Origin of the sequence: Burkholderia sp. DN3021, assembly GCF_049805555.1 — a bacterium.
Lineage (GTDB): Bacteria > Pseudomonadota > Gammaproteobacteria > Burkholderiales > Burkholderiaceae > Burkholderia > Burkholderia pyrrocinia_C.
The window spans coordinates 1-53,485 of record NZ_JBNCAB010000024.1; the positions used below are offsets into that span (position 1 = coordinate 1).

General features: G+C 68.3%; 59 protein-coding genes, 1 tRNA gene, 1 other RNA gene and 1 riboswitch (1 of these 62 cut by a window edge). Of the genes, 30 read left to right on the forward strand and 31 right to left on the reverse strand.

Annotation, left to right across the window (positions count from 1 at the left end; all coding sequences use genetic code 11):
- Positions 1-166: 166 nt before the first annotated feature.
- Positions 167-1,981: an autotransporter assembly complex family protein gene (locus ACPUER_RS14500; RefSeq protein WP_310138936.1), complete on the reverse strand. Its 1,815-nt coding sequence runs from the start codon at positions 1,979-1,981 to the stop codon at positions 167-169.
- A 252-nt stretch (positions 1,982-2,233) separates the two neighbouring features.
- Here ACPUER_RS14500 and ACPUER_RS14505 point away from each other — a divergent pair, with 252 nt between their 5' ends.
- From ACPUER_RS14505 to panD, 4 genes are all read left to right on the forward strand, one after another.
- On the forward strand, positions 2,234-2,422 hold the full coding sequence (locus tag ACPUER_RS14505) for a DUF3460 family protein (protein WP_034178757.1): 189 nt from the start codon (positions 2,234-2,236) through the stop codon (positions 2,420-2,422).
- A 4-nt stretch (positions 2,423-2,426) separates the two neighbouring features.
- Complete coding sequence (locus ACPUER_RS14510; RefSeq protein WP_034178758.1) at positions 2,427-3,299, forward strand: segregation and condensation protein A; 873 nt, start codon at positions 2,427-2,429, stop codon at positions 3,297-3,299.
- Between the two features lie 271 nt (positions 3,300-3,570).
- Positions 3,571-4,410: a pantoate--beta-alanine ligase gene (gene panC, locus ACPUER_RS14515; protein WP_174384252.1), complete on the forward strand. Its 840-nt coding sequence runs from the start codon at positions 3,571-3,573 to the stop codon at positions 4,408-4,410.
- Between the two features lie 44 nt (positions 4,411-4,454).
- Positions 4,455-4,841: an aspartate 1-decarboxylase gene (panD, locus tag ACPUER_RS14520; protein ID WP_031398432.1), complete on the forward strand. Its 387-nt coding sequence runs from the start codon at positions 4,455-4,457 to the stop codon at positions 4,839-4,841.
- A gap of 136 nt (positions 4,842-4,977) precedes the next feature.
- Here panD and ACPUER_RS14525 read toward each other — a convergent pair whose 3' ends face one another.
- From ACPUER_RS14525 to ACPUER_RS14540, 4 genes are all read right to left on the reverse strand, one after another.
- Entirely contained in the window at positions 4,978-5,637 is a 660-nt protein-coding gene (locus tag ACPUER_RS14525) for a ParA family protein (protein ID WP_425131430.1), read from the reverse strand.
- A gap of 136 nt (positions 5,638-5,773) precedes the next feature.
- On the reverse strand, positions 5,774-6,187 hold the full coding sequence (locus tag ACPUER_RS14530) for a DoxX family protein (RefSeq protein WP_175964217.1): 414 nt from the start codon (positions 6,185-6,187) through the stop codon (positions 5,774-5,776).
- A gap of 151 nt (positions 6,188-6,338) precedes the next feature.
- Complete coding sequence (locus ACPUER_RS14535) at positions 6,339-6,482, reverse strand: hypothetical protein (protein WP_175964185.1); 144 nt, start codon at positions 6,480-6,482, stop codon at positions 6,339-6,341.
- An 80-nt stretch (positions 6,483-6,562) separates the two neighbouring features.
- On the reverse strand, positions 6,563-8,065 hold the full coding sequence (locus tag ACPUER_RS14540) for a cobyric acid synthase (protein WP_425131431.1): 1,503 nt from the start codon (positions 8,063-8,065) through the stop codon (positions 6,563-6,565).
- 74 nt (positions 8,066-8,139) lie between these two features.
- On the opposite strand from ACPUER_RS14540, the gene cobU reads away from it, so the two are divergent.
- From cobU to ACPUER_RS14560, 4 genes are read left to right on the forward strand one after another with little or no spacing between them, the layout of a single operon-like run.
- Positions 8,140-8,694, forward strand: coding sequence for a bifunctional adenosylcobinamide kinase/adenosylcobinamide-phosphate guanylyltransferase (cobU, locus tag ACPUER_RS14545; RefSeq protein WP_425131432.1), 555 nt, complete (start codon positions 8,140-8,142; stop codon positions 8,692-8,694).
- A complete protein-coding gene (gene cbiB, locus ACPUER_RS14550) occupies positions 8,688-9,632 on the forward strand; it encodes an adenosylcobinamide-phosphate synthase CbiB (RefSeq protein WP_425131433.1) in 945 nt (314 codons plus the stop codon). The genes cobU and cbiB overlap by 7 nt, the downstream gene beginning before the upstream one ends.
- The gene (gene cobD, locus ACPUER_RS14555; RefSeq protein ID WP_425131434.1) at positions 9,625-10,644 is read left to right on the forward strand and encodes a threonine-phosphate decarboxylase CobD; all 1,020 of its coding nucleotides are present in this window, start codon (positions 9,625-9,627) and stop codon (positions 10,642-10,644) included. The genes cbiB and cobD overlap by 8 nt, the downstream gene beginning before the upstream one ends.
- Positions 10,641-11,558 (forward strand): cobalamin-binding protein, encoded by a 918-nt coding sequence (locus ACPUER_RS14560; protein ID WP_425131435.1) that lies wholly within the window; start codon positions 10,641-10,643, stop codon positions 11,556-11,558. The genes cobD and ACPUER_RS14560 overlap by 4 nt, the downstream gene beginning before the upstream one ends.
- A gap of 101 nt (positions 11,559-11,659) precedes the next feature.
- Here ACPUER_RS14560 and cobC read toward each other — a convergent pair whose 3' ends face one another.
- The 6 genes from cobC to ACPUER_RS14590 are packed head-to-tail and all read right to left on the reverse strand — an operon-like array spanning position 11,660 to position 17,857.
- Positions 11,660-12,244 (reverse strand): alpha-ribazole phosphatase, encoded by a 585-nt coding sequence (gene cobC, locus ACPUER_RS14565; RefSeq protein ID WP_175964211.1) that lies wholly within the window; start codon positions 12,242-12,244, stop codon positions 11,660-11,662.
- Positions 12,229-13,005 carry an adenosylcobinamide-GDP ribazoletransferase gene (locus ACPUER_RS14570; protein ID WP_425131436.1) on the reverse strand — a complete coding sequence of 259 codons (777 nt, stop codon included), beginning with the start codon at positions 13,003-13,005 and terminating at the stop codon, positions 12,229-12,231. Before ACPUER_RS14570 ends, cobC begins: the two co-directional genes overlap by 16 nt.
- Entirely contained in the window at positions 12,995-14,050 is a 1,056-nt protein-coding gene (gene cobT, locus ACPUER_RS14575; RefSeq protein ID WP_175964209.1) for a nicotinate-nucleotide--dimethylbenzimidazole phosphoribosyltransferase, read from the reverse strand. The genes ACPUER_RS14570 and cobT overlap by 11 nt, the downstream gene beginning before the upstream one ends.
- A 52-nt stretch (positions 14,051-14,102) precedes the next feature.
- On the reverse strand, positions 14,103-14,924 hold the full coding sequence (locus tag ACPUER_RS14580; protein WP_425131437.1) for an ABC transporter ATP-binding protein: 822 nt from the start codon (positions 14,922-14,924) through the stop codon (positions 14,103-14,105).
- The gene (locus tag ACPUER_RS14585; protein WP_310138967.1) at positions 14,921-15,919 is read right to left on the reverse strand and encodes a FecCD family ABC transporter permease; all 999 of its coding nucleotides are present in this window, start codon (positions 15,917-15,919) and stop codon (positions 14,921-14,923) included. The genes ACPUER_RS14580 and ACPUER_RS14585 overlap by 4 nt, the downstream gene beginning before the upstream one ends.
- Before the next feature lie 39 nt (positions 15,920-15,958).
- Positions 15,959-17,857: a TonB-dependent receptor domain-containing protein gene (locus tag ACPUER_RS14590; RefSeq protein WP_425131438.1), complete on the reverse strand. Its 1,899-nt coding sequence runs from the start codon at positions 17,855-17,857 to the stop codon at positions 15,959-15,961.
- Positions 17,858-17,921: 64 nt separating this feature from the next.
- Positions 17,922-18,175, reverse strand: a riboswitch (cobalamin riboswitch).
- Positions 18,176-18,329: 154 nt separating this feature from the next.
- On the opposite strand from ACPUER_RS14590, the gene ACPUER_RS14595 reads away from it, so the two are divergent.
- From ACPUER_RS14595 to ACPUER_RS14615, 5 genes are all read left to right on the forward strand, one after another.
- Positions 18,330-18,680 (forward strand): ATPase, encoded by a 351-nt coding sequence (locus tag ACPUER_RS14595; protein ID WP_006478092.1) that lies wholly within the window; start codon positions 18,330-18,332, stop codon positions 18,678-18,680.
- Positions 18,677-18,991: a cell division protein ZapA gene (locus tag ACPUER_RS14600; protein ID WP_011352906.1), complete on the forward strand. Its 315-nt coding sequence runs from the start codon at positions 18,677-18,679 to the stop codon at positions 18,989-18,991. Before ACPUER_RS14595 ends, ACPUER_RS14600 begins: the two co-directional genes overlap by 4 nt.
- Before the next feature lie 81 nt (positions 18,992-19,072).
- Positions 19,073-19,254, forward strand: a non-coding RNA gene (ssrS, locus tag ACPUER_RS14605) — 6S RNA.
- Between the two features lie 111 nt (positions 19,255-19,365).
- The gene (locus ACPUER_RS14610) at positions 19,366-19,827 is read left to right on the forward strand and encodes an EVE domain-containing protein (protein ID WP_425131439.1); all 462 of its coding nucleotides are present in this window, start codon (positions 19,366-19,368) and stop codon (positions 19,825-19,827) included.
- 206 nt (positions 19,828-20,033) lie between these two features.
- A complete protein-coding gene (locus ACPUER_RS14615) occupies positions 20,034-20,774 on the forward strand; it encodes an SIMPL domain-containing protein (RefSeq protein ID WP_072443552.1) in 741 nt (246 codons plus the stop codon).
- Positions 20,775-20,885: 111 nt separating this feature from the next.
- Here the strand turns inward: ACPUER_RS14615 and lgt are convergent, their stop codons facing one another.
- Together lgt and ACPUER_RS14625 are read right to left on the reverse strand one after the other, a co-directional pair.
- Positions 20,886-21,776 (reverse strand): prolipoprotein diacylglyceryl transferase, encoded by an 891-nt coding sequence (gene lgt, locus ACPUER_RS14620; RefSeq protein WP_175964204.1) that lies wholly within the window; start codon positions 21,774-21,776, stop codon positions 20,886-20,888.
- Positions 21,777-21,865: 89 nt separating this feature from the next.
- Positions 21,866-22,780 carry a LysR substrate-binding domain-containing protein gene (locus tag ACPUER_RS14625; protein WP_425131440.1) on the reverse strand — a complete coding sequence of 305 codons (915 nt, stop codon included), beginning with the start codon at positions 22,778-22,780 and terminating at the stop codon, positions 21,866-21,868.
- A 135-nt stretch (positions 22,781-22,915) separates the two neighbouring features.
- Between ACPUER_RS14625 and ilvD the strand changes: the two genes are divergently transcribed.
- Positions 22,916-24,589 (forward strand): dihydroxy-acid dehydratase, encoded by a 1,674-nt coding sequence (gene ilvD / locus ACPUER_RS14630; RefSeq protein WP_425131441.1) that lies wholly within the window; start codon positions 22,916-22,918, stop codon positions 24,587-24,589.
- Positions 24,590-24,716: 127 nt separating this feature from the next.
- On the forward strand, positions 24,717-25,043 hold the full coding sequence (locus ACPUER_RS14635) for a c-type cytochrome (RefSeq protein ID WP_175964201.1): 327 nt from the start codon (positions 24,717-24,719) through the stop codon (positions 25,041-25,043).
- A 130-nt stretch (positions 25,044-25,173) separates the two neighbouring features.
- On the opposite strand, the gene ACPUER_RS14640 is transcribed toward ACPUER_RS14635, so the two are convergent.
- Genes ACPUER_RS14640 through ACPUER_RS14650 form a run of 3 tightly spaced genes read right to left on the reverse strand, consistent with a single transcriptional unit; the run spans position 25,174 to position 27,902 of the window.
- On the reverse strand, positions 25,174-25,914 hold the full coding sequence (locus ACPUER_RS14640) for a DUF2486 family protein (RefSeq protein ID WP_425131442.1): 741 nt from the start codon (positions 25,912-25,914) through the stop codon (positions 25,174-25,176).
- A 25-nt stretch (positions 25,915-25,939) separates the two neighbouring features.
- Positions 25,940-26,356, reverse strand: coding sequence for a DNA polymerase III subunit chi (locus ACPUER_RS14645; RefSeq protein WP_034178777.1), 417 nt, complete (start codon positions 26,354-26,356; stop codon positions 25,940-25,942).
- A gap of 34 nt (positions 26,357-26,390) precedes the next feature.
- Entirely contained in the window at positions 26,391-27,902 is a 1,512-nt protein-coding gene (locus ACPUER_RS14650; protein ID WP_175964199.1) for a leucyl aminopeptidase, read from the reverse strand.
- Between the two features lie 122 nt (positions 27,903-28,024).
- Between ACPUER_RS14650 and lptF the strand changes: the two genes are divergently transcribed.
- From lptF to ACPUER_RS14665, 3 genes are read left to right on the forward strand one after another with little or no spacing between them, the layout of a single operon-like run.
- Positions 28,025-29,119, forward strand: a complete 1,095-nt coding sequence (lptF, locus tag ACPUER_RS14655) for an LPS export ABC transporter permease LptF (protein ID WP_072443565.1) — start codon at positions 28,025-28,027, stop codon at positions 29,117-29,119.
- A gap of 3 nt (positions 29,120-29,122) precedes the next feature.
- Positions 29,123-30,271 carry an LPS export ABC transporter permease LptG gene (gene lptG, locus ACPUER_RS14660; RefSeq protein ID WP_175964197.1) on the forward strand — a complete coding sequence of 383 codons (1,149 nt, stop codon included), beginning with the start codon at positions 29,123-29,125 and terminating at the stop codon, positions 30,269-30,271.
- A gap of 27 nt (positions 30,272-30,298) precedes the next feature.
- On the forward strand, positions 30,299-30,682 hold the full coding sequence (locus ACPUER_RS14665) for a sirohydrochlorin chelatase (protein ID WP_034178781.1): 384 nt from the start codon (positions 30,299-30,301) through the stop codon (positions 30,680-30,682).
- Positions 30,683-30,760: 78 nt separating this feature from the next.
- Here the strand turns inward: ACPUER_RS14665 and cobA are convergent, their stop codons facing one another.
- The 6 genes from cobA to ACPUER_RS14695 form a co-directional block, all read right to left on the reverse strand.
- Positions 30,761-31,510 carry a uroporphyrinogen-III C-methyltransferase gene (cobA, locus tag ACPUER_RS14670; protein WP_175964196.1) on the reverse strand — a complete coding sequence of 250 codons (750 nt, stop codon included), beginning with the start codon at positions 31,508-31,510 and terminating at the stop codon, positions 30,761-30,763.
- Between the two features lie 75 nt (positions 31,511-31,585).
- Positions 31,586-32,902 (reverse strand): sulfate adenylyltransferase subunit 1, encoded by a 1,317-nt coding sequence (locus tag ACPUER_RS14675; protein WP_425131443.1) that lies wholly within the window; start codon positions 32,900-32,902, stop codon positions 31,586-31,588.
- Between the two features lie 22 nt (positions 32,903-32,924).
- Complete coding sequence (cysD, locus tag ACPUER_RS14680) at positions 32,925-33,887, reverse strand: sulfate adenylyltransferase subunit CysD (protein WP_072443575.1); 963 nt, start codon at positions 33,885-33,887, stop codon at positions 32,925-32,927.
- Between the two features lie 74 nt (positions 33,888-33,961).
- The gene (locus ACPUER_RS14685; protein ID WP_425131444.1) at positions 33,962-34,705 is read right to left on the reverse strand and encodes a phosphoadenylyl-sulfate reductase; all 744 of its coding nucleotides are present in this window, start codon (positions 34,703-34,705) and stop codon (positions 33,962-33,964) included.
- Positions 34,702-35,244: a DUF934 domain-containing protein gene (locus ACPUER_RS14690; RefSeq protein ID WP_034178786.1), complete on the reverse strand. Its 543-nt coding sequence runs from the start codon at positions 35,242-35,244 to the stop codon at positions 34,702-34,704. The genes ACPUER_RS14685 and ACPUER_RS14690 overlap by 4 nt, the downstream gene beginning before the upstream one ends.
- A 25-nt stretch (positions 35,245-35,269) precedes the next feature.
- The gene (locus tag ACPUER_RS14695; RefSeq protein WP_425131445.1) at positions 35,270-36,949 is read right to left on the reverse strand and encodes a nitrite/sulfite reductase; all 1,680 of its coding nucleotides are present in this window, start codon (positions 36,947-36,949) and stop codon (positions 35,270-35,272) included.
- A 215-nt stretch (positions 36,950-37,164) separates the two neighbouring features.
- On the opposite strand from ACPUER_RS14695, the gene ACPUER_RS14700 reads away from it, so the two are divergent.
- The 4 genes from ACPUER_RS14700 to ACPUER_RS14715 all read left to right on the forward strand — a co-directional run bounded on the left by ACPUER_RS14700 (position 37,165) and on the right by ACPUER_RS14715 (position 39,934).
- Complete coding sequence (locus ACPUER_RS14700) at positions 37,165-38,106, forward strand: CysB family HTH-type transcriptional regulator (RefSeq protein ID WP_175964192.1); 942 nt, start codon at positions 37,165-37,167, stop codon at positions 38,104-38,106.
- Between the two features lie 170 nt (positions 38,107-38,276).
- The gene (locus ACPUER_RS14705) at positions 38,277-39,434 is read left to right on the forward strand and encodes an ABC transporter substrate-binding protein (RefSeq protein ID WP_425131446.1); all 1,158 of its coding nucleotides are present in this window, start codon (positions 38,277-38,279) and stop codon (positions 39,432-39,434) included.
- A gap of 95 nt (positions 39,435-39,529) precedes the next feature.
- A tRNA-Leu gene (locus tag ACPUER_RS14710) sits at positions 39,530-39,614 on the forward strand.
- 152 nt (positions 39,615-39,766) lie between these two features.
- Positions 39,767-39,934 (forward strand): hypothetical protein, encoded by a 168-nt coding sequence (locus ACPUER_RS14715; protein WP_165948135.1) that lies wholly within the window; start codon positions 39,767-39,769, stop codon positions 39,932-39,934.
- A 39-nt stretch (positions 39,935-39,973) separates the two neighbouring features.
- Here the strand turns inward: ACPUER_RS14715 and ACPUER_RS14720 are convergent, their stop codons facing one another.
- Positions 39,974-40,876 carry a LysR family transcriptional regulator gene (locus ACPUER_RS14720; protein ID WP_175961862.1) on the reverse strand — a complete coding sequence of 301 codons (903 nt, stop codon included), beginning with the start codon at positions 40,874-40,876 and terminating at the stop codon, positions 39,974-39,976.
- Between the two features lie 117 nt (positions 40,877-40,993).
- On the opposite strand from ACPUER_RS14720, the gene ACPUER_RS14725 reads away from it, so the two are divergent.
- Together ACPUER_RS14725 and ACPUER_RS14730 are read left to right on the forward strand one after the other, a co-directional pair.
- Positions 40,994-41,731, forward strand: a complete 738-nt coding sequence (locus tag ACPUER_RS14725; protein ID WP_310139029.1) for an SDR family oxidoreductase — start codon at positions 40,994-40,996, stop codon at positions 41,729-41,731.
- 171 nt (positions 41,732-41,902) lie between these two features.
- The gene (locus ACPUER_RS14730; protein WP_425131447.1) at positions 41,903-42,280 is read left to right on the forward strand and encodes a hypothetical protein; all 378 of its coding nucleotides are present in this window, start codon (positions 41,903-41,905) and stop codon (positions 42,278-42,280) included.
- On the opposite strand, the gene ACPUER_RS14735 is transcribed toward ACPUER_RS14730, so the two are convergent.
- A complete protein-coding gene (locus tag ACPUER_RS14735; RefSeq protein WP_425131448.1) occupies positions 42,181-43,071 on the reverse strand; it encodes an alpha/beta fold hydrolase in 891 nt (296 codons plus the stop codon). The genes ACPUER_RS14730 and ACPUER_RS14735 overlap by 100 nt on opposite strands.
- Before the next feature lie 106 nt (positions 43,072-43,177).
- Here ACPUER_RS14735 and ACPUER_RS14740 point away from each other — a divergent pair, with 106 nt between their 5' ends.
- Positions 43,178-44,074, forward strand: coding sequence for a LysR family transcriptional regulator (locus ACPUER_RS14740; protein WP_425131449.1), 897 nt, complete (start codon positions 43,178-43,180; stop codon positions 44,072-44,074).
- Positions 44,075-44,114: 40 nt separating this feature from the next.
- Here ACPUER_RS14740 and ACPUER_RS14745 read toward each other — a convergent pair whose 3' ends face one another.
- From ACPUER_RS14745 to copC, 4 genes are all read right to left on the reverse strand, one after another.
- Positions 44,115-45,050 carry a LysR family transcriptional regulator gene (locus ACPUER_RS14745; protein WP_425131450.1) on the reverse strand — a complete coding sequence of 312 codons (936 nt, stop codon included), beginning with the start codon at positions 45,048-45,050 and terminating at the stop codon, positions 44,115-44,117.
- Positions 45,051-45,233: 183 nt separating this feature from the next.
- On the reverse strand, positions 45,234-46,007 hold the full coding sequence (locus ACPUER_RS14750) for an SDR family oxidoreductase (RefSeq protein ID WP_310139039.1): 774 nt from the start codon (positions 46,005-46,007) through the stop codon (positions 45,234-45,236).
- 179 nt (positions 46,008-46,186) lie between these two features.
- Positions 46,187-46,687: a DinB family protein gene (locus ACPUER_RS14755; protein ID WP_034178796.1), complete on the reverse strand. Its 501-nt coding sequence runs from the start codon at positions 46,685-46,687 to the stop codon at positions 46,187-46,189.
- 65 nt (positions 46,688-46,752) lie between these two features.
- Positions 46,753-47,127, reverse strand: coding sequence for a copper homeostasis periplasmic binding protein CopC (gene copC, locus ACPUER_RS14760; protein ID WP_425131451.1), 375 nt, complete (start codon positions 47,125-47,127; stop codon positions 46,753-46,755).
- Between the two features lie 104 nt (positions 47,128-47,231).
- Here copC and ACPUER_RS14765 point away from each other — a divergent pair, with 104 nt between their 5' ends.
- Positions 47,232-47,948, forward strand: coding sequence for a pseudouridine synthase (locus tag ACPUER_RS14765; protein WP_425131452.1), 717 nt, complete (start codon positions 47,232-47,234; stop codon positions 47,946-47,948).
- A gap of 105 nt (positions 47,949-48,053) precedes the next feature.
- Complete coding sequence (locus tag ACPUER_RS14770) at positions 48,054-48,242, forward strand: hypothetical protein (protein WP_072444863.1); 189 nt, start codon at positions 48,054-48,056, stop codon at positions 48,240-48,242.
- Here the strand turns inward: ACPUER_RS14770 and ACPUER_RS14775 are convergent.
- A complete protein-coding gene (locus ACPUER_RS14775) occupies positions 48,225-49,262 on the reverse strand; it encodes an NAD-dependent epimerase/dehydratase family protein (RefSeq protein WP_425131453.1) in 1,038 nt (345 codons plus the stop codon). The genes ACPUER_RS14770 and ACPUER_RS14775 overlap by 18 nt on opposite strands.
- A gap of 107 nt (positions 49,263-49,369) precedes the next feature.
- Here ACPUER_RS14775 and ACPUER_RS14780 point away from each other — a divergent pair, with 107 nt between their 5' ends.
- The 3 genes from ACPUER_RS14780 to ACPUER_RS14790 all read left to right on the forward strand — a co-directional run bounded on the left by ACPUER_RS14780 (position 49,370) and on the right by ACPUER_RS14790 (position 52,341).
- Entirely contained in the window at positions 49,370-50,401 is a 1,032-nt protein-coding gene (locus ACPUER_RS14780; RefSeq protein ID WP_072444867.1) for a CDP-6-deoxy-delta-3,4-glucoseen reductase, read from the forward strand.
- Positions 50,402-50,687: 286 nt separating this feature from the next.
- Positions 50,688-51,872: an acetylornithine transaminase gene (locus ACPUER_RS14785; protein ID WP_425131454.1), complete on the forward strand. Its 1,185-nt coding sequence runs from the start codon at positions 50,688-50,690 to the stop codon at positions 51,870-51,872.
- Positions 51,873-51,885: 13 nt separating this feature from the next.
- Positions 51,886-52,341, forward strand: a complete 456-nt coding sequence (locus ACPUER_RS14790; RefSeq protein ID WP_111016302.1) for a GNAT family acetyltransferase — start codon at positions 51,886-51,888, stop codon at positions 52,339-52,341.
- A gap of 27 nt (positions 52,342-52,368) precedes the next feature.
- On the opposite strand, the gene ACPUER_RS14795 is transcribed toward ACPUER_RS14790, so the two are convergent.
- Together ACPUER_RS14795 and ACPUER_RS14800 are read right to left on the reverse strand one after the other, a co-directional pair.
- Positions 52,369-53,040, reverse strand: coding sequence for a DUF2278 family protein (locus ACPUER_RS14795; RefSeq protein WP_204424212.1), 672 nt, complete (start codon positions 53,038-53,040; stop codon positions 52,369-52,371).
- A 273-nt stretch (positions 53,041-53,313) separates the two neighbouring features.
- On the reverse strand, positions 53,314-53,485 hold the 3' portion of the coding sequence (locus ACPUER_RS14800) for an ABC transporter ATP-binding protein (protein ID WP_034178805.1). It continues 545 nt past the right edge of the window; only the last 172 of its 717 coding nucleotides appear in the window; its start codon lies beyond the right edge, outside the window; the stop codon is at positions 53,314-53,316.

The following is a 53,485-nucleotide window of genomic DNA, read 5'->3' on the forward strand; positions in this document are numbered from 1 at the left end:
CAGCACGGCCGTGGCGAGCGTCCACGCGACAACGCGCACCACGCGTCCGCGGCGCGGCGCGCGCGGCGGCGCGTCGGGCGCGCCGTCGGGCGAGTCCGGATCGTGAGGCGGCGGCGTGTCGTTCGGGTCCTTCGTCATGCGGTTCGTCGTGGATGAAACGGTACGTTCAGAAAGCGATGCCGAGCGTCAGGTACGGACGCACGCTGTGGTTGCGCAACCCGTACGCGACGTCGACGTTGATCGGGCCGACGGGGCTTCGCCAGCGCGCGCCGATACCGACGCCCGGATAAAACACCTTCTCGCCCCACGCATCGGTCGCGGTGCCGATGTCGAAGAACGTGGCGGCGCCCCAGTCGCGGTTGAACCAGTGCTGGTATTCGGCGGTGCCCGTCATCAGGTACTTGGTCGGCAGCACGGAGCCGGCGACGCTGTTGCCGATGCTCTGGTAACCGTAACCGCGCACCGAGTTCGAGCCGCCCGCGCGGAACAGCAGCGACGCCGGCACGCCGGTCGAGCTGCCGCTCGTGAACACGCCGCCGAGCTCCGCGCGGAACACGAACAGGTCGCGCTTGCCGATCGGCAGGTACTGCTGGCCGCGCGCGTAGCCGCGAATGAAGGTCTGGTCGGTTGCCACGCCCTTGATCGCGAAGCCGGCCTCCGCGTGGATCAGGTTGCCCGAGCGCGGAAACAGCGGATCGTCGACGTTGCGGCGCGTCCAGGCCCATTGCGGCACGAGCGCGCGGCTCGTGGTCGGCCCCGCGCCGTTCTGGTCGAGCCGGTCCTGGTAGAACATCAGCGAATACGCATAGTCGATGAACTGGCCGGTGCGCGTGCGCTGCACGCCGACCCGCGCGCTGTAGATGCGCGTGTCCGACACGTTGGTGTTCGTATACGACGCGAGCACGCTGTTGGTCCACCCTTTCTCGCCCGGCGGCATCGACAGCTGGACCTGCCCGTACTGCTGGATCTGGTCGAGCCGGCCCGACACGGTCAGCGGCCACGCGGCGCCGAACGTGTCGAGATACGTATAGGAGCCCTGCACATGCGGGCCCGTGTCGGTTGCATAGCCGACGCCGCCGCGGATGTTGTTGTACGGGAACTCGCTGACCTTCACGTGCACGGGCGTGCGCTCGGGCTTCGTCGTATCGTCGCCGACGTCGATCGCGACGCTCGCGTAGTACGGCGTGTTCTGCAACTGCCGCTGCAATTCGGTGATCCGCTGCGCGTCGTAGATCTCGCCTTCCGACAGCGGATTGACGTTCGTGGCGATCTTCTCCGGATAGCGGCGCACGCCGTCGACATCGACCTTGCCGATCGTAAACGTCGGGCCGCTGTCGAACGCGACCGCGAGCGTCGCGCGCTGCGTGCGCGGGTCGACGCGCGCCTCGGACGACACGATCTTCGCGCCGAGATAGCGGCGCGACTGCAGTTGCTTGAGCGCCGCGCCCTTCGCGCCGTCCCAGTCGGACTGCGTGAACGGGTCGCCCGGCTTCAGCGAGAACGCGAAGCGGGTCGCGGCCTCCTGCTTCGGATCTTCGGTGTCGACGGGGCCCTTGAACGTCAGGTCGACCGTCGACACGACGGTCTGCGGCCCCGGATCGACCGCGATGCGCACGTCGCGCTTGCCGTCGCGCATACGCACGTCGGTGCGCACGACCGGCGAGAAATAACCGGCCGTCGCGGTCAGGTCGCGCACCTGCTGCGGCGTGGCGGTCACGAGGAAGTCGAACTGGTCTTCGCTGATGTCGTCGCGCTTCGCGAAGCGCGCAATATCGAGATGCGACTTGAGCAGCTTGCGGACCGAGCGCGGCGCGTCGATGTCGACGTCGTACTTCGCGTGGGCCGGCAGCGCGAAGAATGCGGCGACGCACCCCGCGAGGGCCGCCCGCGCGGCGCGGGCCGCGGCGCCGGCGCGCTTGCGTGCCACGCGCGGGCCCGGGTCATGCGCCATGTGTGCTTGCTGGTTCGACTGCCCCGCCAAATATGACCTCGCCCTCGGTTGTCACGGTTTCGTGGAAACCCTGTATTTGACCACAGGGCAGCGGCCATGCCCGCACGCGCGAGGCTTTGACGCTTGTGCGCAACGGCGCGCGCACGGGCCCGAGCCGCTTCGCCGCAGGTGCGGGCCCGCGGATTCGACGCGCGATTGGCGCCGGCCGTTCCCGCGATGCGGTAAAATCCCGCCAACGCGAATCCGGCGCATCGTGCGCCGCCCGAAACGGAAAATCCAGCCATGCCGTACCAGTCCGACGTCACGCAGTTCCTGAACCAGCTCAAGCAGCAGAAGCCGACGCTCGAGGAAGAGCAGCGCAAGGGCCGTTCGCTGCTGTGGGACAAGCAGCCGATCGACCTCGAAGAGCGCGCCGACCAGCAGGAATCGCGCGTGAAGCAAACGTCGTACGTCTACTACCAGAACTTCTGACGACGTGAGCGCCGCCGACGAGGCCAGCGCCGCCCGGCAGGACGACGCGATCGCCGCGCCCGCGGGCGCCGATTCGACGCCCGACACGGTCGACGGTGTCGCGGCGTTCGCTCGCCTGTACGGCGAGCCGCTCTTCAAGCTGCCGCAGGATCTCTACATCCCGCCCGACGCGCTCGAGATCTTCCTCGAGACGTTCGAAGGCCCGCTCGACCTGCTGCTGTACCTGATCCGCAAGCAGAACTTCAACGTGCTCGACATCCCGATGGCGCAGGTCACCGCGCAATACCTGGGTTATGTCGACCAGATCCGCACGTCGAACCTCGAGCTGGCCGCCGAATACCTGCTGATGGCCGCGATGCTGATCGAGATCAAGTCGCGGATGCTGCTCCCGGTCAAGAAGGCCGACACCGGCGACGAAGCGGAGGATCCGCGTGCCGAACTCGTGCGCCGCCTGCTCGAATACGAGCAGATGAAGCTTGCCGCGCAGCGCCTCGACCAGTTGCCGCAGCTCGGCCGCGACTTCCTGCGCGCCGAGGTCTACATCGAGCAAAGCATCACGCCGCGCTTCCCCGACGTGAACTCCGACGACCTGCGTGCCGCGTGGGCCGACGTGCTCAAGCGCGCGAAGCTCGTCCAGCACCACAAGATCTCCCGCGAGGAGCTGTCGGTGCGCGAACACATGAGCCTGATCCTGCGCCGGCTGCAGAACGCGCGCTTCATGGAGTTCGCCGACCTGTTCGACACGTCGCGCGGCGTGCCGGTCGTCGTCGTGAACTTCATCGCGATGCTCGAACTCGCGCGCGAATCGCTCGTCGAGATCACGCAGCCGGAGCCGTTCGCGCCGATCTACGTGCGCCTCGCGTACCTCCCCGCTTAAGGCCCGCGCCCGCCCCTCCCGTTCTCCCGATTCACCGCGACGCTCGCCGCTTCGCCGCGGCGGGTGGCCGCCCCCCCAGGCCGCCGCCCGTTTCCGGCACGCCCGATTAAAAAGTGAACGATCGTTCTCTTTTCGATGCGTTTGGCGGCCAAATCCTCTACAATCCGCCGACGCCCGATGCGCCGCCCGCGCGCCGGCGTTCTCCGCTTCGACCCCGACGCCGCTGCTGCGGCGCCAACGCGCGCATGCGCGAGGAACCCGCTACCCGATCATGAAAGTCATCAGCTCGATCCATGAACTGCGCGACCAGCTGCGCGGACAGAACCGCACGGCGTTCGTGCCGACGATGGGCAACCTGCACGAAGGGCACCTGTCGCTGATGCGCCTCGCGCGCCAGCACGGCGACCCGGTCGTGGCGAGCATCTTCGTCAACCGGCTGCAGTTCGGCCCGAACGAGGATTTCGACAAGTACCCGCGCACGCTGCAGGACGATATCGAGAAGCTGCAGAAGGAAAACGTCTACGTGCTGTTCGCGCCGACCGAGCGCGACATGTACCCGGAGCCGCAGGAATACCGCGTGCTGCCGCCGGACGATCTCGGCGGGATCCTCGAAGGGGAATTCCGGCCCGGCTTCTTCACCGGCGTGTGCACGGTCGTGTCGAAGCTGATGGCCTGCGTGCAGCCGCGCGTCGCCGTGTTCGGCAAGAAGGACTACCAGCAGTTGATGATCGTGCGCCGCATGTGCCAGCAGCTCGCGCTGCCGGTCGACATCATCGCGGCCGAAACCGTGCGCGACGAGGACGGCCTCGCGCTGTCGTCGCGCAACCGCTACCTGTCGGCCGACGAGCGCCGGGAAGCGCCCGAACTCGCGAAGACGCTGCAGCGCATGCGCGAAAGCGTGCTCGGCGGCGAGCGCGACCTCGGCAAGCTCGAGCAGCAGGCGCGCACGCACCTGGCCGAGCGCGGCTGGGCACCCGACTACCTGTCGATCCGCCGCCGCGCGAACCTGATCGCGCCGAGCGCCGCCGAACTCGAAGCCGGCGAGCCGCTCGTCGTGCTCGCGGCCGCGAAGCTCGGCGCGACGCGCCTCATCGACAACCTGGAAATCTGACGGGCCGCCCGCCCGCGCCTCTCACGACGCATCACGGAGACACCATGCAGCGCCACATGCTCAAATCGAAGATCCACCGCGCGGCAGTCACGCACTGCGAGCTGCATTACGAAGGCTCGTGCGCGATCGACGAAGACCTGCTCGAAGCGTCCAACATCGTCGAAAACGAACGGATCGACATCTGGAACATCAACAACGGCGAGCGCTTCTCGACGTACGCGATCAAGGGCGAGCGCGGCAGCGGGATGATCTCGCTGAACGGCTCGGCCGCGCGCCGTGCGCAGCTCGGCGACCTCGTGATCATCGCGGCGTTCGCGATGGTCGACGAAGCCGAACTGCAAGCCGGCTGGAAGCCGAAGCTCGTGTTCATCGACGACGGCAACAAGATCAAGGGCCACCGCGATCACGTGCCGACGCAGAACTGGACCTAACCTGACCGGCCGCCCGCGTGCCGTGGCGCGCGGGAGCGGCTGCGCCGCCTGCGGTCGAAGGGCCGGATCCCGTGCGACACGGGATCCGGCCCTTTCTCATTTCAGCGCGCGCCGGCCTCGGGGCCGCGCGATCGGATCAGGACGCCTTGGCGGCCTTCTCCGCCTTCGGCGCAACGCGCTCGGCCCATTCGACGATCGGCCGCCACTGTTCGAGATCCTTTTCGACCCGGCTCTTCGCAACGTCCCACAGCGTGAGGCCGTGCGCGGCGATCTGCACGTAGTTCTGCGTGTCGCGCACGTAGCCGAGCACCGGCAGGCCGAGCCCTTCGACGAAGCGGTGCAACTGGTCGGACGAGCGCGTGCGCGCATCGACCCGCATCCCGACGATCCCGACCTCGACGCCGCCCTTGCGCACGGCCTTCTCGCCAGCGAGGCGCTCCAGAAACTGCTGGGTCGCGAGAATATCGAACATCGACGGCTGCAGCGGCACGATCACCTTGTCGGCCAGTTGCAGCGCGACGCCGAGCCGGTTGCCGTGCAGGCCGGCCGGCGTATCGATCACCGCATATTCGAGGCCGCGCGGCGGCTTCGACGGCGCGTCCGGATCGAGATCCCACGATTCGATCGCCGGCAAGCCGGCCGGCCGCAGGTCGAGCCACGCATGCGCGGACTGCTGCCGGTCCAGGTCGGCGAGCGCGACCCACGCGCCTTGCGCCGCGAAATAGCCGGCAAGATTGGTGGACAGCGTGCTTTTCCCCACGCCGCCCTTCGGATTCGCCACCACGATCACCGTCATGAATTCCCCCGAAAAAGCCACGCGGCGCCGGCCGCGTGGCTGGCGCCGCTCGATTGCGGATACAGGGAGCGATGATATCGGCAAACGGGGGATCACCGGAACGGGTCGCGCCGAACCGCGCGCCCCTGATACTCCGTTACGCGCGCTGAACCGCGGCCTCCCGGGCGCCGATCGCGAACGCGCCGCCGCCCAGCAGCGCCTGCACGGCAAGCGTGACGGCCCAGAAGGCCGGATATTCCCAGCCGCCGTTCGGCGACGAGAAGCTCCAGCCGTTCGGCAGATGCGCGGCCGTCGCGCCGAGCATGAACGGCAGCAGCGCGAGCGCTGCAACCCGCACGCGGAAACCCGCGAGCAGCGCCAGGCCGCCGGCCAGTTCGACGAACGTCGTCAGGTATGCGAGCCAGCCCGGCAGGCCGATCGACGCGAAGAACTGCGCAGTGCCGGGCAGTGTGAAGACGAACACCTTCTGCGCGACGTGCGCGAGGTACAGCACGCCGAGCGCGACGCGCAGCAGCGTCGCGGCGAAATCGTTCAGGCGATTGGGGTTCATGGCGGATTCCTTCATGAGTGGATGAGAATGGATCGCACTCTATTCGAACCGATTCAACCGATAAACACGCCAATCCGCTTTAACTGATTCCCAACAGGAACGAATAAGGCCGTAAAAAAGGGGCACGACCGATCATGCCCCGATACCCGCGTCAGTAACCGCTCTTGCCTTGCGTGGCGTCGCCGGAACCAGACTGGCCGCCGCCCGGTGTGTACGAATCGCACGCGTGCGCAACCGCCGATGCGCCCAGCAGCGCCGCGAGCAGCACGCTCCACCACCATCGAACCTTCATCATCGGACTCCTCCAGGCGGACCTCCGCCCTCCTTGTGTTGTACGCGATCCGGCGGAAAAAGCGAGGACGGCCCGGCGCCGCTTCAGCGAAACTCGGCGTACAGCGCGTCGAGGTCGAGATGTTCGGCGAACGTGTCGGCCAGCCGTTCCAGCGATGCCTCGCGCAGCGCCGGATAGTCGATGCGCTCCGCGCCGTCGAGCCCGGCCCACGCGAGCAGCGCCGCGCACGCGTCGGGCGCGTCGAACAGCCCGTGCACGTAGGTCGCGAGGATCTGGCCGTCGGCGGAAACCGCGCCGTCCGGGCACGTGCCGTCCTGCGCGGCGTCGTCTGCCAGGGCCAGCGCGGGCGCGGCAAGCGCGGGCCCCCGCGTGTCGCCCATATGGATCTCGTAGCCGCGCACGGCGGCCCCGCCCGGCAGCGCGAGATGTCCGGTCACGTTCTTCAGCGTCTTGTCGGGCTGCAGCGTCGTGTCGAAATCGAGCAGCGCGAGCCCCGGCACGCTGCCGGGCGCGCCTTCGAGGCCGAGCGGATCGTCGAGCGTGCGGCCGAGCATCTGCATCCCGCCGCAGATGCCGATCACCTTGCCGCCGTAGCGCAGGTGGCGACGGATCACCGCGTCCCAGCCCGCGTCGCGCAGCCATCCGAGATCGCGCTGCACGCTCTTCGAGCCGGGCAGGATCAGCAGGTCGGCATCCGGCACCGGGCCGCTCTTCCAGTACGTGAACTCGACCTGCGGATGCGCGCGCAGCGGATCGAAATCGGTGTGATTGCTGATGCGCGGCAGCGCGGGCACGACGACGCGCAGCACGCCGGCGTCGCCACGTGCGGCGGCGCTGCGCGCCTGCGCGGGCAGCATGTCCTCCGCATCGAGCAGCAGCCCGTGCAGGTAGGGCAGCACGCCGAACACGGGCTTGCCGGTCTGCGCGCGCAGCCAGTCGAGCCCCGGTTCGAGCAACTTGAAGTCGCCGCGGAAACGGTTGATCACGAAGCCGCGCACGCGTGCGCGCTCGCTGTCCGACAGGCATGCGAGCGTGCCGACCAGATGCGCGAACACGCCGCCGCGGTCGATGTCGGCGACGAGCACGACCGGGCAGTCGACGCGTTCGGCAAAGCCCATGTTCGCGATGTCGCCGTCGCGCAGGTTGATCTCGGCCGGGCTGCCTGCGCCCTCGACGATCACCGTGTCGTAACCGGCACGCAAGCGCGCGTACGACTCGAGCACCGCGTCGAACGCGACCGGCTTGTAGCCGTGATACGCCCGCGCGTCGAGGTTCGTGCGCGCCTTGCCGTGAATGATCACCTGCGCGCCGCGATCGCTCGTCGGCTTCAGCAGCACGGGGTTGAAATCCGTATGCGGCGCGACGCCCGCGGCCAGCGCCTGCAGCGCCTGCGCGCGGCCGATCTCGCCGCCGTCGGCCGTCACCGCGCTGTTGAGCGCCATGTTCTGCGGCTTGAACGGCGCAACGCGCGCGCCGGCACGGCACGCCAGGCGGCACAGGCCCGCGACGAGCGTGCTCTTGCCCGCGTCGGAGGTCGTGCCCTGGATCATCAGCGTGCCGCGTGGCCGCGGCTCGGGTGCATTCATCGTGTAAAGGTCGTCGCGAAGCAAAGGACGCATTATCGCCCGCGCCGGTACGCCTGCGCCGTTACAATCACGCGATGATTCCGCACGACCTCACCTTCGTCCTCGGCGGCGCGCGCTCGGGCAAGAGCGCGCATGCCGAGCGGCTCGCGGCCGACAGCGGCCGCCCCGTCACCTACATCGCGACTGCGACCGCCGCCGATGCCGAATTCGCGCAGCGCATCGCGCATCATCGCGCGCGCCGGCCGGCCGAATGGGGGTTCGCCGAGGCGAGCGTCGACCTCGCCGGCACGCTCGCTCGGCTCGACGATCCGCACGCATGCCTGCTGGTCGACTGCCTGACGCTGTGGCTCACGAACCTGCTGTGCCCGGTCGACGGCGAGCCGCTCGACGATGCGCAGTACACGGCGCAGGTCGAGCGGCTCGAACACGCATTGCGCGGCGCGCGCGCGAAGGTGATCGTCGTCAGCAACGAGATCGGGCTCGGCGTCGTACCGCTCGGGTCGGTCACGCGCCGCTACGTCGACGAACTCGGGCGCCTGAACCAGCGCGTCGCCGCGCTCGCGACGCGCGTGACGCTGCTCGTCGCCGGGCTGCCGCTCGACCTCAAGACGGGAGCGCCGTCATGCTGATGCTGTCGCTGCCCGTCGTCGCGATGCTTGCGGTCGCGGCCGCGATCGTCGACCGCGCGATCGGCGAACCCGCCGGCTGGCATCCGCTCGTCGCGTTCGGCCGGCTTGCCGCGCGCATCGAAGGCGCTCTGAATACGGGCCGGCGCGGCCGCGTGGTCGGTGTCGGCGCGTGGGCCGCGGCCGTCGTGCCGCCGGTGGCCGTCGCCGCATGGCTCGTGGCCGTGCTGCCGTGGCCGCTCGCGGCCGCGCTGCACGTCGCGCTGCTGTGGTTCGCGCTCGGCGCGAAAAGCCTCGCCGACCACGTCGCGCCGATCGCCGCGGCGCTGCTGCGGCGCGACCTCGACGCCGCGCGTAAGCTGACCGCGCGCATCGTGTCGCGCGACACGAGCGACGCCGACGAAGGCGCGTTGTCGCGCGCGGCCGTCGAATCGGCGCTTGAGAACGGCAACGACGCGATCTTCGGCGCACTCTTCTGGTTCGTCGTCGCGGGCGGCCCCGGCGCGTTGCTGTTCCGGCTCGCTAACACGCTCGACGCGATGTGGGGCTACCGCACACCACGCTTCCTGACCTTCGGCTGGGCCGCCGCGCGGCTCGACGACGCACTGAACTGGATTCCCGCTCGCCTCACGGCCGCGAGCTACGCGCTGCTCGGCGACACGGCCGCCGCATGGCGCTGCTGGCGCACGCAGGCGCGCCACTGGGACAGCCCGAACGCAGGCCCGGTGATGGCCGCGGGCGCCGGCAGCCTGAACGTGCAGCTCGGCGGCCCGGCCGTCTATCACGGCGAAATCGAGGATCGTCCGGCGCTCGGCACCGGTGCAACCGCGACCGCCGTCCACATCGTCGCCGCGCTGTCGCTCGTCACACGTACGCTCGCACTGTGGCTCGCGCTGCTGGTCGCGAGCGGCGCTCTCGTCATGGCCACCCATCATGTCTGACACACGCATCGCGCACGGCGGCAACCTGCATGAAGCCGCACGCCGCCACGGCATTCCGTACGACGCGTGGCTCGACCTGTCGACCGGCATCAATCCGGTCGGCTATCCGGTGCCGCCCGTCCCGGCCGACGCGTGGCGCCGGCTGCCCGACGACGGCGACGGCCTCGCGGCCTGTGCCGCGCAGTACTACCGCGCGCCCGATCCCGCACACGTGCTGCCGGTCGCCGGCAGCCAGGCCGCGATCCGCGCATTGCCCGCATTGCTGCCGACCGGCGACGCCGGCGTCGCGTCGCTCGCGTACGGCGAATACGCACCCGCGTTCGCGCGTCACGGCCATCGCGTCGTTTCGCTCGACATCGGCACGGATACGCTGCCGGCGACGCTGCGTCACGTCATCGTCGGGAATCCGAACAATCCGACCGCCGAATTCGTGCCGGCCGAACGCCTACTCGGCTGGCATGCGCAGTTGTCGGCCCGCGGCGGCACGCTGATCGTCGACGAGGCGTTCGCCGATACGGGCGCGACGCAATCGCTCGCGCCGCAGGTTAATCGGCCCGGGCTCGTCGTGCTGCGCTCGGTCGGCAAGTTCTTCGGTCTCGCCGGTATCCGCGCGGGCTTCGTGCTCGCATGCCCCGAACGGATCGCCGCGCTGCGCGACATGCTCGGCGCATGGACGGTCGGCGGCCCCGCGCGTCACGCGGTCGCCGCGGCATTCGCGGATCGCGCATGGCAGGCCGCCGCCCGCGAACGGCTCGCGGCCGACGGCGAGCGGCTGGCCGCGCTGTTGCGCACGCACGGCTTCACGGTTCGCGCGACACCGCTCTTCAGCTGGACCGACGATCCGCGCGCCGCGGCGCTGCATGCGGCGCTCGCGGCACGCGGGATCTGGACGCGATACTTCGCGAAGCCGTCGAGCGTGCGCATCGGCCTGCCGGGCAGCGAAGCCGAATGGCAGCGCCTCGGTGTTGCGCTCGCGCACTGCGTGCCGACGCTGCAACAGGAATCCGCATGAGCCCACGCAAGTTCCGCCGGCTGGCGCCGGCTGCGACACTGGCCGCGCTCGTTCATGCGCCGCTCGTCCACGCCGATGTCACGACGCGCGACGACGCCGGCAATACGGTTACGCTGCCCGCGCCCGCGCAGCGCGTGATCAGCCTCGCGCCGCACGCGACCGAGCTGATCTACGCGGCCGGCGGTGGTACGAAGCTCGTCGGCACCGTCACGTACAGCGACTATCCGCCCGCCGCGCAAGCGGTGCCGCGCGTCGGCGACAACAAGGCGCTCGACCTCGAGCGGATCGCCGCGCTGAAGCCCGACCTGATCGTCGTCTGGCGGCACGGCAACGCCGAGCGGCAGACCGATGCGCTACACGCGCTGCACATCCCGCTGTTCTTCAGCGAACCGAAACATCTCGACGACGTGTCGTCGTCGCTGCGCCGGCTCGGCACGCTGCTCGGCACGCAGCCGGCAGCCGATGCGGCCGCGGCGTCCTTTGCGCGCGACATCGCGACGCTGCGCACACGCTACGCCGCGCGTCCGCCCGTCACGATGTTCTTCCAGGTCTGGGACCGCCCGCTGACGACGCTCAACGGCGCGCACCTGATCAACGACGTGATCGCACTATGCGGCGGCCGCAACGTGTTCGCGTCGCTCAAGCCGCTCGCGCCAAGCGTTACCGACGAGGCCGTGCTCGCCGCGAATCCGGAAGCGATCGTGACGACGAGCGCCGGCGCGACGCGCTCGGACGAACCGCTGCCGAGCCTTGCACGCTGGCGCGCGTGGCCCGCGCTGACGGCCGTGGCGCGCAACAACCTGTTCGCGATCGACGGCGACCTGCTGACGCGGCCGTCGCCGCGGATCGCGCAGGGTGCGGCCGCGCTGTGCGAGGATCTCGATGCCGCGCGTGCGCGGCGGTCGGCGCGCTGATTTCCGGCGACTTGCGCGTTTGACGCACACATATCGATGCGTCCGGTACTTGAGACGGTTTGACCGCGCGTCGCATCGTTCACATGCAGGCTCGGACAAGCCTATTCATCCCAGTGCACGACTTCCCATGTTCGCGCCACGTCATCCGCACGCAGCCAGACGACACCGCCTGTCGGCACCGGCCGCGACAGCAGCGTATCGAGCGGCACACGCAACACATGCGATGCGAACGCGCGGATCACGCCCGCGTGCGTGACCGCCCATTGCGGCCGATCAGTCTGCACAACCGCGTCGGCCCGCCGCGCAACTCGCGCGGCGAACCGCGCGACGCTTTCGCCGCCATGCGCGCACGCATGCATCAGGTCGGCCGCCCACGCATCGAGCGCCGCACGGTCGATATCGTCCCAGCGCCGCATTTCCCACGCGCCGAAATCCATTTCCTGCCAGCCGGCATCGCGCTGCAGCGGCACATCGCATGCGTGCGCGAGCCGTTCGGCAACCGATGCGCATCGCGTCAGCGGGCTCGTCCAGAGCTGTTCGGGCGGCGGCGCGCCGATAGCCGACAGGTGCGCACGCACGGCATGCGCGCCGGCATCGGCCGACGCGGCGAGCGGCACGTCGCTGCGTCCGTAACACATGCCCGGCTCGACGGCGACGGCCGGATGACGGATCAGGACGACGTCCATCCGAGCACCACGAGATAGATCACCAGTTCGCTCAGTTGCTGCGCGAAGCCGAGACAGTCGCCCGTATATCCGCCGATCCGTTTCACGAAGTAGCGGGCCACCCACGCGCGCACGAGCACGAGCGCAACGCCCGCGGCGACACCCGTGCGCCAGTCCGGCCAGAACAGCCACGGCAACCCGAATACCGCCGCGACGCACGCCGCGCGTGCGCCCATCCGTTGCGCGACCGGCTTCGCCTTGCCTTCGGGCCGCACATAGTCGAGCGACATCAGCAGGCTGACGGCCGCCGCACGGCTCGCCGCATGCGCGGCGATCATCGTCCAAGCGGCGCGCAGCGGCGGCATGGCCGCGAGCGCCTGCCATTTCAGGCCGAGCGCGATCACGAGCGCGACCGCGCCGAACGTGCCGATCCGCGAGTCGTGCATGATGCGCAGCACGTCGTCGCGCGTGTAGCCGCCGCCGAATGCATCGCAACTGTCGGCGAGGCCGTCCTCGTGGAAAGCGCCGGTCGCGAGCAGCGTCGCGGCCATCGACAGCCCGACCGCGATCGACGCGGGCAGCACGCGCAACGCGGCGAGATAGACGAGCGCACCCCACGCGCCGACGCATGCGCCGACGAGCGGGAAATAGCGCGCGGCCTGGTCGAGATCGCCGGCCGCGTAGCCGATCGCGCGCGGCACGGGCACGCGCGTGAAATAGCCGAGCGCGACGAAGAAGTAGCGCAGTTCGGCACGCACGCCGGGCGCGCGATCAGGCGTCACGATTGTCGACGCCGGCGGACTCGAAGCTCGCCATCTCGCTGAGGAACGCAGCCGCCGCGCGCACGAGCGGCAGCGCGAGCGCCGCGCCCGTGCCTTCGCCGAGCCGCAGGTCGAGCGCGAGCAGCGGCTTCGCGCCGAAATGCTCTAGCATGCGCCGGTGCCCGGCCTCGTGCGACGTATGCGAGAACACGCAGTAGTCGCGCACGCCGGGCGCGATGCGCTCGGCGACGAGCAGCGCGGCCGTCGCGATGAAGCCGTCGACGAGGATCGTCATCCGCTCGCTCGCGGCCGCGAGATACGCGCCCGTCATCATCGCGATCTCGAAGCCGCCGAACGTCGCGAGCACGTCGAGCGGCGCGATCGCGTGCGAGTGCTTGACGAGCGCGCGGCCGAGCACCGCGCGCTTGTGCGCGAGCCCCTGGTCGTCGAGGCCCGTGCCGCGCCCGACGCATGCATCGATCGGCACGTCGAGCAGGCGGCTCATCAGGCACGCGGCCGACGACGTGTTCGCGATCCCCATCTCGCCGAAGCCGATCACGTTCGTGCCGAGCGACGCGTGCAGGCGCACGCGCGCCGCACCGGCCGCGAGCGCCGTCATCGCCTCGTCGTGCGTCATCGCCGGCTCCGTCGCGAAGTTGCGCGTGCCGCGCGCGACCGGCAGCGACACCAGCCGGTCGGACAGCGGAAGCGGCGACGCAACGCCCGCATCGACGATCTCGAGCGTGCTCTGCGCGACGCCCGAGAACGCGTTGATCGCCGCGCCGCCGGCCAGGAAGTTCGCAACCATCTGCGCGGTCACCGCTTGAGGGTAAGGACTCACGCCCTCGGCCGCGATCCCGTGGTCGCCGGCGAACACGATCGTCACCGGGCGCTGCACGGTCGGCCGCTCGGTGTGCTGGATCAGGCCGATCTGCAGCGCGACCGCCTCGAGCTGGCCGAGGCTGCCAGGCGGCTTGGTCTTGTGGTCGATCACATGCTGCAGGCGCTTGCGCAGCGCGTCGTCGAGCGGCGCGATCGCGGGTGGGAAGTGGGTCGGAGTCGTCATCGGGAAGCCGTGTCGTTGGCGCGGCCTGCGCCGCGCATCGGAAAGGAAAAGGTCATTGTCGCTCAGGCCATGCAGGCAGCAGCGCGTCGCGGCCATGCTCGCGGATCAGCACGAGCGGATAGCCGAATGCATCACTCGCACGCTCGGGCGTCAGCACGTCGTGCACGGGGCCGGCCCACGCATGGCCGCGGCCGTCGAGCAACAGCGCATGCGTCGCGAAACGCCGCGCGAGATTCAGGTCGTGGCACGAGAACAGCACCGTGCGCGGGCCCGCGTCGAGCCATGCGGCCAGCGCGGTCAGGCAGTCGATCTGGTGATGCAGGTCGAGATGCGCGAGCGGCTCGTCGAGCAGCATCAGCGACGCATCCTGGCACAGCGTCGCGGCCAGCGCGACGCGCTGCCGCTCGCCGCCCGACAGCGACAGCACGTCGCGCGACGCGAGCGCGGTCAGGTCGAAGGTCGCAAGCGCGTCGCGCGCGGCCGCGCGGTCGCCGTCGCGCTCCCAGCCCCAGCCGCCGAGATACGGAAAGCGGTTGAGCAGCACCGTGTCGAACACGGTCGCGCTGAATGCATCGTGCAGTTGCTGCGGCATCAGCGCGCGACGCTGCGCGAGCTGCGTGGGCGGCCATGCGGCAAGCGGCCGGCCATCGACCTCGACCCGGCCGCCGGCCGGCGGGTGCAGCCCCGCGAGCGTCGCGAGCAGCGTCGTCTTGCCCGCGCCGTTCGGCCCCGCGACGCACCAGATTTCGCCGGGGCGGAAGGCCTGCGTAAAGCCGTCGAGCAGCGTGCGCGCGCCGGCCTTCAGCGTCAGGTCGACGGTCGCGCAGGCCATGTCGTTGCCGGAAGCAGCGGCGTACTGCGCAGTGCCTGTCATCGCATCGGCCTCCTCAGCAACATCCACAGGAACACCGGCACGCCGATCAACGCGGTCATCACGCCGACCGGCAGTTGCGCGGGCGCGATCGCGGTGCGCGCGAGCAGGTCGGCCGCCATCACGCCGCCGCCGCCCGCGAGCATCGCGGCCGGCAGCAGCATGCGCTGGTCGTTGCCGAATGCGAGCCGCAGCGCGTGCGGTACGACGAGGCCGACGAAGCCGATCGTGCCGGCCGTCGTCACCGCGGCCGCCGCGGCCAGCGACGCGACGAGATAGATCCGCACGCGCAGGCGCGCGACGGGTACGCCGAGCGCGAGCGCGGTCGCGTCGCCACGCAGCAGCACGTTCAATTGCGGCGCGGCCGGCAGCGCGACACATGCGGCCAATAGCAGCGCGCCCCACGCGAACCACGGTGCGGTCACGCCGTTCAGGTCGCCCGTCAGCCAGAAGATGATCCCGCGCAACCGCGCATCGGGCGCGAGCGACAGCAGCAGCGTGACGAGCGCGCCCCACCCTGCCGCGATCACGACACCGGTAAGCAGCAGCCGCGGCGACGCGTCACGCGAGTCGCCGCGCCACAGCTCGCGGCGCGCGAGGCCGAGCACGAGCGCAACCGACACGAGCGCGCCGGCGAACGCCGACGCATCGACGAGCCACCACGCACCGCCCGCGATCATCGCGACGAGCGCGAACCCGGCCGCGCCGCCGGACACGCCGAGCACGTACGGTTCCGCGAGCGGGTTGCGCAGCAGCACCTGCAGCAGTGCACCGGCAAGCGCGAGCAGCGCGCCGCACGCGAAGCCCGCGAGCGCGCGCGGCAGGCGCAGCGTGCGGACGATGTCGGCGAACAGCGCATCGCCGCCATGCGGCGCGAGCGACGCGAGCGCCTGCCACGGCGACATCGGCACGCTGCCGATCGACAGCGACGCGACGAACAGCAACGCGACCGCGGCGGCCAGCGCGGCCCAGATCGCGGCGGCGCGCGCGGCGCTCATGCCGCGCACGGCGCTGCGCACGACGCGCGGCGCATCCGCTTACTGCTGCTGCCAGCCGAGCGTGACATAGGCGCCGCGCTTCGGCGTGTTGTAGGCGTATGCAAGCTCGTAGTCCTTGTCGAGCAGGTTATCGATGCGCGCGCTGACGTACCACGACTTCGTGATGTTGTAGCGCGCGGACAGGTTGACGATCCCGTAGCCGCCGAGCCGCCCGCCGCCCGGATCGTTGCGCGCGCCGCTCACGAGCCATTCGCCGCCGACACGCCACGCGCCGAATGCGCGGTTCACGGCCATCGACGCGAAACGTCGCGCGCGGCGGTCGAGATCCTGATTCTGCGTTTCGTTGACCGGGTTCTGCAACGTGGCGGCAACCCGTACGTCGGTCGCGCCGACATGCCCCTGCCACGATCCTTCGAGCCCCTGCACCTTTGCGCTGCCGACGTTCTGCGCAATATAGTAGAAACCGCTCCCGTCGGGCCGATAGTTGATCAGGTTCGCGTAGCGCGTCTGGAACGCGGTGAGCCGCATCACGCCCACCGCATCGGACGCATACTGCAGCGCGGCCTCGATCGAATGGCTGTGCTCCGGCTGGATCGACGGATTGCCGGCCATCGGGTAATAGAGGTCGTTGAAGCTCGGCGCGCGAAACGCGTCCGAATAGCTCGCGGTCACCTTCCAGCGATCGGTCAGTTCGAGGCCGTAGCCGAGATAGTAGGAGTTGGCACCGCCGAAGTCCGAATACTGGTCGCGGCGCAGGTTCGCCTGGAACTGCTGGCGGCCGAAGCGCCCCGAATAACCGATCCAGCCGGAATTCACGTGACGCTGCGGCGCGGCATACGCATTCGACATGAACTGCTGGTCGAGCCGCTCGTAGCCGGCCTGGATCAGGTGATCCGGTGCGATCCGGAAATCGTTCTGCCACGTGTACTGGCGGTTGTCGGTATTGAAGTGATCGGTATAGACGCCGTTCAGCGCCGACTGGCTGCGATCGTTGCCGGTCGACACGCTCAGGCGAGCGGTCCACCAGTCGGTCAGCTTGCCGTTCGCGAACGCACGCACCTGCTGCACGCGCGAATAGAGGTTGTTCAGGTCGGTCGGCACGCCCCACGCATTGTCGTAGCTGTTGTTGCCATTCGACTGGAAGTAGCTGACGCCCGCATCCCAGCGGTCGTTGAAGCGGTGGCGCAGCGCCGCGGTGATGCTCTCGTTCAGGTAGCCGTTGGCATTCGGGTTCGCATTCGGCTTCTTCGCCGGGTCGAGCGCGGAAAAACCGTTGTCCTTGTCGCGTGCGATCGACACGCTGAACGTCGTCTTCCCGTCGCCGTCGAGCCGGCCCGCTACGCCGGCCTGCTGCGTCTGAGTGCCGTAGCTGCCGACTCCGACCGCGAAGTTGAAGCGCGGCGGATGATTGCCGCCGTCCTTCGTGAACACCTGCACGACGCCGCCGATCGCGCCCGAGCCGTACAGCGACGACACGTTGCCGTTGACGATCTCGACGCGCTCGATCTGATCGAGCGGCAGCTGGCTCAGTTGCGCGGCACCGAGACTCGCGGAATCGACCCGCACGCCGTCGATCAGCACGAGCGACTGCGTCGACTCCGCGCCGCGCAGAAACATCGTCGCGCTCGCGCCGGGGCCACCGTTACGCACGATCTGCGCGCCGGGTGCGAACGCGAGCAGCGTCGGCAGATCGGCGCCCGGATGCGCGGCGATATCCTGCGCGTCGAATACGGTGGTTTGCGGAATCGTGTCGGCCAGCGCCTGCGGCGCGCGCTGCGCGGTGACGACGACCGGTTCGAGCATGGTCGCAGCGGCAGGCCGGGCCGCTGGCGCGGCGGACGTTGCCGCGGGTACGGCGGGCGCCGAGGTCTGCGCGGCGGCGGCAAGCGGCAGTCCGCAGAGCGCGCCGAGCGCCGTGCGGACGATTGGGGTCAGCATGAAGATAAATCCCGTGAAGCACTGCGCGCCCCGCCTCCCCGCAGGCCGCGCGTCACGAAGCCCGTGCGGGCTCCCCGCCTCGGCCGGTATCCGGGCTGGCGGCGTACCGGCTCGCCTTCCCGCGCGATGACGCGCAGTGGCCCGCGCCCGCGTGCGAAACCTGCACGCGGAACGCGCCTGAGCCGGCCTGCGTCACAGGACGCGGCCGCTTACCGTTGCGGGGGCAGCGCAGGTTGGCGGCCTCCCGGCGGAGCCCGCTCCCTGCTTCCCGTTTAACCGCGCGTTCCACGCGCGAGCACCGAGGCGGCGCCAGTTTAGGAGCCGCTCGCGCGAGCGTCAAGGAAGCGTCCGGACACGCACGTGGCGCGCCTATTCGCGGCAAGAAGCGGGGGTGTTACGACTGGAAACGTTACAGATGTCGGATTGCGCGTTATTCCGCGCTAAAATGCTGGGTCTTTAGAGGACGCAGCAAATGCTCAACGAACTCGAAACCCTATCTCAAAATATTGGCCGTCTGATTTCGCTGAACAAGCGCTATCACTCGGAACGGCTCGCGCTCGAGGAGCAGGTCGCGCAATTGCGCGCGGAAGCGGACACGGTCCGCGCGGAACTCGCGCAACTGCGCGATGAACGCAATGCGCTCGCGGCCGAGCGCGACACGCTGTCGGCAAAGATCGACGACGCACAGGTGAAACTGAACGCGATTCTCGAAAAGCTGCCGCGCTCGAAAAGCGCGGAGCAAGCCGACAACCAGCTCGACCTGCTGGATGCGCAGGCGCGTACGGATGGCGATGACGCGGCCAGCCACGGAGAACATGCATGAGTACCAAGCAGATCGAAGTCTCGATTCTCGGTCAGGCGTATCGTCTCGCCTGTTCGGCCGAGACCGAAGCGGCGCTGCTCGAGGCGGTCGCGCGCGTCGACGCCGAAATGTCGAAAATCCGCTCGAACAGCTCGGTACGCGGCACCGATCGCATCGCGGTGATGGCGGCACTGTCGCTCGCATCGGAATTGCTGCGGCTGCAAACGAGCGTGCGTCACGGTGAAGCATTTCCGGCGGAGGAAATCCGTCGTACAATGCACCAGATGAACGAACAGCTCGGCGCGGTGCTCGCACAGCACGAGACGCAGTAACGTTTTAATCGATGCGTCGATTCCCCTTGATCTCGGCGATCAACGGTGGTCAAATTGGCGCATCGAAACACAGTTCAGTCAGCTTCCCTGCCTGGTTCGCCAAGGTCATATATTCCTTGAACCAATGCCATGTGCACGGTTGCGGAAATTTGTAGCACGGGCGCGCGCGTCACTCTGTCTGATGTACCCGAAGTGCTGCTAACTGCGACCAATTCTGAACCTCAGGTTCAGGATGCCGGCCTAGCGGCCAAGGCGGGGGCCTATCCAACGGCATCGGGCGAGTCCCGGTGCCGTTTTCTTTTTCAGGGTCTGTTTGCATGTGCAACGCGCATGCAAACAGACCCTCATGCCTCCTACTGCGTCGATCACGATCCATGCAATACTGGCTGATGAAGTCCGAACCGGACGAAGCAAGCATCGACGATCTCGCCAACGCACCGCAGCGCTCGCTGCCGTGGACCGGCGTGCGTAACTATCAGGCGCGCAATTTCATGCGCGACACGATGAAGATCGGCGACGGCGTGCTGTTCTATCACTCGAGCTGCCCCGAGCCGGGCATCGCAGGCGTCGCCGAAGTATCGTCGACGCCCTACCCCGATCCCACGCAGTTCGATCCGAAAAGCCCCTATTACGACCCGAAGTCGACGCAGGAAGCGCCGCGCTGGCTGCTCGTCGACGTGCGCTATGTGAAAAAGTCGCCGCTCGTGCCGCTCGCCGCACTGCGCGAACACGACGAACTCGCCGACATGCGCGTGCTCGCACGCGGCAACCGGTTGTCGATCACACCGGTCACGCGCGCAGAATGGCGGTTCATCACCGAAAAGCTGATGAAGTAGGCGCACGCAGTAGGCGCACGCAGTAGGCGCACGCGCCAAACGTCAAATCTGGTCAGCACGCGCTGCCGCCGCGGAACTCGCGGGTCTTTCGCGCAGCCTAAGCAACCGCTGTCGGCCAATCGGGCCGGCTGTTGTTTTTTTCGCGCGGTACGCCCGCGTCGCGCACGCGTGATCCGCGTGCGCGCCCTCGCACAAGGAGTCCAACAATGACCAAGAAATCCGCACTCGCGCTGTCGCTCGCACTCGCCGCCGCCGTTCCCGTCGCGCTGACGCTCGCGTCGCCCGCCGCGCACGCGCAGACCGCGAACCCGCACTTCCCGGAACCGGCGGGCGTGCTGTCGCTTTCGTCGCAGGCCAGCGCCGACGTGCCGCAGGACATCATCCACATCACGCTGTTCTACGAGCAGCAGGCAAAGGATCCGGGCAGCCTCACGTCCGCGCTGAACCAGCGTGCCGATGCCGCGCTGTCGCAGGCGAAGGGCGTATCGGGCGTCACCGCGCACACGGGCGCATTCTCCGTGTATCCGAGCACCGATCGCGACGGGAAGATCTCCGCATGGCGCGGCCGCACCGAGGTCGCGCTCGAATCGCGCGATTTCGCCGCGGCGTCGAAGCTTGCAGGCCAGCTGTCGAACCTGATGCAGGTCGCGAACGTCGAGTTCTCGCTGTCGCCTGAAGCGCAGCGCACGGCCGAGCAGAAGCTCACGACCGAAGCGATCAAGTCGTTCCGCGCCCGCGCTGACGAAGCCGCGAAGGCGTTCGGCTACAGCAGCTACACGATCCGCGACGTCAACGTCGGCAGCGGCCGCAACGTGCAGCCGTACCCGCGCATGATGGCGATGGCCGCGGCGCCGATGGACAGCGCGAAGATGAGCGCACCGATCGCGGTCGAAGGCGGCAAGGCCACCGTGTCGGTCACCGTCAACGGCTCGGTTCAGATGAAGTAACGCGCAACGCGCGGCTGTCGGAAACGAAAAACGCCGGCCCTCGGGCCGGCGTTTTTCATTTGCATGCGTGTTGCCGATGCACGCGCCAGTTGCGCGCGCATCGATATCGCATCACGCAGCCGCATTCGCCGCGCGACGGCGATACGCCCAGACCATCAGCGCGATGCCCGCGAGGATCATCGGCAGCGACAGCCACTGCCCCATCGACAGGCCGAGCGCAAGCAGGCCGAGGAAGTCGTCGGGCTCGCGCGCGAACTCGACCGTGAAGCGGGCGAGGCCGTAGCCGATCAGAAACAGCGCGGACACGGCGCCCATCGGCCGCGACCTGCGCGAGAAGAAGAACAGCGCGAAGAACAGTGCGATGCCTTCGAGCGCAATTTCGTAGAGCTGCGAAGGATGGCGCGGCAGCATCTGGTATTGCATGAACACGTCGGCGAGATGCCACTTCTCGACGAGCGCCGGATGCTTCGGCAGCCAAGCCGCATCGTCGCGCATCGCGCCCGGGAACAGCATCGCCCACGGCGCCGCCGGGTCGGTCACGCGGCCCCACAGCTCGCCGTTGATGAAGTTGCCGAGACGCCCGGCCGCGAGCCCCGTCGGCACCATCGGCGCGACGAAATCGGTGACCTGCAGCCAGTGGCGCTTGCGCTGCCACGCGAACAGCATCATCGCGAGCGTCACGCCGAGGAAGCCGCCGTGAAACGACATGCCGCCCTCCCACACCTTGAACACGTCGAGCGGATGCGAGAAGTAGAAATCGGCCTTGTAGAACAGCACGTAGCCGAGCCGGCCGCCGAGCACGGTGCCGAGCACGCCGTAGAACATCATGTCGTCGATGTCCTTCGCGGTCCAGCCCTGCGCCGCGACGTGCGGCAGCTTCAGGCGGACCCGGCCGACGACGATCGCCGCGATGAAGCCGACGAGATACATGAGGCCGTACCAGCGCACGGCCAGCGGCCCGAGATGGATCGCAACGGGGTCGAAATTCGGGTGAATGATCATGGGTTAGCGAAGAAGTTTTCGAATGCGGTACGGCCGTCGCGAACGCGCAGCACCGCGCGTTGGACGGCACCGGCGCTCCATCGTTCACGTCACGCGGCGAGGCCCTGCGCGCGCACGACGTCGATGAAGCCGGCGAGCACGGGACTCACGTCGCCCGTGCGCCACACGAGGCCTGTCTCGACGACCGGCGCGTGACCGGCGAGCGGCCGGTAGACCACGCCGGTGCGCCGCAGGTTACGCAGCGATTGCGGCACCAGTGCGACGCCCATGCCGGCCGACACGAGGCTGACGATCGTCTGCATCTGGATCGCCTCCTGGCCGATGCGCGGAGTTTCCCCCGCCGCGCCGTAGCAGCCCGTAATGATGTCATAAAAGCCGGGCGCCAAACGACGCGGAAAGATCACGAGCGGCAATGCGGCGATATCGGCGAGATGCACGGGTTCGTCTTGGGGCGCGTCGCACGCTGTGGCCGGCATCGCGACCACCAGCGGCTCGCGCACGACGGGCAAGTACGACAGCCCGGCCGCGTGACGCGGCGGCACCGGCGGAATGACGAGCCCTGCGTCGATGCGGCCGGCGACGAGCTCGTCGATCTGCACGTCGCTCGTCGCCTCCGCGAGCTGCAGGCGCACCTGCGGATAGCGCGCGCCGAACGCGCGCAACAGCGACGGCAGCAGCCCGTAATCGGCGGTCGACACGAACGCGAGCGACAGCGAGCCGGCCTCGCCGCGCGCGAGCCGCCGCGCGAGCGGCGGCAGCGCATCGGCCGACGCAAGCAGCCGGCGCACGTCGGGCAACAGCGCCGCGCCGACCGCGGTCAACGCCACCGAGCGCTTGGTGCGCACGAACAGCGCGACGCCGAGCGCATCCTCGAGCGCCCGGATCGCCTGCGACAGCGGCGGCTGCGTCATCGACAGGCGTTCGGCAGCGCGGCCGAAATGGCGCTCGTCGGCAACGGTCATGAAATAGCGCCACTGGCGCAGGTCGGGCGTCGGATCGGCCATACGTCACTCATTCGCAAAACGACTTAATAGACGACAAATAATATATTGGACATCCCAATCCGGACACTCCATTCTTGTTTCATCCGAACCGGCGCGCCGCTCACGGGCGTCGCCCAGACAACGATGGAGTCCCCCATGCCGTACAACCGTCGCTCGAAGCACATCACGCAAGGCGTGGCCCGTTCGCCGAACCGCTCGATGTATTACGCACTCGGCTACCAGAAGGACGATTTCGACAAGCCGATGGTCGGCATCGCGAACGGCCATTCGACGATCACGCCGTGCAATTCCGGCCTGCAGCGCCTGTCCGACGCGGCCGTCGCGGCCGTGAAGGCGTCCGGCGCGAACCCGCAGATCTTCGGCACGCCGACGATTTCGGACGGCATGTCGATGGGCACCGAGGGCATGAAGTACTCGCTCGTGTCGCGCGAGGTGATCGCCGACTGCATCGAGACCTGCGTGCAAGGGCAATGGATGGACGGCGTGGTCGTCGTCGGCGGCTGCGACAAGAACATGCCGGGCGGCATGATCGCGCTCGCGCGCCTGAACGTGCCCGGCATCTACGTGTACGGCGGCACGATCCGCCCCGGCCACTGGAAGGGCCGCGACCTGACGATCGTGTCGTCGTTCGAGGCCGTCGGCGAATTCACCGCGGGCCGGATGACGCAGGAGGATTTCGAAGGCGTCGAGCAGAACGCGTGCCCGACGTCGGGTTCGTGCGGCGGCATGTACACCGCGAACACGATGAGTTCGTCGTTCGAGGCGCTCGGGATGTCGCTGCTGTACTCGTCGACGATGGCGAACCCCGACCAGGAGAAGGTCGATTCGGCGGCCGAATCGGCGCGCGTGCTCGTCGAGGCCGTGAAGCGCGACCTGAAGCCGCGCGACATCATCACGAAGGCGTCGATCGAGAACGCGGTGTCGGTGATCATGGCGACCGGCGGCTCGACCAATGCGGTGCTGCACTATCTCGCGATCGCGCATGCGGCCGAGGTCGACTGGACGATCGACGACTTCGAGCGCATCCGCAAGCGCGTGCCCGTGATCTGCGACCTGAAGCCGTCGGGCCGGTACGTCGCGACCGACCTGCACCGGGCCGGCGGGATTCCGCAGGTGCTGAAGATCCTGCTCGATGCGGGGCTGCTGCACGGCGACTGCATGACGATCACCGGCCGCACGATCGCCGACGAACTGAAGGACGTGCCGAGCGTGCCGCGCGCGGACCAGGACGTGATCTTCCCGATCGACCACGCGCTGTACAAGGAGGGCCACCTGGCGATCCTGAAGGGCAATCTCGCGGAAGACGGCGCGGTTGCGAAGATCACCGGCCTGAAGAACCCGGTGATCACGGGCCCCGCCCGCGTGTTCGACGACGAGCAAAGCGCGATGGATGCGATCCTCGGCGACCGGATCCGCGCCGGCGACATACTCGTGCTGCGCTACCTCGGCCCGCAGGGCGGCCCCGGCATGCCGGAAATGCTCGCGCCGACGTCCGCGATCATCGGCAAGGGGCTCGGCGAATCGGTCGGCTTCATCACGGACGGCCGCTTCTCGGGCGGCACGTGGGGCATGGTGGTCGGCCACGTCGCGCCCGAGGCGTTCGTCGGCGGCACGATCGCGCTCGTGCAGGAAGGCGACTCGATCACGATCGACGCGCACCGGCTGCTGCTGGAACTGAACGTCGACGATGCCGAGCTCGCGCGCCGTCGCGCCGCGTGGAAACAGCCGGCGCCGCGCTACACGCGCGGCGTGCTCGCGAAATTCGCGGCCCTCGCCCGGCCGGCGAACCAGGGCGCCGTCACGGGTTGACGCGATGTCGCCGCCGCATGCGACCCCAATGGAAATGGCCGCCGAGGGAACGCGCAAAACGTGCGTTCCCTTTGCTTTTATAATGCGCGGACCATGAAGCCGGCCGTCCCCGCCGGCGGAGAACCGCATGAAACAGACGATATTGCGCGCGCTGCTCGTGATGCTGCTGACCGGCGGCGCAGCGGCGGCGCGCGCCGATCAGGCCGACGGGCTCGCGCTTGCGCAGCGCAAGAACTGCATGGCCTGCCACGCGGTCGGCAAGCCACTGATGGGCCCGTCGTTCCGCGACATCGCCGGCAAGTATGCGACGCGCGGCGATGCCGTCGATTACCTTGCCCAATCGATCGTGAAAGGCAGCGTCGGTGTATGGGGCAGCGTGCCGATGCCCGCCAATACGCAACTGACGAGCGGCGAAGCCCACGCACTCGCGCAATGGGTGCTGTCGCTGCGTTGAACCGGATGCCCCGGACGGGGCACAACCGTTGTGCCGGGTGCCGCCGACAGGCGGGCTTGCCCGTCGCCGGCAGCTTCGCCGGCACTTACTGGAACCGCCCCTTTTTTCTATCGCCGGAACGGCCGGGTGTTCAGCCCGAATGACCGGCGCGGCGGCGCGCGATCTCTTCGTCGACCGCGTCGCGGACCCAGTCCATGACCTCGGTTTCCAGCGTCAGCGCCACCTCGCGCGTGACCTGGCCGACCAGCCAGGCCGAATGCTCGTGCAGCGCGTCGCGGCAGCGAGCCTCGATGGCCTCGCGCCCTGCTCCGGTCAGATAGCTCGTCAGCCGATTGCGCAGGCGCTCGGCGATATGCTGCGCATCTTCCGGCGTCAGCCCGACGGCTGCCTGCCCATCCGGCTGCGGCGCCGCGGCCGGTACGACCGCCTCCGGCATGACCGCGTCAGACGCGTGCCCGGCCGCGTCGCGCGCCACCGCAGCGAACGCATGCTGCGACGCATCGTCGTCGGCCAGCGACGACCGGAGCGGCGCATTCATGACCGCTGCGTCCGCGGCGACCACATGCTCCGCGGCGCCCGGTTCGGCCGGCGCATCGGTCTCGCCCATTGCCGCCGCAGCAGCCGTCGCGACGTCGCCCGGCAGCTCGACCGCCGGCACGTGCAGCGTCGGCACGGGTTCGATCACGACGAATTCGGGGTCGGCCTCGGTTTTCGCGGAATCGGCCGGCGCGATCACGTCGGTCAACACCGGAATCGCCGCGCCGACGTGCGGCTGCGGCGCGTCGGGCGCGGGCGAGCGCGCCGGCACCGGCTTGCCCGGCACCAACACGTCGGTCAGCGTCGGGATCGAGGATGAATCGGCTTGTGTCACGGGAACGCTCCGTCGACGGTTGCGGCTAGCTGCCCTGCTTGTAGTTGTTCAGCGCGTATCCGCGATCGCGGTAGAAGCGATAGCGGTCGCGGCCCGCGGCCAGTTCGTCCGGCGCGTTGCCGACCACTTCGAGCAGGCGCTCGAAGCGGGCGAACTGCGCGGGCACGGTCGCGCCGAGGTTCAGCAGCACGTGATGATGCGGCGCCTTGTCGAGATCGGCGGCCAGCACGATCGGCGTCCCGGCCGCGTGCTCGCTGTCGACGCCGCAATGCGGAATGAAATCGAGCGGCGAGAACGTCCAGAGCCGCTCGTCGAGCGCGCGCAGGCGCGCGGGCTCGGCGAGCACGACGACCGGCTGCCCGGCCTGGTAGGCCTTGCGCAGCAGCCGGCACGCGTACGCGAGCGAATCGCCGACGTTCGAGTGGAAATCGATCCGCGTCATTGCCCGCGCACCCGTATCGTCGTCAGCACCGCCATCACTGGCCGGCGCGGTCGATCAGGAACTGCGCGAGCAGCGGCACCGGACGGCCAGTCGCGCCCTTCGCGGCGCCGCTCTTCCACGCGGTGCCCGCGATGTCGAGGTGGGCCCACGGGTAGCTCTCGGTGAAGCGCGACAGGAAGCACGCGGCCGTCACGCTGCCGGCCGGACGTCCGCCGATGTTCGCGAGATCCGCGAAGTTCGACTTCAGCTGATCCTGGTACTCGTCGTCGAGCGGCAGGCGCCATGCCGGGTCGCCCGCCTCGCGCGACGCGTCGAGCAGTTCGCCCGCGAGCGCGTCGTCCTTCGAGAACAGGCCGCTGTTGTGATGGCCGAGCGCAATGATGCACGCGCCCGTCAGCGTCGCGACGTCGATCACCGCGGCCGGCTTGAAGCGCTCCGCATACGTGAGCGCGTCGCACAGGATCAGGCGGCCTTCGGCGTCGGTGTTCAGCACCTCGATCGTCAGGCCCTTCATGCTCGTGACGATGTCGCCCGGCTTCGTCGCATTGCCGCCCGGCATGTTCTCGCAGGTCGGCACGATCGCGACGACGTTGATCTTCAGGCCCATCTCGGCAACCGCGCGCATCGTGCCGAGCACGGAACCGGCGCCGCACATGTCGTACTTCATCTCGTCCATGCCCTCGCCCGGCTTCAGCGAGATGCCGCCCGTGTCGAACGTGATGCCCTTGCCGACCAGCACGACCGGCGCGGCCTTCGCGGCGGCGCCCTGGTAGTGCAGCACGATGAACTGCGGCGGCTCGACCGACGCGCGCGCGACCGACAGGAACGAGCCCATCTTCAGCGCCTGGATCTGCTTGAGCCCGAGCACTTCGGCCTTCAGGCCCCAATCCTTCGCGAGCTTCTTCGCGGTGTTGCCGAGATAGGTCGGCGTGCAGACGTTGCCGGGCAGGTTGCCGAGGTCGCGGGTGAGATCCATCCCGTTCGCGAGCGCAACGGCCTGCTTGACGGCGACCTTCGCGGCCTTTTCGTCCGACGGATCGACGCTGAACACGACACGCTTGAGCGTGTGCGACGCCGGTTCCGGCTTGCTCTTCATCTGCGTGAAGCGGTAGGTCTCGTTGCGCAGCGCGAGGATTGCCGCGCGCACGCCCCAGTCGGAGCTGCGCTCGTCGACCGGCAGTTGCGCGAGCGTGAACGTGACCTGGACGACCTTGGTCGCCAGCAGCGCGCGCCAGGCGGCCGTGGCCGCGTCGTTATAGGCTTTCTGATTGAAAGCATCCTGCTTGCCGAGGCCGACGAGCAGCACGCGCGACGCGCCGATGCCCGACACTTCGTGCAGGAACAGCGTCTTGCCGCGCTTGCCGTCCATGTCGCCGGCCTTCACCACGCGCGAAATCAGTCCCTTGGTGGCCGTGTCGATGTCGAGCGCCGCGCCGGAAAGCGTCTGCGCCTCGAAGATGCCGAGGACGATGCAGTCGGACTTCCCGGTCAGGAACCCCTTGGCCTCGCCTTTGCTCCAATCACAGCCTTTTATGCTAAAGTCCATCGCGCTTGTCCTCGGATAAAATCTGGGCTAAGGATGAAAGCCGCAATTATCCGCTATTTTTCCCGTGGCGGCGCGAGCGCTCCACCACGCGTGCGCAGCCTCCCGCCCTCTTCTCATCAAGAATGATCTTCGAACGCTCCCTCCAGCGCGAGCTTGCGTATACGGCTGGCGCCGTGTTCATGGTGCTGCTCACGATCATGCTCACGACGATGATGATCCGCATCGTCGGTTACGCCGCGTCCGGTGAAATCGACCCGCGGGACGTGCTCGTGCTGATCGGCCTGACCGTGATCGGCTATCTCGCCGTGATGCTCGTCGTCACGCTGTTCGTGTCGATCCTGTTCGTGCTGACCCGGTGGTACCGGGACTCCGAAATGGTGGTGTGGCTCGCGTCGGGCGTGAGCCTCACGCGCCTCATCAAGCCGATCGGCGTGTTCGCCACGCCGATCATCCTGCTGATCGCGTTCTTCGCGTTCGTCGGCTGGCCGTGGTCGAACCAGCAGAGCAAGATGATCAAGGCACGCTTCCAGCAGCGCGACGAGATCTCGCTGCTCGCGCCGGGCCAGTTCCGCGAGTCGGCCTCGAACCATCGCGTGTTCTTCATCGAGAAGATGACGCCCGACCAGAGCAAGGTGCAGAACGTGTTCGTGACGTCGACCGAGAACGGCAAGGTCAACGTCGTCGTGTCGCAGACGGGCCATACGGAAACGTCGAAGGACGGCGACCGCTTCGTCGTCCTGGAAGACGGCCGCCGCTACGACGGCACGCCCGGCCAGCCGAACTTCAAGATCATGGAGTTCGAGCGCTACGGCGTGAAGATCACCAGCAAGCCGGTCGTGAACGTGCAGACCACCAACAGCACGCCGACACCCGAGCTGCTGCGCAACCCGACGCGCGACAACCTCGCGGAATTCGCGTGGCGCGCGGGGCTGCCGCTGATCGCGCTCAACCTGATGGTGCTCGGCATCCCGCTCGCGTACCAGAACCCGCGCCGCAGCCGCACGATCAACCTCGTGATGGCCGTGCTGATCTACCTCACATACTCGAACCTGCTGAACGTCGTGCAGGCGCAGATCGAGCAGGGCAAGATGTCGTTCGGCGTCGGCCTCGTCGGCCTGCATGCGCTCGTCGCGGCGATCGTCGCCGTCATCTTCTGGTTGCGCGTGCGCAATCGTCCGCTGTTTACACGCGCGCTGTTCGGCCGCTCGGGAGCATGATCGATGCGGCTCTATGAAAAGTACTTCGCGCGACAGATCTACGTCACGTTCATCTTCATCCTGTTCGCGTTCTCGGGCCTGTTCTTCTTCTTCGACCTGATCAGCGAACTGAACTCGGTCGGACACGGCAACTACAAGTTCGGCTACGCGGTGATGCGCGTCGCGCTGCAGACGCCGTCGCGCTTCTACGAGATCATCCCGGTCGCCGCGCTGATCAGCGCGATCTACGTGTTCGCGCAGATGGCCGCGAATTCGGAATTCACGATCTTCCGCGTGTCGGGCCTCGCGACCAACCAGGCGCTGCGCTCGCTGCTGAAGATCGGCGTGCCGCTCGTGATCGTCACCTACCTGATCGGCGAATTCGTCGGCCCGTACGCCGACCAGTTGTCCGAACGCGTGCGGCTGCAGGCGCTCGGCGCGTCGGTGTCGTCGAACTTCCAGTCGGGCGTGTGGGTGAAGGACACGCTCGCGGCCCGCGAAAACGGCGAACAGGTCACCCGCTTCGTCAACGTCGGCAGCCTGTCGCCCGACTCGACGATCAGCAACGTGCGCATCTACGAGTTCGACTCGAAATTCCAGCTGCAGAACGTACGGATCGCGCAGACGGGCCGCTACGAGCCGCCCGGCCACTGGCTGCTGACGGGTGTCACCGAAACGGAGCTCACGCCGATCAAGCCGATCAGCGGCCAGCCGGCCGACGCGCTGAACCCCGTCTACCGGTCGCAGCAGGTATCGCTGCCCGAATACCGGCTGCGTTCGGACCTGACGCCGCAGATCCTGTCGGTGCTGCTCGTGTCGCCGGAGCGCATGTCGATCATCAACCTGTTCCGCTACATCCAGCACTTGCGCGAGAACCAGCAGGACACGCAGCGCTACGACATCGCGCTGTGGCGCAAGCTGCTGTATCCGTTCGCGGTGTTCGTGATGCTCGTGCTGTCGCTGCCGTTCGCGTACCTGCACACGCGCGCCGGCGTGGTCGGCGTGAAGGTGTTCGGCGGCATCATGCTCGGCATGAGCTTCCAGCTGCTCAATACGCTGTTCTCGCACATCGGCACGCTGAACACGTGGCCCGCACCGCTCACCGCCGCGACGCCGGGCCTGATCTATCTCGCGCTCGGCCTATTCGCGCTAAAGTGGGTCGACCGGCACTGAGCGCCGCATCACGACGGAGACTTCGACATGAGCTCGCACGGCATCGTCCTGTTCGGCCACGGCGCCCGCGATCCGCGCTGGGCCGAGCCGTTCGAGCGGCTCGCCGCGCGGCTGCGCGGCGCCGGCTCCCCTGCGTCGCACGTGTCGCTCGCGTTCCTCGAACTGATGACGCCGTCGCTCGGTGAGGCCGTGGCCGCGCAAGTCGCCGCCGGCTGCACGCGCATCACCGTGGTACCCGTGTTCTTCGGCCAGGGCGGCCATATCCGCCGCGACCTGCCGCAGCTCGTCGATGCGTGCCGCGCCGCGCATCCGGGCGTCGAGATCCGCTGCGCGACGGCTGTCGGCGAAGACGACGGCGTGCTCGACGCGATCGCACGCTATTGCATCGACCGGATCGGCGACGACGCGTAAGCGCAACGGCGGCTCCAAATGAAAAAGCGCTGGCTTCCGCCAGCGCTTTTTTCGTTTCGGACTACGGCCGGATTCCGCTCAAGCCGCATCCCGCAGCGGATCGCCCGTTTTCGCGTGCCGTGCGCGCTCGGCAAATGCGTCGCCGATCATCAGCAGGCTCGGTTCCGCGGGATCGAGCCACGCCTGCGCGTCGCCCGCCGCCATCTGCGCGAGCGTCAGCGTCAGCGAGCGCTCGCGCGCGGTGCTGCATGCCTCGACGATCGCCACGGGCGTCGCCGGCGCACGGCCGGCATCGATCAGCTCCTGCGCGATGCCGGGGGCACTGTCGCGGCCCATGTAGTAGACGATCGAATCGGCGCGCGCGGCTTCGCGGATCTCGTCGCTGCCCGGCGCACGGCTGTGCGTCGCGAACGCGACGCTGCGCGACACGCCGCGCAACGTCAGCGAACGCTTCAGCGTCGCCGCGCCGGCCAGCGCTGCGGTGATGCCCGGCACGACCTCGTAGTCGATGCCGGCCTCATCGAGCGCGCGCATTTCCTCTTCGGCGCGACCGAACAGCATCGGGTCGCCGCCCTTCAGCCGCACGACGCACGCATGCTCGCGCGCCGCATCGACGATCTGCTTGTTGATGAAGTGCTGCGCGGTCGAGCGCTGCCCGCAGCGCTTGCCGACCGCGATCCTGCGCGCGTTCGGCGCGTAGTCGAGCATCGCGGGCTCGACCAGCGCGTCGTGCAGCACGACGTCGGCCTGCGCCAGCAGCCGCGCGCCGCGCACCGTGATGAGGTCCGCTGCGCCCGGCCCTGCTCCGATCAGATATACCTTGCCCATGTTTGTCGCTTCGCTTGTCCTGCGGACGGCGGCGTCCGGCCCGCGCCGCCGCATGGCGGCGCGGTACGCCGGTGGTTACGCCGAGAACGCCCGGATCATGCCCGCGGCGACCGTGTGGTGCGTCGCCTCGTCGATCAGCACGAACGCGCCCGTGCCCGGATGCGCGTCGTACGTGTCGCAGACGATCGGCTTCTGCAGCGTCAGCGCGACGCGGCCGATGTCGTTCATCTTCAGTTCGTGACGGTCGGTCGCGTGCGACAGCGTATGCACGTCGAGCACCTGCTTGACCGCGCCGATCTTCGCGAACACCGTGCTCGTGGTCTGCTTCAGCAGGTACTTGCGCTGCTGCGACAGCGGCGCTTCGTCGAACCAGCACAGGTCGGCCTCGAGCTTCTTGGCCGGCTCGACCGGCTCGACGGTCGTGACGAACATGTCGCCGCGCGACACGTCGACATCCTGTTCGAGACGGATCGTCACCGTCTGGCCCGCGAACGCTTGCGCGACGGACGCGGTGCCGCCCGGCACCGGCGCGACGATCTCGGCCACCGTCGCGGTACGGTTCGACGGCAGCACGACGATCTCGTCGCCGACCTTCACTTCACCCGACTCGATACGGCCCATGTAGCCGCGGAAATCGTCGGCCGAGCTGCCGTCCTGGCGCGCGACCCACTGCACCGGGAAGCGCAGCGCGTCATGCGCCTGCGTCTCGACCGGCAGCGACTCGAGCACGTCGAGCAGCGGCTCGCCCGCGTACCACGGCATGCGCTCGCTCGCGCCGACGATGTTGTCGCCCTTCAGCGCCGACACCGGCACGAAGCGCACGTCGTCGAGGCCGAGCTGCTTCGCGAGCGCGACGTACGCGTCGCGGATCTCGTTGAAGCGCGCCTCGCTGTAGTCGACGAGGTCCATCTTGTTGATCGCAACGATCACGTGCTGCAGCGCGAGCAGCTTGACGATCGCGCTGTGGCGTTTCGTTTGCGGCAGCAGTTCGGCAACGCCGTTCTCGACCGTCACGCGCGTCGCGTCGATCAGGATGATCGCCGCGTGCGCGGTCGACGCGCCGGTCACCATGTTGCGCGTGTACTGCTCGTGGCCGGGCGTATCGGCGATGATGAACTTGCGCTTCGCGGTCGCGAAGTAGCGGTATGCGACGTCGATCGTGATGCCCTGCTCGCGCTCGGCTTCCAGGCCGTCGGTCAGCAGCGCGAGGTCGAGCTCGTCGCCCACCGTGCGCTTGTTCTTCGCGCGCGACAGTGCGGACAGCTGGTCCGACAGCACGGCCTTGCTGTCGTACAGCAGGCGGCCGATCAGCGTGCTCTTGCCGTCGTCGACGCTGCCCGCGGTGATGAAGCGCAGCACGCCGAGGTCTTCGTGATTTTCGATGATGCTCATGATGTGAATGTCCTCGTGTGCTTCAGAAATAACCTTGCTTCTTGCGCTGTTCCATCGCGGCTTCGGAGGTCTGGTCGTCCATCCGCGTCGCACCGCGCTCGGTGATCTCGGTCACCGCCGTCTCGGCGATGATCTTCTCGACGTCGTCCGCGTCGCTCTCGACCGGGCACGTGCAGCTGATGTCGCCGACCGTGCGGAAGCGCACCTGGGCGACTTCGCTCGTCTCGCCGTCGCGCATCGGCGTAAGCGGCGTGACGGGCACGAGCAGGCCGTTGCGGCGCACGATCTCGCGCTGATGCGCGTAATAGATCGACGGCAGCTCGAGGTTCTCGCGCGCGATGTACTGCCACACGTCGAGCTCGGTCCAGTTCGAGATCGGGAACACGCGCAGGTGTTCGCCTTTATGCAGCCGTGCGTTGAAGAGGCTCCACAGCTCAGGGCGCTGCGCCTTCGGGTCCCACTGGCCGAATTCGTCTCGGAACGAGAAGATGCGCTCCTTCGCACGTGCCTTCTCTTCGTCGCGGCGCGCGCCGCCGATCAGCGCGGTGTAGCCGTGCTGCTCGATCGTCTCGAGCAGCGTGACGGCCTGCGCGGCGTTGCGCGAATCGGTTTCGCGGCGCAGCACGACCGTGCCGCGCTTGATCGAATCCTCGACGTGGCCGACGATCAGCTCGGCGCCGAGCTCCTGCGCGCGGCGGTCGCGGAAATCGATCACTTCGTCGTAGTTGTGGCCCGTGTCGATGTGCACGAGCGGGAACGGCAGCGTCGTCTTGCGGTTCGCGCCGAGACCGAACGCCTTCAGCGCCAGATGCAGCACGACGACCGAATCCTTGCCGCCCGAGAACAACAGCGCCGGCTTGCTGCATTCGGCGACCAGTTCGCGCAGGATGTGGATCGACTCGGCTTCGAGCCAGTCGAGGTGGCCCATGCGGCTGTCGCCGCCGGTGGCCGGGGCAAAGGCGGATTGCTCGAGCGTCGTGCTCATGATTTCAGTCCTTCTTCTGGGTTCGTGCCGCCCGCTGTCGCAGGCGGCGCAATATTCAGTTTCTTGTCAGGCTTTCAGTGCGCAGCGCCTGCTTCGGCGGTCGCGGGAATCGGCGTGATCGTGATGTGCAGCCCGCATTCCTTCGTGTCGCGCGATTCCCACCACCAGCGGCCCGCGCGGCTGTCCTCGCCGGGGCGGATCGCGCGCGTACACGGCTCGCAGCCGATGCTCGGATAACCGCGCGCGTGCAGCGGGTTGACCGGCACGTCGAACGCTCCGAGGTACGCCCATACATCGGCTTCCGTCCAGTCGGCGAGCGGATTGTACTTCGCGATCCCGCGCGCTTCGTCCTGTTCTTCCTCGTGCAGCTCCGCACGCGTGACCGACTGCTCGCGGCGCTGGCCCGTGACCCACGCGCCGACATCGGCCAGCGCGCGGTTCAGCGGCTCGACCTTGCGGATGTGGCAGCACGACTTGCGCAGCTCGACGCTCTCGTAGAACGCGTTCAGGCCGTGCTCGGCGACGTACTGGTCGACCGCATCCTGCTGCGGATGGAACTGCTCGATCTCGTAGCCGTAGCGCTCGCGCACGCGGTCGATCATGCCAAGCGTTTCCGCGTGCAGACGGCCCGTGTTCAGCGAGAAGATGCCGATCGACACGCCCTTCGACAGGATCGCGTGCGTGAGCAGCATGTCTTCCGCGGCGAGGCTGCTCGCGAACTTCACCTTCTCGTGACGTGCGCCGATCTGCGCGAGCAGCGCGTCGAGGCGCTCGACCTTCGCGGCGAGTTCCGGCGTCAGTGCGGTCGCGGTACTCATGCGCCCACCTTGGCGTCGGCCGCGGCGGCGCGGCGGCGGAACAGCGGCGCCGGCTCGTCGAACGCGCCCTGGTAGCGCTGCGTGAATTCCGTGAACGCATTCAGCGCGTCGTGGATGTCCCTGTCGGCACGCACCGCGAATGCGTCGAAGCCGCAACGCGACATGTACAGCAACTGGTCGCGCAGCACGTCGCCAATCGCGCGCAGCTCGCCCGTCCAGCCGTAACGCTCGCGCAGCAGGCGCGCGATGCTGTAGCCGCGGCCGTCCGCAAAGCGCGGGAAGTCGACGGCAATCAGCGAAATCGCGCCGAAATCGGCCGCGAGATCGGCCGGCTCGCTGTCCGGCGCGAGCCACACGCCGAGTTCGTCCTTCGTCTTCGCGGCGACGAGCGCCGCGCGCTCGGCCTGCCACAACGCGAACGGCACCAGCACCTTGCCGGCCGGCAACGCGTCGACCGCGGGCAGCGCACCGTCTTCCGCCGCGCGCACGACCTGCCATGCATCGTCGATCACTGCGCGATTCTTGATAATCGAAGCCATCTGCAAATTCCTTGTACCCGGTTGGTTACGCGTTCACTGCCTGGCGCGCCGCATACACGCGCTCCTTGAACGGCGCGATGCCGATGCGGTCGTACGTGTCGACGAAGCGCTCGCCGTCGATGCGTGCTTCGACGAACGTGTCGATCAGCTTCGCGATCACGCCCGGCACTTCTTCCGCCGAGAACGACGGCCCGATCACGCGGCCGAGGCGCGCGCCGTCGCGGCCCGTGCCCTGCTCGCCACCGAGCGACACCTGGTACCACTCGGCGCCGTCCTTGTCGACGCCGAGGATGCCGATATTGCCGACGTGGTGATGGCCGCACGAGTTCATGCAACCGGAAATGTTCAGCGACAGGTCGCCGAGGTCGTACACGTAGTCGAGATCGTCGAAGCGCTGCTGGATCGCCAGCGCGATCGGGATCGATTTCGCGTTCGCGAGCGAGCAGAAATCGCCGCCCGGGCACGCGATGATGTCGGTCAGCAGGCCGATGTTCGGCGTCGCGAAACCGGCCGCCTTCGCCTTTTCCCACACCGCGAACAGATCGCGCTTCTTCACGTTCGCGAGGATCAGGTTCTGCTCGTGCGACACGCGCAGCTCGCCGAACGAGTATGCGTCGGCCCAGTCGGCGACCAGCTCCATCTGCTGGTCGGTCGCGTCGCCCGGCGCCACGCGGTGATCCTTCAGCGACAGCGTGACGGCCGCGTAGCCGGACACCTTGTGCGGCGCGACGTTGCGCTCGACCCAGCGCGCGAACGCCTTGTTCTCGAGCAGGTGCTGTTCGAACGATGCGTCGGTGTCGGCCAGCTTCTCGTAGACGGGCGGCTTGAAATACTGCGACACGCGGTCGACTTCCGCCTGCGTGAGCGTCGACGGGCCATCCTTCAGGTGCTGCCACTCTTCCTCGACCTGCTGCGCGAACTTCGCGGGCGACAGCGCCTTCACGAGAATCTTGATGCGCGCCTTGTACAGGTTGTCGCGGCGGCCGAAGCGGTTATACACACGCAGCACGGCTTCGCAGTAGGTGAGCAGGTGCTGCCACGGCAGGTCTTCCTTGATCACCGCGCCGATGATCGGCGTACGGCCGAGGCCGCCGCCCGCGAGGATGCTCGCGACCACCTCGCCCTGCGCGTTCTTCTTCAGGCACACGCCGAGATCGTGGATCTGCACGGCCGCGCGGTCGTGCTTCGAGCCCGACACCGCGATCTTGAACTTGCGCGGCAGCCACGCGAATTCGGGATGGAACGTCGACCACTGGCGCAGGATTTCCGACCACGGACGCGGATCGATCTCCTCGTCCTGGGCGACGCCCGCGAACTGGTCCGCCGTGATGTTGCGGATGCAGTTGCCCGAGGTCTGGATGCCGTGCATCTGCACCGACGCGAGCTTCGCGAGGATCTCGGGCGTGTCTTCGAGCTGGATCCAGTTGAACTGGATGTTCGAACGGGTCGAGAAGTGGCCGTAGCCGCGATCGTGTTCGCGGGCGATGCGCGCCAGCATCCGGAGCTGGTCGCTGCGCAGGTTGCCGTACGGAATCGCGATGCGGTGCATGTACGCGTGGCGCTGCATGTACAGGCCGTTCTGCAGACGCAGCGGACGGAATTCGTCTTCGCTCAACTCGCCCGACAAGCGGCGGCGCACCTGATCGCGGTACTGCGCGACACGCTCGTCAACGATCGTCTGGTCGTATTGGTCGTACTGATACATTCGGGGACCCCAGGGGTTTTCGTGGTGACCGCGCGACGTCCTAGCCACGTCGCGCCCGAATCTCCGTTCCGCCGTCACTGCCGCCATCCGCTGCCGGGTGGATTGCTAATGACGAAAACAGATATCCATATTTGAAAAACTCCGGTGAATCGTAATAAACTCGCCTTATATTTCAAACGACTAAAAAATTCTGTTGATATGCGGAAGGGTTATAAATGAACCTGCACCAATTTCGCTTCGTGCGCGAGGCCGTCCGGCAGAATTTCAACCTCACCGAGGCCGCCAAGGCGCTCTACACGTCGCAGCCGGGGGTATCGAAGGCGATCATCGAGCTCGAGGACGAGCTGGGCGTGGAGATCTTCACGCGGCACGGCAAGCGCGTGCGCTCGCTCACCGAGCCGGGCAGGATCATCCTCGCATCGGTCGAGCGGATCCTGCAGGAGGTTGAAAGCCTTAAAAGGGTCGGGAAGGATTACGCCGCGCAGGACCAGGGCAACCTGACCATTGCGGCCACCCACACGCAGGCCCGCTACTCGCTGCCGGCCGCGATCGCCGAATTCAAGAAGCGCTTCCCGAAGGTGCACCTGTCGATCCTGCAGGGCAGCCCGACGCAGGTGGCCGAGATGGTGATCCACGACCAGGCCGATCTCGGGATCGCGACCGAGGCAATCTCCGACTACAAGGAACTCGTGTCGCTGCCCTGCTTCCAGTGGCACCACGCGGCCGTCGTGCCGGCCGATCACCCACTGCTCGAACGCAAGCCGCCGTCGCTCGACGATCTCGCGCAATATCCGCTGATCACGTACGACGACGCGTTCGCGGGCCGCAAGAAGATCAACCAGGCGTTCGCGCTGCGCGGGCTGTCGCCGGACATCGTTCTCGAGGCGATCGACGCCGACGTGATCAAGACCTACGTCGAACTCGGCCTCGGCGTCGGCATCATGGCCGACATCGCGTTCAATCCCGAGCGCGACCGCAACCTGCGCCTGATCCCGGTCGGCCACCTGTTCGGCAGCAACGTGACGCGCGTCGCGCTCAAGCAGGGCGCCTACCTGCGCAGCTATGTGTATACGCTCGTCGAACTGCTGTCGCCGACGCTGAACCGCAAGCTGATCGAGCAGGCGCTCAAGGGCGAATCCGAATCGTACGAACTGTAAGCGCCCCCCGGACCTGTCGCTTCGCGCCAGGCCCCCGGACGGGGTCATCCCCTAGGGGACTTCCTTCGGGGCGGAAAACTTGAGGCGGCCCGGCGTTTTCCTGAAATCGGCGTGTATAAATACAGGGGCGCATATCGCGCCCCTTTTTGCTGCCCGACGGAGATTCCCGCATGACGCTTCCCGCCCTGCTGCGCCGCACCGCCAGCGCCGCCCTCGTGCTGGCCTGCGCGGCCGCGCATGCCGACCTGAAGGTCGGCGTCGACCTGTCGTCGACCGGCCCTGCCGCCGCGATCGGCATCACGAGCAAGAACGCGATCCTGATGTGGCCGAAGACGATCGCCGGGCAGCCGGTGCAGGTAACGGTGCTCGACGATGCGTCCGACCCGGGCACCGCGGTGCGCAACATCCGCAAGCTGGTCGACGAGGATCACGTCGACGTCGTGATCGGGCCGAACATCACGCCGGCCGCACTCGCGGCGCTCGACGCGGTGGCCGCCGGGCAGACGCCGATGATCACGCTGGTCGGCTCCGGCGCGATCGTCGAGCCGCAGGAAGGCGCGCGGACCTGGGCGTTCAAGATGGCGCAGAGCGATCGCGCGATGGCCGACGTGATGACGCGCGTCATGTCGAACCACGGCGTGAAGACGGTCGGCTTCATCGGCTTCGCGGACAGCTACGGCGACAGCTGGCTGAACGAGTTCACGCGCTTCGCCGACCTGCGCAAGATCCGCGTCGTCGCGACCGAGCGCTTCAACCGCACCGATGCGAGCGTCACGGGCCAGGCGCTGAAGCTGATCGCGGCGAAGCCCGACGCGATCCTGATCGCGGGCTCGGGCACGCCGGCCGTGCTGCCGCAGCGCACGCTGATCGAGCGCGGCTACAAGGGCGCGATCTACCAGACCCACGGGATCGCGACGCCGGAATTCATCAAGCTCGGCGGCAAGGACGTCGACGGGACGCTGTTTCCGACCCAGCCGGTCGTCGTCGCGCGCACGCTGCCGGCCGACCATCCGGCGCGCAAGGCCGCGCTCGCGTTCGTCGACGCGTACGAGGCGAAATACGGCACAGGCACGGTCACGCAGTTCGCGGGCGACGCGGCGGGCGTCTACCCGCTCCTCGCCGACGCGGTCGGCCGCGCACTGAAGACCGCGCAGCCCGGCACGCCGGCGTTCCGCGCGGCGCTGCGCCGCGAACTCGAACGCGCGCACGAGCTCGTCGTGCCGAACGGGGTCGTCAACACCAGCGACAAGGATCACGTCGGGCTCGACCAGCGCGCGAGCGTGATGGGGATCGTGAAGCAGGGCCGGTTCGTCTACCTGAGCCAGTAACTCGCGCGTCGGCAACCGGGTAGCTTGCCCGGCATCCGGATTTCCGCCATAATCCGCGTTTCGCCGCACACAATCGCATGCGCGGCCAGGAACAAGCCCAGGTGGTGAAATTGGTAGACGCAGGGGACTCAAAATCCCCCGCCGCAAGGCGTGCCGGTTCGATTCCGGCCCTGGGCACCAGCATTTCGCAGCGTCATGCGCTGCACCTGTCGAAACCCGCGCAAGCTCACGGCTTCGCGGGTTTTTTGTTTTTTGCCGCGCGCAACGTGCACCGCAACGCGTGACCTCGCCTGGCAGTCCAAGCATCAGGGAACGCAGCATGGAGGCAGGCCATGTGCACGCGCGCCATTTCAAGCCCGATTTGCCGCGGCGTGCTCGCCGCGGTTCTGTCGCTCATGCTGGGCGGATGCGACGTGTTGAGCGCGCCGCCCGTGCCCGACTGGCCGGGACCGCATGCGCCCTATCCGTTCCCGGACAACATCCCCCATCGCACCGAATGACCCGACGGCCGCCCGGCCGCCTTTCGCCGCCGCGCAACCTCAGGCCATCAGCTCGCGAACGAAGTCGAGAAACACCCGCACCTTCGCGGAGACGAGGTTCGACGCGTGGTGATACGCATAAAGCGGGAACGTCTCGTCCGCCCATTCCGGCAGCAGCAGGACCAGCCGCCCGTCGGCGAGGATGTCCCGCGCGTAGAGTTCCAGCAGCTGCGCGACGCCCGCGCCGCCGAGGCAGGCGCCGAGCAGCGCGCCCGTGTCGTTGACCATCAGCCGGCCGCCGGCATCGAACGGCACCACCTCGTTGCCGCGACGGAAAACCCATTCGAAAGGCCGCCCCGTTACCGGATCGCGGATCAGCACGCAACGATGCCCGTCCGCGAGATCGCGCGGATGCCGCGGTTCGCCGTGACGCGCGACATAGGCCGCCGACGCGCAGGTGAGCACGCGCGTCTCGAGCAGCAGCCGCGCGCGGTATGACGACGGCTCCGGAATGCCGAAGCGCACCGCCACGTCGAAGCCGTCGGCGACGAGATCGCCCATCCGGTCGCGCACGCTGATCTCGACGGACAGTTCGGGGAAGCGATCGAGGAATTCCGCCATCCGCGGCGCCAGCACGTAGTGGCCGAAGGTGCCGTCCACGTTGACCCGCAACCGCCCCCTGACGCGCGCCCTGGAACGGCCTGCGTCGACCGCCGCCTCCTCGATGCCGGCCAGCAGCGGCGCGACCGCCTCGTAAAAGCGCCGCCCTTCGTCGGTCAGCGTGATCGCGCGCGCCGTCCGGTTGAAGATCCGGATGCCGACGCGTTCTTCCAGCCGCGCGACGGCGCGGCTCACGGCCGGCTGTGTCAGCCCCATCGCCTCGCCCGCGCGCGCGAAGGTGCCGGCCTCGATCACCGCCGAGAGCACGCCGATGCCGCTCAGGAGCCTGCTGTCGAATGCCATGAGACATACTTTTAGTCATTCTTGATCTAATCATTATTCATTATTTTTATTGATCGAGGAAGCCTACATTAGTCCTGTCGCCGGCTCGTACGGCACTCACGAACCAAGGAGCAGGACATGAGCACATCGGAAAAGGTCGCCCTCGTCACGGGTTCATCGCGCGGCATCGGCGCGGAAATCGCCCGCCGTCTCGCCCGGGACGGTTTCAGGGTCGTCGTGAACTATGCCGGCAGCGCCGGCCCCGCGCAGGAAGTGGTCGACGCGATCGTCGCCGACGGCGGCGAAGCCGTCGCGGTGCAGGCGGACGTCGCCGACCCCGCGGCGACCGCCGCGCTGTTCGACGCGGCCGAGCGCGCGTTCGGCCGCGTCGACGTGGTCGTCAACAGCGCGGGCGTGATGAAGCTCGCCGCCATCGCCGACGTCGACGACGCGGCCTTCGACCAGGTTGTCGCGATCAACCTGAAGGGTGCGTTCAACGTCAGCCGCGAGGCGGCGAAGCGCGTGCGCGACGGCGGCCGCATCGTCAACCTGACGTCGAGCGTGATCGGCATGCGCCTGCCGACCTACGGCGTGTACATCGCGACCAAGGCGGCCGTCGAAGGCCTGACGCAGGTTCTCGCCCAGGAGATGCGCGGCCGCGGCATCAGCGTGAATGCGGTCGCGCCGGGGCCGGTCGCGACCGAGCTGTTCCTGCAGGGCAAGAGCCCCGAACTCGTCGACCGGATGGCGAAGATGAATCCGCTGGAGCGGCTCGGCCAGCCCGGGGACATCGCCGGCGTCGTCGCGTTCCTCGCCGGCCCCGACGGCGCGTGGGTCAACGGCCAGGTCCTGCGCGCCAACGGCGGCATGTGCTGACGAACCGCACGCCGCGCCCGCTCCCTCACGCTTGCAGGAGATCGATCATGAAGGAAGTCATTCTCGTCACCGGCGCCGCCAGGGCCGCGGCCTGCTCGTCCGGGGTATCGTCCTAGTCGGCGCGGCGGCACCCCGCCGTTCCTCGCGCCCTACTTCGCCGCGAAGGCCGCGATGGATTCGCTCGCGGTGTCGTATGCGGCCCAGCTCGCCCGCTGGGGCATCGAAACGTCGATCGTCGTGCCGGGCGCGTTCACCCGGGGCACGAATCACTTCGTCCACGCGGGCAAGCCGGCCGATGCCATCGTGCAGGCGGCCTACGACAGCGGGCCGTACGCGGGCGTCGCCGAGCAGGCGCTGCAGGGCCTCGCCGCGCTCGAACCCACGGACGCCGATGCCGGCGCCGTCGCGACGGCGATCGCCGACCTCGTCGCCGGGCCGGCCGGCGCGCGTCAGCCGCGCTCGCAGAACCCGAGGATCGCGTCGGCGACCGCCGCCGGCGCCTCGCGCTGCGGAAAATGCCCCACGCCGTCCAGCACCTGCCGCGCGTAGCCCCCGGCGAAGAACCGTTCGCGCCCAGCCGAGCTGTCCGGATGATTGCAGGTGTCCGCGCCGCCGTGCAGCACGAGCGTCGGCACCGACAGCACGGGCGCCGGATTCAGCCGCGCGTTGTCGTCGGCATAGGCCGGCGCGCCCGGCGCGAAACCCCAGCGATGCCGGTACGAATGCAGCACGACGTCGATCCAGTCGGGCCCGTCGAACGCTGTGGCGGCCGCATCGAAATCGCTGTCGCGATACCAGCCGGGCGGCGACCACGTGTCCCACATCACGCGGGCAAACGCGCGGCGATCGTCGCGCAGCGCCTGCTCGCCGCGCGGCGTCGCCATGAACCAGTGATACCAGTAGTTGCGCGCCTGCTGCAGCGACAGCGGTTGACCGGGATCGTTGGTGCCGTACCCGACCGACAGCATCACCAGATGCGATGCGACGCTGTCGCGCAACCCGCACGCGTTCGCGACCGCACGGGCACCCCAGTCGTGCCCGACCAGCACGGGCCGCTCGACGCCGAGCACATCGACGAATTCGAGCAGGTCGCGCCCGAGCGCCGCGAGCTCGCCGCTGCGCGGCACGGATGCGTCGCGAAAGCGCGTCGGCGCAAAGCCGCGCAGCGCGGGCGCGAGTACGCGGTAGCCGCGCGCGGCAAGCGCCGCCGCCACGGGCTCCCAGCCGACCGGGCTGTCCGGCCAGCCGTGCAGCAGCACGGCCACGCGTTCGCCGCGCGGGTTCCATTCGAGATAGGCGATATCGAGCGACGCGGTCGTCGCATACGCATAGGCAGTCATCGTGTTCTCCGTCGGGTCAACTTGAGCAAACGATGGTAGGTCGGCCTTTCATCACGATTCACGGAGTATCATGATTCATTCATCGAATATTGCGTTGAATTGACCTATGGAACCGCTGACCGACCCCGCGTCGACCTCGCTCGACATCGCGCTGCTGCGCACCTTCCTCGAAGTCGTCGACAGCCGCGGGTTCGCGCCGGCAGCAGAACGCCTCGCGCTGACGCCGTCCGCCGTCAGCGGCCATATCAAGCGGCTCGAACAGGCGACCGGCACCGTGCTGCTGGCGCGCACGACGCGCCGTATCGCGCTCACGCCGGCCGGCGACACGCTGTACGCGTACGCGCGCAACATCGTCGACATGGAGCGCGAAGTGCGCGCGAGGCTGCGCGGCGCGCCGGCGCACGGGCGGCTGCGCGTCGGCGCATCGGAGGATTTCGCGGGTGCGTGGCTGCCTCACGTGCTGCGCACGTTCCGCGACCGCCATCCGCGTACGGCGATCGAGCTGAAGGTCGGGATCACCGCGTCGCTGCTGCGCGAGCAGGCGCTCGGCCGGCTCGATGTCGTGTTCGGCAAGCAGTGCCGGCAGGTCGACGCGTCGGGCGAACTGCTGTGGGAAGAACCGCTCGTCTGGGCATTCGCGTCGGACCGCACGCTCGACGCCGGCGGCGAAGTGCCGCTCGCGCTGTTTCCGGAACCGTGCGTCTATCGTGAAGCCGCCGTATCGGCGCTCGCCGCCGCGCTGCGGCCGTTTCGCGTGCTGTTCGAGAGCAGCAGCATGGCCGGCTGCGTGTCGGCCGCGCTCGCGGGCTTCGCGGTCACCGCACTGGCGCGCAGCCAGCTGCGCGACGGGCTGCGCGCATGCGGGCCGCAGGACGGCCTGCCCGCGCTGCCGGCCGCGCGTTTTTATGCGTTCGCGTCGAAGCCGGACGGCACCGGCGCGGCGCTGATCGAAGCGGTGCGGGAAGTCGGGCGCAACCGGCGGTTCGCAGCGCTGGCCGACTGAAACACGCGCGACGGCGCACGACGCAAACCGGCCGCCCCGGTCAATCGCCTTCCGCGCCCTTCCCGGCCGCCGCCCCCGTCAACGCATCCGCCATCAGCTCCCCGAACCAATCGACGAACGCGTTGAGCCGGCGCGACCGGTGCCGCCGGTGTGGGTACACGGCCGACACGTCCATCGGCTCGGCGCGGTGGCCGGGCATCACGTCGACGAGCGCGCCGCTGTCCAGCAGATGCTCGACGTCGAACCGCGGAATCTGGATCAGCCCCATCCCGGCGATGCAGCCGGCGATATAGGTTTCGGCGTTGTTGACGATCACGCGGCTCGGCAGCGTCAGCGTGTACCGCTCGCCGTCCACGCAGTATTCCCAGTCGAGCTCGCGCCCCGTCGTCGGCGACGCATAGCCGATCGCCCAGTGCCCGTGCGCGAGTGCATCCGGATGCTCGGGCACGCCGCATTCGCGCAGGTAGTCGGGGCTCGCGCAGTTGATCAGCGTGAACTGCCCGAGCGGCCGCACGACGAGGCTGCTGTCGGCAAGCCGCCCGACGCGGATCGCGCAGTCGACGCCCTCCTGTACGAGGTCGATCGAGCGGTCCGTCGAGCCGAGCGAAAGTTGCAGCTTCGGGTAGCGGCGAAACAGCGACGGCAGCGCGGGCGCGACCACGCGGCGCGCGATCCGGCTAGGCACGTCGACGTTCAGCCGCCCGACCACGTCGCGGTCGCGGCGGCGGAACAGTCGATCGAGCTCGTCGGCCTCGGCGAGCAGGCGCCGGCCGCGTTCGAGCAGCAGCGCGCCGTCGGCGGTCAACTGCACCTGGCGCGTCGTGCGGTGCAAGAGGCGCGTGCCGAGCTCCGCCTCGAGCTGCTGGACGGCCGCCGACACGGTCGCGCGCGGCACGTCGAGCGTATGCGCGGCCTTGATGAAGCTGCCCATCTCGGCAACCTGCAGGAAGATTCTGACCTGATCCAGCTTGTCCATCGGCGGGGAACATGGGTTCGGACGACCGTCGCCGGCAGCCGTCGCGCATCGCGGCAGCGCCCGGCGGCACAGAGAAAACGGGCGCGCGGCCTCGCGGCTGCGCGCCCGTCCATTGTCCACGCAAACGAGCCATTGCGGTGCTCCGCCCGCGGCGGCGGCCGGCGCGGCCCATTAAGTGGTCGGCTACTTGGTCGTATAGCCGCCGTTGATCAGGATCGTCTGGCCCGTGATCCACCAGCCGTCGGTCACGAGATGGCGGATGAACGGCACGACGTCCTCGATGTCGGTCAGGCCCGTCTTGCTGAACGGCGACAGCGCGGCCGCCGTCTTGTGATATGCGACCGCATCGGCGCCCTCGGCCGGATAGAAGAACGGCGTGTCCATCGGGCCTGGCCCGACGGCCGTCACCGAAATCCCGCGTGCGCCGTACTCCTTCGACGCCGCGCGCGTGAAGTGCTCGACCGGTGCCTTCGACCCTTCGTACGCCGCATAGAACGGCGTGAACGCGCCGAGCAGCGACGTCACGAGCGTGACGAGCTTGCCGTGATCCTCGAGGTGCCGCCCCGCTTCCTTGATGAAGAAGAACGCCGACTTGCTGTTGACCGCGAACATCTCGTCGTACTCGGCTTCGCTGATCTCGGTGAACGGCTTCTTCAGCACCTTGCCGACCGTGTTGATCGCGATGTCGATCTTGCCGAAGCGCTGCTTCGCATCGTCGAACAGCTTCTCGACCGCGGCGGCCGTCGTCAGGTCGGCCTGGAACGTCGCGGCCTCGGCGCCGGCCGCGCGCACCGCGGCGGCCGTCTCCTCGGCCTGCGCCTGCGACGCCGCGCTGTTGTAGTGAATCGCCACCGCCTTCGCGCCATGGCCCGCCAGGTCCCGCGCGATCAGGCCGCCGAGATTCTTTGCGCCGCCTGCGATCAGGACGACCTTGTCTGCGAGCGTGTGAGTAGTCACGGTTGACTCCTTTTTTCGTTGAACGAAGCTTGGAGTGTAGGCACGCGCGCCGCGCCGGTCAGCCGGTCGCGGCTGGATGGATTATCCAGAAAACCGATCCAATCGGAACGCCGCAGCGTGCGCTGCCGCACCGACGGCGGCGCCGGAATCCGCTCGCGGCGGCGCGAGCGCCGGCCGGTTCAGCGTGCGTACAGCGCCGCGTCGATCTTGCCGAGCAGCCACTGCATGCCGGCCAGATGCTGCTGATCGTGGCTGCACAGGTAATGGACGAGCCCGCGCACGGTCAGCGAGCCGTAGCCGTCGAACTCGCCGATACGCTCGAACTGTTCGGGCGTGAGGCGCGACACGAGGTCCAGCGTCTCGCGTCGCGCTTCGCGGATCGCCGCGAGCACGTCGGACGCATAGGCATCGTTGTAGCGGCGCTCGATCGCGAGCGCGTCGCCGTCGATCGACACGAGCAGCGGCCGATCTTCGTCGAGCATCCGCCGCAGCCGCACGTGATAACCGTCGATCTCGATGTCGCGCACATGACAGAGCTGCCCGAGCGGCGAGAAGTGCTCGCTCGGGATCCCGGCCCAGTCGTCGGGTGTCCAGCGCGCATAGCCGTCGGGCACGGCCGCGAAATGGGCTTCGAGCAGACGGGGGAAATCGGCGAGTGCATCGAGCGTCGTCGGATTCATGCGGGAAACTCCCTGTCGGATAAGAGCGGCGGCAACCCTGGCACGGACCTGCCGCCGCCGTTGCGTCACTTCACGCCGAAGCCGTATGCACCTTGCGTGCGGTGCCCGTCGGTCGCGACGGCCACCCATTTCACCGTATAGGCTCCGGTGCCGACCGCCGTGAGCGGCACCGTCATCCGCTTGCGGTTCGACGCATCGATGCGCGCGTTGCCGTCCGACACCGTCTTGCCGCCGCCGTCGACGACGACGATCGAGCTGAACGCCGGCTCCAGCGGCTCGGTGAAGTCGATCGTGACGGCGGCCGGTGCGGCGGCCAGCGCCGCGCCCGCCGCCGGATCGCTCTTCGCGAGATGCGCATGCGCGAACGCGGCCGACGAAACGGTCGCGGCAAGGATGACGGCGGCAGCCTTGCGGCCGAACGGGAACGAATCGAAATGCATGGACTTTCCGTGAAGAATGAACGAGCGCCGCGCGGCGTTCCGGGAGCTTACCAGCGCATGCGTGTTCATGCCGACCGCGCGCCGCTTGATAGAATGCGCGCGCTATGGATCTCGAAAGCATTCTCTACACCCAGGGCTTCGGCTCGCGCCGCCAGTGCCGCGGCCTGATCGAAGCGGGCCGCGTCGTCGTCGCGGGCGCCAGCGCGACCGACCCCGACGCGTCGTTCGACACCGACGGCCTCGTATTCTCGGTCGACGATACGGCCTGGCCGTTCCACGCACGTGCCTATCTGGCGCTCAACAAGCCGGCCGGCTACGAGTGTTCGCGCGATCCGCAACATCATGCAAGCGTGTTCAGCCTGCTGCCCGCGCCGCTCGTCGCGCGCGGCGTGCAGTGCGTCGGCCGTCTCGACCAGGACACGACGGGCCTGCTGCTGCTGTCCGACGACGGCCAGTTCGTGCACGCGTACACGTCGCCGAAGCGCAAGGTGCCGAAGACCTACGTGGCGACCGTGCGCCATCCGCTCGACGACGCGCAACTGCATGCGCTGCGCACCGGCGTGCAGCTCCACGGCGAGCCGAAGCCGATCGCAGCGGTCGCCGCCGATGCGCGCGACACGCACGCGCTAGCGCTGACCGTTCTGGAAGGCAAGTATCACCAGGTGAAACGCATGGTCGCGGCGGCAAGCAACCGCGTCGAGTTGCTGCACCGCGAAAGCATCGGCGGCTTCGCGCTGCCGGACGACCTCGAACCCGGCGCGTGGCGGTGGCTCGATGACGCCGACCTTGCAGCGTTGCGCAATCCCGTCAAAACCCTGTAAGGGAAAATCCGCACGACCGTTCGGTGTCCGGCCGAGTCTCGGCCGAACGATCCCCCGCTATACTCGAATCACAAGCTGCACGAGCAGCGATGCAGGGGAGACATCATGAACATCAACCATTCTTTCGAACTGCCGTACGTGATGATCGCGTTCGCGGTCGTCGGTGTCATCGTGATCGGCGGGCTGCTGGCCGCGATGCACCGGAAGCACAAATATCATCCGAACCTGATCGGCGCGCTGATCGGCGCGCTGCTGTGCTTCCTGCTGATCGAGGCGTTACCGGCGCTGACCTGACGCGCTGCCCGGCGCGAGCGTTTGAAGGAAATCGTCTACGGTCGGATAACGCAACGTCACGCACAATTCGGCCTTGAGCCGTGCGTTGGACAGGCGCCGCGACTCGCGCATGAACGACAGCAGCGCCGGTTCGAGCTGACGCTCGGCGTCCGCGCGGCTGACGCGCGGCGGCCGCGGCAGGCCGAGCGCCTGCGCGACCCGGTCGAAATACTCCCCCATCCGCAGTTCGCTGTCGTCCGACGCGTGCACGGCGCGCGCCGGCCTGCCGCGGTCGGCTGCGCGGCGCAGGATCGCCGCGAGATCGTCGGCGTGGATGTGGTTCGTATAGACGTCGTCGGCCGGCTCGAGCGCCGGCGTGCCGCGCTCGAGCCGCGCGACCGGCAGACGGTTCGCCGCGTAGATGCCGGGAATGCGCACGATGCGCGCGGACAGCACGCCGCGCACCGTCGCCGCGCGCAGTTGCCGCTCGGCCGACACGCGCCGGAACGCGCGCGGATTCGCGGGACGCAGCGGGTGCGTTTCGTCGATGCGCGCGCCGCCGCAATCGCCGTATACGCCCGTCGTGCTCGCGTAGACGAGCCTCGGCGCACGAAGACCGTCGGGTACAATACGCGCTGCCCGAACGGGCGCGCCGGCCTGCCGGGCAGCGGCGCGCAGCGTTCGGAGCCGGCCGACCGCAGGGGCCGGCGGTGCCGACGGTCGCCGCATGGGCACGGTCGTTGCGGCGATCAGCGCACGCGTGCGCCGGTCGTCGCGGCCGTCGGACTGCGGCGGCGCCAGATGCAGGATCGTGCCGGCCAGACCCGCGAGGCGGCCGAGCGTCGCCGGGCGATCGAGGTCGCCGACGATCGGCGTCGCGCCTGCGGCACGCAATTCGTCGCGGCGGGCCGGGTGGCTCGTCAGCGCGAAGATCCGCAGGTTGCGGCGCGTGTCGCGCCATTGCGCGACGCAGCGCATGCCGACGTCGCCGCAGCCGACGATCAGTGCGCGCGGCCGGCGCAGGATTCGTGTCGCGATCATGTTGGTTGCGAAATCAGTAGCCACCGTTGCGCGACGCGCAACGGGTTTGCATTGTAGCTGCCGTGCTCGACATGCACGGTCCCCACATTTTGTTCTAGTTTGGTTCTATGGCATTCAACGTCACTCTCAAGCAAAGCGGCCGGCAATTCCAGGTCGAGTCGGACGAAACCGTGCTGGCGGCCGCGCTGCGCCAGAACGTCCATCTGCCGTACGGCTGCAAGAACGGCGCGTGCGGCTCCTGCAAGGGCCAGATCGTGTCGGGCCAGATCGAACAGGGCCCGCATGCCGCGTCGGCCCTGTCCAATGACGAGCGCACGCGCGGCCTCGCGCTGCTGTGCTGCTCGAAGGCGCAGTGCGATCTCGAGATCGACGTGCGCGAAATCGCCGGCGTCGACGGCGTGCAGGTCAAGAAGCTGCCGTGCCGGATCGCCGCGCTCGAGCGCAAGGCCGACGATGTCATGGTCGTGAAGCTGCAGTTGCCCGCCAACGAGCGCCTGCAGTACCTCGCGGGCCAGTACGTCGAGTTCATCCTGAAGGACGGCTCGCGCCGCAGCTACTCGATGGCGAACGCGCCGCACGAGGAAGGCCCGATCGAGCTGCACATCCGCCACATGCCGGGCGGCAAGTTCACCGACCACGTGTTCGGCGCGATGAAGGAGCGCGACATCCTGCGCTTCGAGGGCCCGCTCGGCACGTTCTTCCTGCGCGAGGATTCCGACAAGCCGATCGTACTGCTTGCATCGGGCACGGGCTTCGCGCCGATCAAGGCGATCATCGAACACGTAAAGCACCGCGGCATCACGCGCCCGATGACGCTCTACTGGGGCGCACGCCGCAAGAAGGACATCTACCTCGGCGAGCTCGCCGAGCAGTGGGCCGGCGAAATCCCGAACTTCAAGTACGTGCCGGTGCTCTCCGAGCCCGACGACGGCGACCAGTGGACGGGCCGCACGGGCTTCGTCCATCGCGCGGTGATCGAGGACCTGCCCGATCTGTCGGGTCACCAGGTGTACGCGTGCGGCGCGCCGGTGATGGTGGAATCCGCGCAGCGCGACTTCACGCAGCACCACGCGCTGCCGGCCGACGAGTTCTACGCGGACTCGTTCACGAGCGCTGCCGATCTCGCGCATCCGGTCTGAGTACGGCACACCCGCGTTCCGCGCCGCGCTGTCACATCCGTGGCGTCGCGGCGGTTTACAGTGGGGCGCCGGATGCCTTATGCTTGCGCACATGAACCGCTTCCTGTCCGCTCTTCGACGTCGCCGCTCGCCGCTCCGCCCGGATGCCGCAGGCTCGTCACGGACTCGCGCGTAACCCCACACTGCTTCACCGGTTACGCACAAGCTGTTCGAACCCACCAGCCACGGCCTTCCGTGGCTTTTTTATTGCCCGTTTCCCTTTCAACGTCCGCTGGAGTCTGCTGCCATGCCCTTGAACGATTACCCGATCGACTCGCTGATGTACATCACGAACCGCCCCGACATCGTGTTTACGCACGGCAAGGGTTCGTGGCTCTACGATCACACGGGCAAGCGCTATCTGGACTTCATCCAGGGCTGGGCCGTCAACAGCCTCGGCCACTGCAACGACGGTGTCGTCGAAGCGCTGAAGACGCAGGCCGAAAAGCTGCTGAACCCGTCGCCGGCGTTCTACAACGAGCCGATGGCGAAGCTCGCGGGCCTGCTCACGCAGCACAGCGCGTTCGACAAGGTGTTCTTCACGAACAGCGGCGCCGAGGCGAACGAAGGCGCGATCAAGCTCGCGCGCAAGTGGGGCCGCAAGTTCCGCAACGGCGCGTACGAGATCATCACGTTCGACCACAGCTTCCACGGCCGCACGCTCGCGACGATGTCGGCCAGCGGCAAGCCGGGCTGGGACACGATCTACGCGCCGCAGGTGCCGGGCTTCCCGAAGGCCGAGCTGAACAACATCAACTCGGTCGAGAAGCTGATCACCGACAAGACTGTCGCCGTGATGCTCGAACCGATCCAGGGCGAAGGCGGCGTGATCCCGGCAACGCGCGAGTTCATGCGCGAACTGCGCGCGCTGACGAAGCAGCACAACCTGCTGCTGATCGTCGACGAAGTGCAGAGCGGCTGCGGCCGTGCGGGTACGCTGTTCGCGTACGAACTCGCCGACATCGAGCCGGACGTCATGACGCTCGGCAAGGGTATCGGCAGCGGCGTGCCGCTCGCGGCGCTGCTGTCGAAGGCCGACGTCGCGGTGTTCGAGGCCGGCGACCAGGGCGGCACGTACAACGGCAACCCGCTGATGACGGCGGCCGGCTATTCGGTGATCTCGCAGCTCGTCGCGCCCGGCTTCCTCGAAGGCGTGCGCGCACGCGGCGAATACCTGAAGCGCAAGCTGCTCGAGCTGTCGGAGGAGCGCGGCTTCGAAGGCGAACGCGGCGAAGGCCTGCTGCGCGCGCTGCTGCTCGGCAAGGATATCGGCCCGCAGATCGTCGAGAAGGCGCGCGACATGCAGCCCGACGGCCTGCTGCTGAACGCCGCGCGGCCGAACCTGCTGCGCTTCATGCCCGCGCTGAACGTGACGACCGACGAGATCGACCAGATGATGGCGATGCTGCGGTCGATCCTCGACACGCTCTAAGGAGACCGCCGCGATGGATGCCGCCGCCGATGCTGTCGCGATCCGCCCGTTCGAACGCGCCGACACCGATGCCGTGCTCGCGGTATGGCGCGACGCGTTCCCGCAGTACGACGAAGCCGGCGCGCCGCCGCACCGCGATCCGCTGCGATCGATCGAGCTGAAGCTCGCGACGCAGCCCGAGCTGTTCTTCGTCGCGACCAGCGGCGCGCGCGTCGTCGGCACGCTGATGGCGGGTTTCGACGGACATCGCGGCTGGCTCTACTCGTTCGGCGTCGCGAACGACGCGCGGCGGCTCGGCGTCGGCCGCGCGCTGATCGCGCACGCGGAAAGCGCGCTCGCCGCGCGCGGCTGCCTGAAGATCAACCTGCAGGTGCTGCCCGGCAACGACGACGCGTGCCGCTTTTATGCGGCGCTCGGCTATCGCGTCGAGGAGCGCATCTCGTTCGGCAAGACGCTGCCGGCCGCGTGATGCAGCCGGCCGCGACAGCGGCCGGCCTCAGCGCGTGATCGGCCCCGCGCCCGGCAGCGGATTGCCGAGCGCGTCGGTGGGCACGGCCTGCTGTTCGAACGCCGCGAAATACGCGGCCCACTGCGTATCGCTCACGCGCACGATCAGCGCGCCGTCCTGCCAGACGTCGTTGTGGTCGTTATGGTCGTCGCCTGCGCGATGCAGGTAGTTCGGGCCCGTCGAGCCCTGGTTCATGTGCGTGTCGTGAATGCCGTTGCCTTCCGCATACGTGCGGCCGAACACGACGACGTCGAGGCCCTGCGACTGCGCGGCGCTCACGAGCCGCAGCAGCGACGGGATCGGCTCCGGGTTCTCGGTGCCGTCCATCACCGCGCTCGCGCGCCACGCGCCCGTCTCGTTCAGGATGTCGCTGCGCAGGTAGTCGAGCGCGGGCAGCGCGGCCTGCCCCGTGAGGTCGGTGTAGCCCTCCGCCGCGGCCGCGAGCGTCTGCGTGACGGGATGGTGGAAATCGTAGACCAGCTTGTAGTTCAGCAAGTCGTCCGCATCGCTGGTGCCGACGTTGATCGCGACATCCCAGTCGCCGGCCGGCAGCGCCAGCGTCAGGTGGATGTGATACTGGATCTCGCTGCCGTGCGGCGAGCCCTTCAGCTTCGCCACCGATGTCACCTTCGCCTTCACGAAACCGTAGTCCAGACTCATGCGTGTTCTCCGTGTGCCGACGGGCTGTCGATGCTACGCGGCCCGTGTGTCGGTTTGCGGGCGACCGGCTGCGGGCGACCGGTCCTGTCGTTTCCCGCGCCATGTACGCAGCGCAACAGTCGAATGGAGTCGCCTTCGCACGCACAGTTCGACACGAATCGCACAACACGAAAAAAAGGCTGTCACGGCATCCCGTGACAGCCTTTCGAAAGCCCTTGCACGACGCGCGCGGCGCCTGCCGCCGCGCGTCACCGGGCCCGCTCATTCATTCACTTACTCACCCAGATACGCGGCCCGCACCTTCGGATCGTCGAGCATCTGCTTCGCATCGCCTTCCATCGTGACCATGCCCGAGTCCATCACGTAGCCGCGGTCGGCCGCCTGCAGCGCGAGGCGCGCGTTCTGCTCGACGAGCAGCACCGTGATGCCCTCCTTCGAGATCTCG

Excerpts from the sequence above, each read along its gene's own strand:
- ACPUER_RS14505 (WP_034178757.1), top strand. The coding sequence starts at position 2,234 with ATGCCGTACCAGTCCGACGTCACGCAGTTCCTGAACCAGCTCAAGCAG.
- panC (WP_174384252.1), top strand. The coding sequence starts at position 3,571 with ATGAAAGTCATCAGCTCGATCCATGAACTGCGCGACCAGCTGCGCGGA.
- panD (WP_031398432.1), top strand. The coding sequence starts at position 4,455 with ATGCAGCGCCACATGCTCAAATCGAAGATCCACCGCGCGGCAGTCACG.
- ACPUER_RS14525 (WP_425131430.1), bottom strand. The coding sequence starts at position 5,637 with ATGACGGTGATCGTGGTGGCGAATCCGAAGGGCGGCGTGGGGAAAAGC.
- ACPUER_RS14530 (WP_175964217.1), bottom strand. The coding sequence starts at position 6,187 with ATGAACCCCAATCGCCTGAACGATTTCGCCGCGACGCTGCTGCGCGTC.
- ACPUER_RS14535 (WP_175964185.1), bottom strand. The coding sequence starts at position 6,482 with ATGATGAAGGTTCGATGGTGGTGGAGCGTGCTGCTCGCGGCGCTGCTG.
- ACPUER_RS14540 (WP_425131431.1), bottom strand. The coding sequence starts at position 8,065 with ATGAATGCACCCGAGCCGCGGCCACGCGGCACGCTGATGATCCAGGGC.
- cobU (WP_425131432.1), top strand. The coding sequence starts at position 8,140 with ATGATTCCGCACGACCTCACCTTCGTCCTCGGCGGCGCGCGCTCGGGC.
- cbiB (WP_425131433.1), top strand. The coding sequence starts at position 8,688 with ATGCTGATGCTGTCGCTGCCCGTCGTCGCGATGCTTGCGGTCGCGGCC.
- cobD (WP_425131434.1), top strand. The coding sequence starts at position 9,625 with ATGTCTGACACACGCATCGCGCACGGCGGCAACCTGCATGAAGCCGCA.
- ACPUER_RS14560 (WP_425131435.1), top strand. The coding sequence starts at position 10,641 with ATGAGCCCACGCAAGTTCCGCCGGCTGGCGCCGGCTGCGACACTGGCC.
- cobC (WP_175964211.1), bottom strand. The coding sequence starts at position 12,244 with ATGGACGTCGTCCTGATCCGTCATCCGGCCGTCGCCGTCGAGCCGGGC.
- cobT (WP_175964209.1), bottom strand. The coding sequence starts at position 14,050 with ATGACGACTCCGACCCACTTCCCACCCGCGATCGCGCCGCTCGACGAC.
- ACPUER_RS14580 (WP_425131437.1), bottom strand. The coding sequence starts at position 14,924 with ATGACAGGCACTGCGCAGTACGCCGCTGCTTCCGGCAACGACATGGCC.
- ACPUER_RS14585 (WP_310138967.1), bottom strand. The coding sequence starts at position 15,919 with ATGAGCGCCGCGCGCGCCGCCGCGATCTGGGCCGCGCTGGCCGCCGCG.
- ACPUER_RS14590 (WP_425131438.1), bottom strand. The coding sequence starts at position 17,857 with ATGCTGACCCCAATCGTCCGCACGGCGCTCGGCGCGCTCTGCGGACTG.
- ACPUER_RS14595 (WP_006478092.1), top strand. The coding sequence starts at position 18,330 with ATGCTCAACGAACTCGAAACCCTATCTCAAAATATTGGCCGTCTGATT.
- ACPUER_RS14600 (WP_011352906.1), top strand. The coding sequence starts at position 18,677 with ATGAGTACCAAGCAGATCGAAGTCTCGATTCTCGGTCAGGCGTATCGT.
- ACPUER_RS14610 (WP_425131439.1), top strand. The coding sequence starts at position 19,366 with ATGCAATACTGGCTGATGAAGTCCGAACCGGACGAAGCAAGCATCGAC.
- ACPUER_RS14615 (WP_072443552.1), top strand. The coding sequence starts at position 20,034 with ATGACCAAGAAATCCGCACTCGCGCTGTCGCTCGCACTCGCCGCCGCC.
- lgt (WP_175964204.1), bottom strand. The coding sequence starts at position 21,776 with ATGATCATTCACCCGAATTTCGACCCCGTTGCGATCCATCTCGGGCCG.
- ACPUER_RS14625 (WP_425131440.1), bottom strand. The coding sequence starts at position 22,780 with ATGGCCGATCCGACGCCCGACCTGCGCCAGTGGCGCTATTTCATGACC.
- ilvD (WP_425131441.1), top strand. The coding sequence starts at position 22,916 with ATGCCGTACAACCGTCGCTCGAAGCACATCACGCAAGGCGTGGCCCGT.
- ACPUER_RS14635 (WP_175964201.1), top strand. The coding sequence starts at position 24,717 with ATGAAACAGACGATATTGCGCGCGCTGCTCGTGATGCTGCTGACCGGC.
- ACPUER_RS14645 (WP_034178777.1), bottom strand. The coding sequence starts at position 26,356 with ATGACGCGGATCGATTTCCACTCGAACGTCGGCGATTCGCTCGCGTAC.
- ACPUER_RS14650 (WP_175964199.1), bottom strand. The coding sequence starts at position 27,902 with ATGGACTTTAGCATAAAAGGCTGTGATTGGAGCAAAGGCGAGGCCAAG.
- lptF (WP_072443565.1), top strand. The coding sequence starts at position 28,025 with ATGATCTTCGAACGCTCCCTCCAGCGCGAGCTTGCGTATACGGCTGGC.
- lptG (WP_175964197.1), top strand. The coding sequence starts at position 29,123 with ATGCGGCTCTATGAAAAGTACTTCGCGCGACAGATCTACGTCACGTTC.
- ACPUER_RS14665 (WP_034178781.1), top strand. The coding sequence starts at position 30,299 with ATGAGCTCGCACGGCATCGTCCTGTTCGGCCACGGCGCCCGCGATCCG.
- cobA (WP_175964196.1), bottom strand. The coding sequence starts at position 31,510 with ATGGGCAAGGTATATCTGATCGGAGCAGGGCCGGGCGCAGCGGACCTC.
- ACPUER_RS14675 (WP_425131443.1), bottom strand. The coding sequence starts at position 32,902 with ATGAGCATCATCGAAAATCACGAAGACCTCGGCGTGCTGCGCTTCATC.
- cysD (WP_072443575.1), bottom strand. The coding sequence starts at position 33,887 with ATGAGCACGACGCTCGAGCAATCCGCCTTTGCCCCGGCCACCGGCGGC.
- ACPUER_RS14685 (WP_425131444.1), bottom strand. The coding sequence starts at position 34,705 with ATGAGTACCGCGACCGCACTGACGCCGGAACTCGCCGCGAAGGTCGAG.
- ACPUER_RS14690 (WP_034178786.1), bottom strand. The coding sequence starts at position 35,244 with ATGGCTTCGATTATCAAGAATCGCGCAGTGATCGACGATGCATGGCAG.
- ACPUER_RS14695 (WP_425131445.1), bottom strand. The coding sequence starts at position 36,949 with ATGTATCAGTACGACCAATACGACCAGACGATCGTTGACGAGCGTGTC.
- ACPUER_RS14700 (WP_175964192.1), top strand. The coding sequence starts at position 37,165 with ATGAACCTGCACCAATTTCGCTTCGTGCGCGAGGCCGTCCGGCAGAAT.
- ACPUER_RS14705 (WP_425131446.1), top strand. The coding sequence starts at position 38,277 with ATGACGCTTCCCGCCCTGCTGCGCCGCACCGCCAGCGCCGCCCTCGTG.
- ACPUER_RS14715 (WP_165948135.1), top strand. The coding sequence starts at position 39,767 with ATGTGCACGCGCGCCATTTCAAGCCCGATTTGCCGCGGCGTGCTCGCC.
- ACPUER_RS14720 (WP_175961862.1), bottom strand. The coding sequence starts at position 40,876 with ATGGCATTCGACAGCAGGCTCCTGAGCGGCATCGGCGTGCTCTCGGCG.
- ACPUER_RS14725 (WP_310139029.1), top strand. The coding sequence starts at position 40,994 with ATGAGCACATCGGAAAAGGTCGCCCTCGTCACGGGTTCATCGCGCGGC.
- ACPUER_RS14730 (WP_425131447.1), top strand. The coding sequence starts at position 41,903 with ATGGATTCGCTCGCGGTGTCGTATGCGGCCCAGCTCGCCCGCTGGGGC.
- ACPUER_RS14735 (WP_425131448.1), bottom strand. The coding sequence starts at position 43,071 with ATGACTGCCTATGCGTATGCGACGACCGCGTCGCTCGATATCGCCTAT.
- ACPUER_RS14740 (WP_425131449.1), top strand. The coding sequence starts at position 43,178 with ATGGAACCGCTGACCGACCCCGCGTCGACCTCGCTCGACATCGCGCTG.
- ACPUER_RS14745 (WP_425131450.1), bottom strand. The coding sequence starts at position 45,050 with ATGGACAAGCTGGATCAGGTCAGAATCTTCCTGCAGGTTGCCGAGATG.
- ACPUER_RS14755 (WP_034178796.1), bottom strand. The coding sequence starts at position 46,687 with ATGAATCCGACGACGCTCGATGCACTCGCCGATTTCCCCCGTCTGCTC.
- copC (WP_425131451.1), bottom strand. The coding sequence starts at position 47,127 with ATGCATTTCGATTCGTTCCCGTTCGGCCGCAAGGCTGCCGCCGTCATC.
- ACPUER_RS14765 (WP_425131452.1), top strand. The coding sequence starts at position 47,232 with ATGGATCTCGAAAGCATTCTCTACACCCAGGGCTTCGGCTCGCGCCGC.
- ACPUER_RS14770 (WP_072444863.1), top strand. The coding sequence starts at position 48,054 with ATGAACATCAACCATTCTTTCGAACTGCCGTACGTGATGATCGCGTTC.
- ACPUER_RS14775 (WP_425131453.1), bottom strand. The coding sequence starts at position 49,262 with ATGATCGCGACACGAATCCTGCGCCGGCCGCGCGCACTGATCGTCGGC.
- ACPUER_RS14780 (WP_072444867.1), top strand. The coding sequence starts at position 49,370 with ATGGCATTCAACGTCACTCTCAAGCAAAGCGGCCGGCAATTCCAGGTC.
- ACPUER_RS14785 (WP_425131454.1), top strand. The coding sequence starts at position 50,688 with ATGCCCTTGAACGATTACCCGATCGACTCGCTGATGTACATCACGAAC.
- ACPUER_RS14790 (WP_111016302.1), top strand. The coding sequence starts at position 51,886 with ATGGATGCCGCCGCCGATGCTGTCGCGATCCGCCCGTTCGAACGCGCC.
- ACPUER_RS14795 (WP_204424212.1), bottom strand. The coding sequence starts at position 53,040 with ATGAGTCTGGACTACGGTTTCGTGAAGGCGAAGGTGACATCGGTGGCG.